Origin of the sequence: Gordonia neofelifaecis NRRL B-59395 (genome assembly GCF_000192435.1) — a bacterium.
GTDB classification, from domain to species: domain Bacteria; phylum Actinomycetota; class Actinomycetes; order Mycobacteriales; family Mycobacteriaceae; genus Gordonia; species Gordonia neofelifaecis.
Genome location: NZ_AEUD01000007.1, coordinates 113053 through 168670, shown reverse-complemented (window position 1 = coordinate 168670; position 55618 = coordinate 113053). Strand labels below are relative to the sequence as shown.

Annotated in this window: 55 protein-coding genes and 1 tRNA gene (2 of these 56 running past the window's edge); 22 read left to right on the top strand and 34 right to left on the bottom strand. The window is 68.8% G+C overall.

All coding sequences use genetic code 11. The annotated features are described in order from the left end of the window. The 4 genes from SCNU_RS10215 to SCNU_RS10200 form a co-directional block, all read right to left on the bottom strand. Positions 1–536, bottom strand: partial view of a hypothetical protein gene (locus tag SCNU_RS10215; protein WP_009679290.1) — the 5' portion only. It extends 127 nt beyond the left edge of the window; the window shows 536 of its 663 coding nt (coding positions 1–536); it begins with the start codon at positions 534–536; its stop codon lies off the left edge, out of view. A gap of 200 nt (positions 537–736) precedes the next feature. Next, positions 737–1312 carry a TetR/AcrR family transcriptional regulator gene (locus SCNU_RS10210; protein WP_009679289.1) on the bottom strand — a complete coding sequence of 192 codons (576 nt, stop codon included), beginning with the start codon at positions 1310–1312 and terminating at the stop codon, positions 737–739. A gap of 68 nt (positions 1313–1380) precedes the next feature. After that, positions 1381–1454, bottom strand: a tRNA-Met gene (locus tag SCNU_RS10205). Between the two features lie 87 nt (positions 1455–1541). After that, on the bottom strand, positions 1542–2789 hold the full coding sequence (locus SCNU_RS10200; protein ID WP_040518167.1) for an MCE family protein: 1248 nt from the start codon (positions 2787–2789) through the stop codon (positions 1542–1544). Positions 2790–3005: 216 nt separating this feature from the next. Here SCNU_RS10200 and SCNU_RS10195 point away from each other — a divergent pair, with 216 nt between their 5' ends. Further along, positions 3006–3290: a hypothetical protein gene (locus SCNU_RS10195; protein ID WP_009679287.1), complete on the top strand. Its 285-nt coding sequence runs from the start codon at positions 3006–3008 to the stop codon at positions 3288–3290. A gap of 88 nt (positions 3291–3378) precedes the next feature. Here the strand turns inward: SCNU_RS10195 and SCNU_RS10190 are convergent, their stop codons facing one another. Continuing rightward, on the bottom strand, positions 3379–6357 hold the full coding sequence (locus tag SCNU_RS10190) for a UPF0182 family protein (protein ID WP_085948495.1): 2979 nt from the start codon (positions 6355–6357) through the stop codon (positions 3379–3381). A gap of 130 nt (positions 6358–6487) precedes the next feature. Between SCNU_RS10190 and SCNU_RS10185 the strand changes: the two genes are divergently transcribed. After that, the gene (locus SCNU_RS10185; RefSeq protein WP_009679285.1) at positions 6488–7054 is read left to right on the top strand and encodes a PPA1309 family protein; all 567 of its coding nucleotides are present in this window, start codon (positions 6488–6490) and stop codon (positions 7052–7054) included. Between the two features lie 21 nt (positions 7055–7075). Here SCNU_RS10185 and SCNU_RS10180 read toward each other — a convergent pair whose 3' ends face one another. Then, positions 7076–7831: a YlbL family protein gene (locus SCNU_RS10180; protein ID WP_337998789.1), complete on the bottom strand. Its 756-nt coding sequence runs from the start codon at positions 7829–7831 to the stop codon at positions 7076–7078. Between the two features lie 2 nt (positions 7832–7833). Then, positions 7834–8142 (bottom strand): hypothetical protein, encoded by a 309-nt coding sequence (locus SCNU_RS21040; protein ID WP_009679283.1) that lies wholly within the window; start codon positions 8140–8142, stop codon positions 7834–7836. 169 nt (positions 8143–8311) lie between these two features. On the opposite strand from SCNU_RS21040, the gene SCNU_RS10175 reads away from it, so the two are divergent. The 3 genes from SCNU_RS10175 (at position 8312) to SCNU_RS10165 (ending at position 12034) form a co-directional block, all read left to right on the top strand. Next, positions 8312–9739: a zinc-dependent metalloprotease gene (locus SCNU_RS10175; protein ID WP_009679282.1), complete on the top strand. Its 1428-nt coding sequence runs from the start codon at positions 8312–8314 to the stop codon at positions 9737–9739. Between the two features lie 67 nt (positions 9740–9806). Next, entirely contained in the window at positions 9807–10721 is a 915-nt protein-coding gene (locus SCNU_RS10170; protein ID WP_040518165.1) for a hypothetical protein, read from the top strand. After that, on the top strand, positions 10718–12034 hold the full coding sequence (locus SCNU_RS10165; protein WP_009679280.1) for an ABC1 kinase family protein: 1317 nt from the start codon (positions 10718–10720) through the stop codon (positions 12032–12034). Before SCNU_RS10170 ends, SCNU_RS10165 begins: the two co-directional genes overlap by 4 nt. A gap of 15 nt (positions 12035–12049) precedes the next feature. On the opposite strand, the gene SCNU_RS10160 is transcribed toward SCNU_RS10165, so the two are convergent. The 7 genes from SCNU_RS10160 to SCNU_RS10130 all read right to left on the bottom strand — a co-directional run bounded on the left by SCNU_RS10160 (position 12050) and on the right by SCNU_RS10130 (position 23973). After that, the gene (locus SCNU_RS10160) at positions 12050–12316 is read right to left on the bottom strand and encodes a WhiB family transcriptional regulator (protein WP_009679279.1); all 267 of its coding nucleotides are present in this window, start codon (positions 12314–12316) and stop codon (positions 12050–12052) included. Between the two features lie 349 nt (positions 12317–12665). Further along, positions 12666–14705 (bottom strand): ATP-dependent helicase, encoded by a 2040-nt coding sequence (locus SCNU_RS10155; RefSeq protein ID WP_009679278.1) that lies wholly within the window; start codon positions 14703–14705, stop codon positions 12666–12668. A 271-nt stretch (positions 14706–14976) separates the two neighbouring features. Next, entirely contained in the window at positions 14977–15237 is a 261-nt protein-coding gene (locus SCNU_RS10150; protein ID WP_009679277.1) for a mycoredoxin, read from the bottom strand. Positions 15238–15271: 34 nt separating this feature from the next. Beyond that, complete coding sequence (gene nudC / locus SCNU_RS10145; RefSeq protein ID WP_009679276.1) at positions 15272–16186, bottom strand: NAD(+) diphosphatase; 915 nt, start codon at positions 16184–16186, stop codon at positions 15272–15274. After that, entirely contained in the window at positions 16186–17247 is a 1062-nt protein-coding gene (locus tag SCNU_RS10140) for a potassium channel family protein (protein WP_009679275.1), read from the bottom strand. Before SCNU_RS10140 ends, nudC begins: the two co-directional genes overlap by 1 nt. Positions 17248–17321: 74 nt before the next feature. Then, the gene (locus tag SCNU_RS10135) at positions 17322–20675 is read right to left on the bottom strand and encodes a UvrD-helicase domain-containing protein (RefSeq protein WP_009679274.1); all 3354 of its coding nucleotides are present in this window, start codon (positions 20673–20675) and stop codon (positions 17322–17324) included. Then, positions 20668–23973 carry an ATP-dependent helicase gene (locus tag SCNU_RS10130; protein ID WP_009679273.1) on the bottom strand — a complete coding sequence of 1102 codons (3306 nt, stop codon included), beginning with the start codon at positions 23971–23973 and terminating at the stop codon, positions 20668–20670. Before SCNU_RS10130 ends, SCNU_RS10135 begins: the two co-directional genes overlap by 8 nt. Positions 23974–24062: 89 nt before the next feature. Here SCNU_RS10130 and SCNU_RS10125 point away from each other — a divergent pair, with 89 nt between their 5' ends. Together SCNU_RS10125 and SCNU_RS10120 are read left to right on the top strand one after the other, a co-directional pair. Further along, positions 24063–24875, top strand: a complete 813-nt coding sequence (locus SCNU_RS10125) for an alpha/beta hydrolase (protein WP_009679272.1) — start codon at positions 24063–24065, stop codon at positions 24873–24875. 2 nt (positions 24876–24877) lie between these two features. Then, positions 24878–25177, top strand: a complete 300-nt coding sequence (locus tag SCNU_RS10120) for an MGMT family protein (protein WP_040518163.1) — start codon at positions 24878–24880, stop codon at positions 25175–25177. Between the two features lie 21 nt (positions 25178–25198). On the opposite strand, the gene SCNU_RS10115 is transcribed toward SCNU_RS10120, so the two are convergent. From SCNU_RS10115 to SCNU_RS10100, 4 genes are all read right to left on the bottom strand, one after another. Then, positions 25199–26047, bottom strand: a complete 849-nt coding sequence (locus SCNU_RS10115) for a TIGR02569 family protein (protein WP_175284096.1) — start codon at positions 26045–26047, stop codon at positions 25199–25201. 54 nt (positions 26048–26101) lie between these two features. Continuing rightward, on the bottom strand, positions 26102–26407 hold the full coding sequence (locus tag SCNU_RS10110; RefSeq protein WP_009679269.1) for a hypothetical protein: 306 nt from the start codon (positions 26405–26407) through the stop codon (positions 26102–26104). A gap of 61 nt (positions 26408–26468) precedes the next feature. Next, positions 26469–27644: an adenylyltransferase/sulfurtransferase MoeZ gene (moeZ, locus tag SCNU_RS10105; RefSeq protein WP_040518161.1), complete on the bottom strand. Its 1176-nt coding sequence runs from the start codon at positions 27642–27644 to the stop codon at positions 26469–26471. A gap of 10 nt (positions 27645–27654) precedes the next feature. Continuing rightward, entirely contained in the window at positions 27655–28641 is a 987-nt protein-coding gene (locus SCNU_RS10100; RefSeq protein WP_009679267.1) for a DUF3152 domain-containing protein, read from the bottom strand. 98 nt (positions 28642–28739) lie between these two features. Between SCNU_RS10100 and SCNU_RS10095 the strand changes: the two genes are divergently transcribed. Beyond that, positions 28740–29387: an HTH-type transcriptional activator FasR gene (locus tag SCNU_RS10095; protein ID WP_040518160.1), complete on the top strand. Its 648-nt coding sequence runs from the start codon at positions 28740–28742 to the stop codon at positions 29385–29387. A gap of 28 nt (positions 29388–29415) precedes the next feature. Here the strand turns inward: SCNU_RS10095 and acmB are convergent, their stop codons facing one another. From acmB to SCNU_RS10080, 3 genes are read right to left on the bottom strand one after another with little or no spacing between them, the layout of a single operon-like run. Beyond that, positions 29416–30588, bottom strand: a complete 1173-nt coding sequence (gene acmB, locus SCNU_RS10090; RefSeq protein ID WP_050792804.1) for a methyl acetate hydrolase AcmB — start codon at positions 30586–30588, stop codon at positions 29416–29418. 31 nt (positions 30589–30619) lie between these two features. Continuing rightward, positions 30620–30853, bottom strand: a complete 234-nt coding sequence (locus SCNU_RS10085) for a DUF3107 domain-containing protein (RefSeq protein ID WP_009679264.1) — start codon at positions 30851–30853, stop codon at positions 30620–30622. 18 nt (positions 30854–30871) lie between these two features. After that, positions 30872–31516 (bottom strand): ferritin-like fold-containing protein, encoded by a 645-nt coding sequence (locus SCNU_RS10080; RefSeq protein WP_009679263.1) that lies wholly within the window; start codon positions 31514–31516, stop codon positions 30872–30874. A gap of 226 nt (positions 31517–31742) precedes the next feature. Between SCNU_RS10080 and SCNU_RS10075 the strand changes: the two genes are divergently transcribed. After that, the gene (locus tag SCNU_RS10075) at positions 31743–33323 is read left to right on the top strand and encodes a DEAD/DEAH box helicase (protein WP_009679262.1); all 1581 of its coding nucleotides are present in this window, start codon (positions 31743–31745) and stop codon (positions 33321–33323) included. 35 nt (positions 33324–33358) lie between these two features. Then, positions 33359–34618, top strand: a complete 1260-nt coding sequence (locus SCNU_RS10070) for an Rv3212 family protein (RefSeq protein WP_009679261.1) — start codon at positions 33359–33361, stop codon at positions 34616–34618. A 21-nt stretch (positions 34619–34639) separates the two neighbouring features. Here SCNU_RS10070 and SCNU_RS10065 read toward each other — a convergent pair whose 3' ends face one another. Continuing rightward, the gene (locus SCNU_RS10065; RefSeq protein ID WP_040518188.1) at positions 34640–35431 is read right to left on the bottom strand and encodes a ParA family protein; all 792 of its coding nucleotides are present in this window, start codon (positions 35429–35431) and stop codon (positions 34640–34642) included. A 51-nt stretch (positions 35432–35482) separates the two neighbouring features. Then, on the bottom strand, positions 35483–35908 hold the full coding sequence (locus tag SCNU_RS10060) for a hypothetical protein (protein WP_009679259.1): 426 nt from the start codon (positions 35906–35908) through the stop codon (positions 35483–35485). Between the two features lie 67 nt (positions 35909–35975). On the opposite strand from SCNU_RS10060, the gene SCNU_RS10055 reads away from it, so the two are divergent. Next, a complete protein-coding gene (locus SCNU_RS10055) occupies positions 35976–36923 on the top strand; it encodes a diacylglycerol/lipid kinase family protein (protein ID WP_009679258.1) in 948 nt (315 codons plus the stop codon). A gap of 255 nt (positions 36924–37178) precedes the next feature. Next, complete coding sequence (locus tag SCNU_RS10050; RefSeq protein WP_009679257.1) at positions 37179–37433, top strand: WhiB family transcriptional regulator; 255 nt, start codon at positions 37179–37181, stop codon at positions 37431–37433. A 78-nt stretch (positions 37434–37511) separates the two neighbouring features. Here the strand turns inward: SCNU_RS10050 and SCNU_RS10045 are convergent, their stop codons facing one another. Both SCNU_RS10045 and SCNU_RS10040 read right to left on the bottom strand, forming a co-directional pair. After that, entirely contained in the window at positions 37512–39053 is a 1542-nt protein-coding gene (locus SCNU_RS10045) for a sensor histidine kinase (RefSeq protein ID WP_009679256.1), read from the bottom strand. Between the two features lie 38 nt (positions 39054–39091). After that, positions 39092–39313 (bottom strand): biotin/lipoyl-binding carrier protein, encoded by a 222-nt coding sequence (locus tag SCNU_RS10040; protein WP_009679255.1) that lies wholly within the window; start codon positions 39311–39313, stop codon positions 39092–39094. 123 nt (positions 39314–39436) lie between these two features. Between SCNU_RS10040 and SCNU_RS21120 the strand changes: the two genes are divergently transcribed. Next, a complete protein-coding gene (locus tag SCNU_RS21120; RefSeq protein ID WP_371865352.1) occupies positions 39437–39511 on the top strand; it encodes a 50S ribosomal protein bL37 in 75 nt (24 codons plus the stop codon). 76 nt (positions 39512–39587) lie between these two features. On the opposite strand, the gene rsrA is transcribed toward SCNU_RS21120, so the two are convergent. Beyond that, positions 39588–39884 carry a mycothiol system anti-sigma-R factor gene (rsrA, locus tag SCNU_RS10035; RefSeq protein WP_009679254.1) on the bottom strand — a complete coding sequence of 99 codons (297 nt, stop codon included), beginning with the start codon at positions 39882–39884 and terminating at the stop codon, positions 39588–39590. Beyond that, the gene (locus SCNU_RS10030) at positions 39881–40666 is read right to left on the bottom strand and encodes a sigma-70 family RNA polymerase sigma factor (protein ID WP_009679253.1); all 786 of its coding nucleotides are present in this window, start codon (positions 40664–40666) and stop codon (positions 39881–39883) included. The genes rsrA and SCNU_RS10030 overlap by 4 nt, the downstream gene beginning before the upstream one ends. A gap of 41 nt (positions 40667–40707) precedes the next feature. Here SCNU_RS10030 and SCNU_RS10025 point away from each other — a divergent pair, with 41 nt between their 5' ends. Together SCNU_RS10025 and SCNU_RS10020 are read left to right on the top strand one after the other, a co-directional pair. Next, positions 40708–41454, top strand: a complete 747-nt coding sequence (locus SCNU_RS10025; RefSeq protein WP_009679252.1) for an SOS response-associated peptidase — start codon at positions 40708–40710, stop codon at positions 41452–41454. 9 nt (positions 41455–41463) lie between these two features. Continuing rightward, a complete protein-coding gene (locus SCNU_RS10020; RefSeq protein ID WP_009679251.1) occupies positions 41464–41838 on the top strand; it encodes a DUF5313 family protein in 375 nt (124 codons plus the stop codon). 10 nt (positions 41839–41848) lie between these two features. Here the strand turns inward: SCNU_RS10020 and SCNU_RS10015 are convergent, their stop codons facing one another. After that, the gene (locus tag SCNU_RS10015; RefSeq protein ID WP_009679250.1) at positions 41849–43339 is read right to left on the bottom strand and encodes a flavin-containing monooxygenase; all 1491 of its coding nucleotides are present in this window, start codon (positions 43337–43339) and stop codon (positions 41849–41851) included. 224 nt (positions 43340–43563) lie between these two features. On the opposite strand from SCNU_RS10015, the gene SCNU_RS10010 reads away from it, so the two are divergent. Further along, entirely contained in the window at positions 43564–44493 is a 930-nt protein-coding gene (locus SCNU_RS10010; RefSeq protein ID WP_009679249.1) for a quinone oxidoreductase family protein, read from the top strand. Positions 44494–44514: 21 nt separating this feature from the next. On the opposite strand, the gene SCNU_RS10005 is transcribed toward SCNU_RS10010, so the two are convergent. Beyond that, entirely contained in the window at positions 44515–44703 is a 189-nt protein-coding gene (locus SCNU_RS10005; protein WP_040518157.1) for a hypothetical protein, read from the bottom strand. Positions 44704–44833: 130 nt separating this feature from the next. Here SCNU_RS10005 and SCNU_RS10000 point away from each other — a divergent pair, with 130 nt between their 5' ends. The 3 genes from SCNU_RS10000 to SCNU_RS09990 all read left to right on the top strand — a co-directional run bounded on the left by SCNU_RS10000 (position 44834) and on the right by SCNU_RS09990 (position 48086). After that, the gene (locus SCNU_RS10000; protein WP_009679246.1) at positions 44834–45676 is read left to right on the top strand and encodes an aldo/keto reductase; all 843 of its coding nucleotides are present in this window, start codon (positions 44834–44836) and stop codon (positions 45674–45676) included. A gap of 122 nt (positions 45677–45798) precedes the next feature. After that, a complete protein-coding gene (locus tag SCNU_RS09995) occupies positions 45799–46968 on the top strand; it encodes an aminotransferase class I/II-fold pyridoxal phosphate-dependent enzyme (protein WP_009679245.1) in 1170 nt (389 codons plus the stop codon). 35 nt (positions 46969–47003) lie between these two features. After that, positions 47004–48086, top strand: coding sequence for a hypothetical protein (locus tag SCNU_RS09990; RefSeq protein ID WP_040518155.1), 1083 nt, complete (start codon positions 47004–47006; stop codon positions 48084–48086). Positions 48087–48164: 78 nt separating this feature from the next. Here SCNU_RS09990 and SCNU_RS09985 read toward each other — a convergent pair whose 3' ends face one another. Next, the gene (locus tag SCNU_RS09985) at positions 48165–48632 is read right to left on the bottom strand and encodes an NUDIX hydrolase (RefSeq protein ID WP_009679243.1); all 468 of its coding nucleotides are present in this window, start codon (positions 48630–48632) and stop codon (positions 48165–48167) included. Positions 48633–48668: 36 nt separating this feature from the next. On the opposite strand from SCNU_RS09985, the gene SCNU_RS09980 reads away from it, so the two are divergent. Genes SCNU_RS09980 through rsgA form a run of 3 tightly spaced genes read left to right on the top strand, consistent with a single transcriptional unit; the run spans position 48669 to position 51412 of the window. Then, positions 48669–49052 (top strand): VOC family protein, encoded by a 384-nt coding sequence (locus SCNU_RS09980; RefSeq protein ID WP_009679242.1) that lies wholly within the window; start codon positions 48669–48671, stop codon positions 49050–49052. Positions 49053–49073: 21 nt separating this feature from the next. Next, a complete protein-coding gene (gene aroA / locus SCNU_RS09975; RefSeq protein WP_009679241.1) occupies positions 49074–50357 on the top strand; it encodes a 3-phosphoshikimate 1-carboxyvinyltransferase in 1284 nt (427 codons plus the stop codon). Beyond that, positions 50354–51412: a ribosome small subunit-dependent GTPase A gene (gene rsgA, locus SCNU_RS09970; protein ID WP_040518186.1), complete on the top strand. Its 1059-nt coding sequence runs from the start codon at positions 50354–50356 to the stop codon at positions 51410–51412. Before aroA ends, rsgA begins: the two co-directional genes overlap by 4 nt. A gap of 87 nt (positions 51413–51499) precedes the next feature. Here the strand turns inward: rsgA and SCNU_RS09965 are convergent, their stop codons facing one another. The 4 genes from SCNU_RS09965 to SCNU_RS09950 form a co-directional block, all read right to left on the bottom strand. Continuing rightward, a complete protein-coding gene (locus SCNU_RS09965; RefSeq protein WP_009679239.1) occupies positions 51500–52723 on the bottom strand; it encodes a fatty acid desaturase family protein in 1224 nt (407 codons plus the stop codon). Between the two features lie 8 nt (positions 52724–52731). Then, positions 52732–54003, bottom strand: a complete 1272-nt coding sequence (locus SCNU_RS09960; protein WP_009679238.1) for a fatty acid desaturase family protein — start codon at positions 54001–54003, stop codon at positions 52732–52734. A gap of 103 nt (positions 54004–54106) precedes the next feature. Further along, on the bottom strand, positions 54107–55222 hold the full coding sequence (locus tag SCNU_RS09955; RefSeq protein ID WP_009679237.1) for a ferredoxin reductase: 1116 nt from the start codon (positions 55220–55222) through the stop codon (positions 54107–54109). Between the two features lie 114 nt (positions 55223–55336). Continuing rightward, on the bottom strand, positions 55337–55618 hold the 3' end of the coding sequence (locus tag SCNU_RS09950) for a mycothiol transferase (RefSeq protein ID WP_009679236.1). Its footprint extends 312 nt past the window's final position; only the last 282 of its 594 coding nucleotides appear in the window; the start codon falls outside the window, past its right edge; its stop codon occupies positions 55337–55339.

Below are 55618 nucleotides of genomic sequence, written 5' to 3'. Positions count from 1 at the left end.
CGCCGATGAATCGGCTCGTGGTGCGCGACCCGGTTCCGAAGGACGGTGAGCGCGACCAGATGCCGCTCCACCGCCCGTCGGCGTTCGCGGATGTCGCGGTAGCCGTACGGGAACGCCTTGTTCAGCGCGGGCACCCACAACGACGTGAGGTAGCGCTGCGCGACGATGTACCGCCAGAAGCCGAACGTCAGCTCGGCCACCACCTTGCCGTGCTGCCCGGCGCTGATCCCTCGGCTCTCGACCGCCCGCTGCGCGCGGTCCAGATCGCCGAGTCCCCGGGCCTCGAGCGGAATCGTCTCGAACCACGACTCCTCGCCTCGGCGCTGCGCCCACGCGGTCAGTTGCGCGTCCAGGGCGTTGCGCGTGATCACCTCGACCATCGCGACGGTCGCCAGCGCAGCGCCGGACACCACGGTGTTCCACTCATACAGGCGGACCGCGGACGAGAGGTCGCCGTGCGCCGCCTCCAGATACGAACGCAGCCGAGGTCTGCTCAGCAGTTCGCCGAGCACCGTCGTATCGATCCCCGTTGACATCTGCGACCACCCCCGTATCGTTGGCCGAGAAGACCCCGGAACGATCCCTGGCGACTGCCACATCGCCGGGGTTACCGCTTGCCCGGCCCGGGATGTGCGAATCCTCCGGCCGACTCGGCACCGCTCCGATCTCGTACCGCCAACCTAGACCGCGCCTACGACAACCCCAGCCCTGCCGCAAGCGGCTCGGATGGTTCGGTTCAGACGTTGCCGCGAGCGATCACCGCGACCGCGGCGTCCAACTGGTCGAAGAGGTCGTCGTAGGCGATGACCCCCATGCCGGCCTCCAGCAGCGCACCGGAGAAGGTGAACGTCAAGGCCCGCAGCACCGCCGGATCCACATCGTCGCCGAGAGCGGCCTTGAACAGCCCGTACCAGTGGGTCCCGATCTCCACGCGGATCCGTCCGACGTCCGGATCGGCGGCCAGGAGGCTCTTGGTGGCCGCCTCGGTCACGGTCGGTGACTCGCCCACCACGTCGGCGATGTAGCGGACCGTCTGACGCAGGCGCTCGCCCGCGTCTCCGGACAGCTCGGGTTCCGGCGTCTGGGCCACCTGACGCCAGAACAGCGAGGCGAACAGGTGGTCCTTGGAGGAGAAGTAGGTGTATGCCGTCGCAGGCGAGACGTTGGCGCCGGCGGCTATCAACCGGAGCGTGAGGTCCTCGTACGGCGAGTCCTCCAGCAACGCCAGTCCCGCGTCGAGGAGTCGGCCCACCGTCTCCAACTGTCGGGCGTTGAGACCGCGGCGGGGAAGGGTGGACCCGAGACTGTGCATGCGTCCAGCGTAGTGCCGCCGGAAATACAAGAAGACCCGCACCGTGAGGTGCGGGTCTTCTTGTTTAGTAGCGGGGGCAGGATTCGAACCTACGACCTCTGGGTTATGAGCCCAGCGAGCTACCGAGCTGCTCCACCCCGCGTTGCATCGACTACGTTACACACGGCCCGTCCGGGAACGCAAATCGATTAGAACCCAACGTGATCGAGGACACCCCGACGACGGATCGTCATCGCGGGCGCACCCCCATCAGCGCAGCGAGCTGGTTGGCCAACGGGTTCAGATTGAGCTTGTCCGGGTCCTTCTTGGCGTTGCCGTCCCACGGCTGGGCGATGTTCGGGTTGCCCAGTGACGCCCGGGCTGCGCCACGCACGGACGTCGGGTTCCCGGCAGGCACGGTGCAGCCGACGTCGGTATTGAACGGGAAGTCGTCGTAGTTGATGTCGAAGCTTGGGTTCTTCCGCTTGATCTCGGCGATCATCTTCTGCGTCGACTCGTAGCCCTGCGTACAGCTCGGCGGGTTCTCCGTCTCGAGGACGATGCCGAATCGGATCGAGCCGTCCGGCGAGGACGTCGCGTGACTGCTGGCCGACAGGCTCGACAGCATCGCGAAGGTCATGCCGGTCGCATACGACGCGGGCGTCACCTTGTGGACGGTGCCGCCGAGCTGCCCGATCAACTTCGTCGCGTCCGCACCGTTGTCGTGGAGGAACGTCGAGAGCGCCGAAGCCGCACGCGGGCCATCGGTCAGGATCCGGCGCACCGCCGGATCGGACGAGGCGAGCTGCGCCGACACCCGATCCAGTCCGCGCGACCACTCGAGGATCTCGTCCGACTGCTCGGCCTGGGTCCCGAGCACCACGTTGGAGTTCTTGATCAGGCCGATCGTGTCGTCGAGACTCTTCAGCCCATCCTTCGACAGCGTGCCCAACGAATCGATCAGCCGCGACAGGTCCTCACCCTTGCCGTTGAACGCCTGGCCGAGCTCACTGATCACGCTGTGCAGCGAGTCCACGGGGATCGTCTCGGTGAGATCGATGGTGGACGACACCACGTCCTGCAGCGCAGGCGGGAGTTCGACCTTCGAGATCTCCGAGCCGTCCTGCAGGAAGGGCCCGGCCGACGACGGCGGCCGCAGGTCGAGGAACTGCTCGCCGATCGCCGATCGATTGGCCACGACTGCCACGGACGACGCCGGGATCTGCGCGCGTCCGGACTCGAGCGTCAGCTCCACGTCCACGCCGCCGGGAACCAGCTCCATACCGCTCACGCGGCCGGCGGAGACTCCGCGATAGGTCACCTCGGCGTCGGGAAAGATCCCGCCGCCGTCCGTCATGTGCACGACAACCCGATAGCCGCCGAATCCCAGTGCCTGGTCCATCCGGGCGTACCGGACGCCCGCGTAGATCGAGGCGCCGAGGCCGAGCAGGATCACGACGATCAGCTGTAGTTTCACCAGTCGACTCAGTGGTGGCATGAAACGGCCTTCCTACATGACTGACGGATTCCCGACGATCCGACCTGCCGAGCGTAAGCCGCACGATGTCGCAACGGCGACTCCGGAATCGGAGTATGTGACAAACGAGCTAGCCAGATTCGGCCTGTGAGATTCGTCACCCGCTGGGGTACCGTGAGGGTAGATCGACCGTTTCCACCTGGTAATTCACCAAGCAGATCGAATCGAGGAGGAGTCATGGCGAATCACTCAATCAAGCATGCCGGACACGGCAATCACTGGATGGGCCTCGTGGCCTTCGTGCTCCTGTTGATCGGCGGCGCGTTCTCCGGGCTCGTCCCTCTGTCGGCCCCCCCGAACGAAAAGCCGATGAACATCACCTACGGAGTGCTGGCACTCGGCTGCATCGCCTTCTCCGCGATGATCTTCAGCTTCTTGGTGAAGCAGTTGCACCACTCGCCCGTGATGCCCGACAACACCCCGGACGAGATCGAGCGCTACCTGGCGAAGGTCCGCCCGTGATCTATCGCCGCTGAGCCTCGACTGCAGAGACGGCGAACGCCGGTCGATCGGATTCCGATCGACCGGCGTTCTGCGGTGCGCGGCAGCCTCAGTTGCCGAGCGCCTGATACTGCTTGACCGCCTTGTCCAACCGGTCGAGCGCCTCACCGTACGCCTTGAAGTCACCGCTGGCCTGGGCCTTCCGGGCATCTTCCAGCGCGGCGCCGATCGCGTCGACGGCCGCCTTCTCCTGCGGTGAACGGCTCTCGGGAGCCTTGGGTGTCACCGGCTGCTGGGGCTGCGGAGTGGTCTCCGGCGTCGTCGGGGTGGCGCCGGGCTCGGTCGCCGCCGCCGGATTGATGCCCGATTCGGCGAGTGCCTCGCCGATGGTCGGTGCGAATCCGACACGGACGCGGCCGTTGGCGCCGGACTCCTTGTAGTACGTCAGCATTCGGTAGACCTTGGGCATCGCCGAGTCGCCGACCTTCGACTCGGTGTACAGCGGCTGCACGTAGAGGATGCCGTTGCCGCCGACCGGCAGGGTCAGCAGGTTGCCGAAGGTGACGTTGGCCGACCCCTTCAACAGCGTGACCTCGCTGGACGCGGTGTTGTTGAACGTGTCCTGGACCTGACGCGGTCCGACGGTCTGGGAATCGGTCGGGAGCACCTTGACGGTGATCCGGCCGTAATCCTTGGGGTCGGCGTTCGCCGTCATGTAGGCGGCGAGGTTCTGCCTCCGCAGCGGCGTCATCACCGTGGTCAGCTGGAACTGCGACTGCGTGTTGTTCGGCGCCGCTGCCGTGAAATAGTACGGCGGCTGGTTGAGCGTGCTCTTCTCCTCGGTCGGGTCGCTCGGGACCGACCAGAAGTTGTCCGCTCGGTAGAACACCGACGGATTGTTCACGTGGTAGCGCGTGAGAAGTTCCCGCTGCATCTTGAACAGGTCCTCCGGGTACCGCATGTGCTCGAGGAGGTCGGGCTGCTTGTCGAGCTCCGCGCGATCCTTGACGGTCCCCGGGAACACCTTCATCCACGTCTTGAGGACCGGGTCCGAGGTGTCGAACTGGTAGAGGGTCACCTGTCCGGTGTAGGCGTCGACCGTGGCCTTGACCGAGTTCCGGGCGTACGCGATGTCCTCGTCCGCCTGAGCTCGACCGGTCTGACCTGCGTTCTCGCTGTTCGAGTCCGACGTCGCCGACGCCAGCGACATCCGCTGCGCGTACGGGTATGTCTTCAACGTGGTGTACCCGTCGACGACCCACTTGATCGAGCCGTCGACGACGGCCGGGTAGGTCGTCGAATCGACGGTCAGCCACGGCGCGGCCTTCTTCACGCGGTCTCGGGGATCACGGTTGTACAGGATCTTCGAGTTGCTGTTGATCACGTCGGACAGCAGGATGTTCCGCTCGCCGTACTTCAGCGCGTACAGCATGCGGGCGCCCAGATTCCCGACGGAGACACCGGAGCCCGCCGTGTACGTGAAGTTGGACTTGTCGGTGTCGTATTCGCGGGGCGCGCCGCCGTCCGAGCCGACGATCGCGTAGTCGGGATTGACCTTCGCGATCATCGGACCGAAATAGATCCGCGGCTGCTTCACTTGAATGGGCTCGTCCTTGTACCCGGGCTCGTTGATGTGCTGCAGGTCCGAGACCAGGAACTTCGGCAGTCCGCCCGAGTCCGAGCTGGTGTCGGTGTTCGGCGCGTCGACGGTGTTCGCCGGCGCGGCGATGAAGCCGTTGCCGTGGGTGTACACGGTGTGCTTGTTGATCCAGCTCTGCTGGTTGTCGTTGTACCGCTGCGGGTCGAGCTCACGGGCGGCGACGATGAAGTCTCGCTGGTTCTCGGTGGTCGTGCCGGAGTCGTCGGTCTCCTTCACCATGTACCGATCGACCGCGAGCTGATCGGGGAACCCGTAGAAGTTGCGGAGGGACTGCCGCTGCACGAAGGCCTTCGACACCACGTTGGGGTCGAGCAGTCGGATGTTCGACAGGGTGGCCTCGTCGGAGTTCACCTTGCCCTGGTCCGCGGGCTGACTCGTCCAGTCGTACTGGTACTCGACGTCCTTGCCGTCCCTGATCCGATAAGCGTCGGTGGTGGCCGCGATGTTCCGCTGGATGTACTCGGCCTCCTTGGTGTCGGCGCTCGGCTTCACCGAGAACTGCTCCATCGCCGCAGGCCACACGACGCCGATCACCAGCGCCGACAGCAGCATCAGGACGGCCGCGAGAGCCGGGATCCGGAGATCGCGCAGCGCGATCGCCGCGAAGAACGCGATGGCGCACACGATGGCGATCGCCATCAGGATGAGCTTCGACGGCAGCACGTAGTTGATGTCGGTGTACGTGGCGCCGTCGAAGATGTCACCGCGGCGGTCGCTGCTGAGCAGGTCGTAGCGGTCGAACCAGTAGCCGATCGCCTTGGCGATCATGAAGAGGCCGGCGATCACCGCCAGCTGAACCCGCGCGGCGCGGGTCAGCGAACCGCTCCGGCCGCCCCCGCCGAGCCGCAGTCCCCCGAAGACGTAGTGGGTCAGCAGGTTACCGACGAAGGCGATGACGAGCGAGACGAAGACGATGTCGAGGATCATGCGCAGGAACGGCAGGGTGAACGCGTAGAAGCTGATGTCGAGACCGAACTGCGGATCCTTGGTCCCGAACGACTCCCCGTTGATGAAGGTCTGGACCGTGGTCCACGAGCCCTGTGCGATGAGTCCGGCCATCACTCCGATGAACAACGACGGCAGCAGCAGGGAGAGCTTGGGCCGCATGCCGATGGCGGTCCGGTAGCGCGCGAGCGGATCCGTCGGGCTCGACAGCATCACGAAATCGGGGCGCACCCGATAGGCCGCGTAGATCGCGCCGCCGATGATGCCGGCGACGACCGCCGTGACCACGAGGAACACCACCAGACGGGTGACGATCATGGTCGACATCACCTCGGAATATCCGATGTCCGAGTACCAGAGCCAGTCGGTGATCAACGAGACCACTCGAGGACCCACCAACAGCAGGATCAGTAATCCGACGCCGATCCCAATGAGGATCTTCACCCGGCGGGACAACGTCGGTCGACCGCCCGACCCGGTCATGCTCACCACTTGTATAGGCTCCCTGTTCGACTGTGCTCACGCGCGTGCGACAGCAATGTCGCCCACCTTACCGATTCGCCGGAGTCCGCTCAGTTCCCTCCGCCGAGCGTGGGGGTTGCACAATGGGGCGGTGACGTCTTCCACTGATTCCGCTGGTGCGGGCTTCTCGCAGGCCGACCTCGGCAATGCCCTCGCCCAGTGCCTCGCCTACACCGCCGAACTGCCGTGGGGTTCGGCCCCGACGCTGTTCGCGCTCGTCCCGACTGCCGTCCTGGCTCAGCAGGCGCCGGACTTGATCGATCCCGACGACGACTCCGCGCTGAGCCCGATCGTCCAGGAGACCGGGACATCGGACCTCGAGGAGCTCCTGACCACGCTGACCTGGCCTGCCCAGGTGGTCGGATGCGCGCTCGTCACCGAGATCACGCTGTTGCCTCCGGACGCCGAGGCCGACCTCGACGCCGCTCTGGAGCCGTTGCTCGCCGATCCCGCGGCCGCCGACGAGGCGGCCAGACAGGCGGCACACGCGCATCCGGAGAAGCAGAGCGCGCGACTCGCGGCCGGCGTGCTGCGGGCCGGGAAGCGGGTGGCGCTGCTCGCATTGCGCGATGACGATGCGCAGTCAGCGGATCTGCAGACCCATCCCGATCTGGCGCCGAACCTGCTCGACGCGCTGGCCGACACGTTCCACGGTTAGGCCGCAACACGGCCTAACCGATCAGCACTGCGGCCGCTGCTCGTCGCTGCCGAGTGTGCCCAGCGCGTCGACGGCGCCGGTGAGCGTGTCGACCTTCACCAGTTCGATTCCGTCGGGTGCGTCGGACTTGGCAGCGGCACAGTTCCCCGACGGAACGAGGAACACCGTGGCGCCGGCGTCGCGTGCGGCCTTGATCTTGTGGGGGATGCCGCCGATCGATCCAACCTTGCCCGACGGGTCGATGGTGCCGGTGCCCGCGACGAACTCGCCGTGCGAGAGGTCGCCGGGCGTCATGTGGTCGATCACCGACAGCGTCAGCATCAGGCCGGCCGACGGGCCGCCGATGTCGCCGACGTTGAACGCGATGTCGGTGTTCGGGTCGGCCGCCATCATCTGCGGGGTGATGCCGAGGTAGGCCTTCGACGGGTCGTCGGGCCGGGCGCCGAGCTTGATCTGGATGGTCGGCCGCTCGGCGCCGCGCTGGACGGTGACGTCGATCTCGTCGCCGGGCTTGTGCTTCGCCAGGACGTCGTACAGGTTCTGCGGCCCGGTGATCGGTGTGCCGCCGACGCTGACCAGCCGGTCGTCGGGCTGCAGCTTCCCGTCGGCCGGCCCCTTGGTCGCGACGGTGCCGACGCCCACCGCGGTCGGCTTGTGCAGGTAGTTGAGCGCTGCCATCGTCGCGTTGGTCTCCGAGCCGCTCATCTGCTCGGTGTTCTGCTGCTGGACCTGTTCCTCGGTCTGGTCGGGCGGGAAGTAGAGCTCGCGCGGCTGCATGCTCACCGCCGCGGAGGGCCCTCGGTTACCCGGAGCCACCGAGTCCGGTCGCCGGGAGCCTGGAAGAGCGTCATCCCGTCCCGCAGCGACACCGTGGTCAGGTTCAGGTTGCCCTTGGGGTTCGGGTCGACGGCATTCGAGACTTCGACGACCGGCTTGCCGTCGACGTCGCCGAGCGTGTTGACCGTCGGCCCCGGCCCGAGCGCGACGTAGGGCACTCGCAGCGTCATTCCGGCGATGACGAAGGCCAAGAGGACCACGACGCCGACGGTGATCGTGGCGATGCGGCGGTGGGCTGGCTTGATGGTCACCCGGCCCAGCGTAATGCAGCGCCCTGCCGGGTCCCACAGCACGCTGCCTCGCGAGAGCAGCAGGGACCGCGTGACCGGAGGCGTGCCAGAGCGTTCGCACCGGGGGAACGCTACGGGCGAGCGAAGCGACGGGGAACGCTACGGGCGTCGGCCCGGTACCGTTGAAGGCATGAATGATCTGCCCTTCGGGTTCTCATCGTCGAACGACCGCGACAAGAACAATGGGGACGACGGCGACGACACCACGGGCGGCACCGGCGGCTCCGGCGATCCCGCGAACCCGTTCGGGTTCGCGCTGGGCGACGGCGGCGCCGTCGACCCGTCGCAGCTGGGGCAGTTGTTCAGTCAGCTCGGCAACATGTTCAGCGGTATGGGCGCGGGCATGGCCGGCGGCGGGTCCGGGCCGGTGAACTACGACGTGGCGGCGAATCTGGCACGCAAGCAGATCGGGTCGTTCACTCCGATGCTCGAGAAGGAGCATCGGGCGGTCGCCGACGCGGTCCGGCTCGCCGAGGTCTGGCTCGATGAGCAGACGACGATGCCTGCGGGGATCACCAGCACCGCGGCGTGGACGCCGGTGGACTGGCTCGAGAACACCATGCCGACGTGGCGGACGCTGTGCGATCCGATCGCCGAGCAGATGTCGAAGACGATGGATGCCGGTCTCCCGGAAGAGGCGAAGGCTTTCGCCGGGCCGATGATGGCGATGATCGGGCAGCTGAGCGGCACCATGTACGGCACCCAATTGGGCCAGGGCCTGGGCCAACTGGCGGGCGGTGTGCTGACGTCCACCGACATCGGGCTGCCGTTGGCGCCCGATGACTTGGGCGTGCTGCTGCCCGAGGCGATCGCGAAGTTCGCGGAGGGGCTGGATCTTCCCGCGCAGGAGATCGTCGTCTTCCTCGCCGCCCGAGAGGCCGCGCACCTCCGCCTGTTCGCCCACGTTCCGTGGCTCAAGCAGCGTCTGCTCGCCACGGTCGAGGAGTACGCGCGCGGGATCCGCATCGATCTCGGCGGTCTGCAGAACCTGGCCACGGAGATCGATCCGCAGGAGTTGTTCTCGAATCCGGCCAAGCTGGAAGAGCTGATGGGGTCGGCGGCCTCGTTCGAGCCGGAGACCACTCCGCAGCAGCAGGCCGCGCTCAGCCGTCTCGAGACGTTGCTGGCGCTCATCGAGGGCTGGGTGGAGCTGGTGGTCACGAACGCGCTCGGCGATCGGATCCCGAGCACCGCGGCGCTCACCGAGACCATGCGCCGACGCCGTGCGTCGGGCGGTCCCGCCGAGCAGACGTTCGCGACGCTGATCGGCATGGATCTGCGTCCGCGGAAGCTCCGGGAGGCCGCCCAGCTGTGGCGAGCGCTCACCGAGGCCTCCGACATCACCACGCGCGACGGCGTCTGGGGCCACCCGGACCTGCTTCCGGACGCCGACGACCTGGACAATCCGGCACGTTTCGTCGACCGGGTGATCGGTGGCGACGTCTCCGGCATCGACGACGCGATCGCGGAGTTGGAGCGCCAGTTCGCCGCCGACGCCTCGGACGATGACTCGGAGGACGGCGAGGACGAGCCCGGGAAGGGATCCGACCCGAGCTGAGCGCGGCTTCGTCGAGTCTGTGGACAACGGACTCGCGGGAGGTCGGCTCCGGTGCCAGCGTGTAGGCATGCCCGCTCGCGACGCGCTTCCGGTACTCCTGCCCGGCACCCCGGTGCTGGCGCGCATCGACGGGCGGATCCACATCGGCGCGGATCCGCGCACAGCCACCGTGGTCTCCCTTGGCCCGGGGGTCACCGTCTCGGCGGTCGTGGCGCTGCTCCACCGGCTTCGGACGCCGCAGCGCTATCGGCATCTCCGACGCCAACTGCGGTCGTCCGGTCTGACGGCGACCAGGTTCTGGCAGTTGGTCGACGAGCTCGTCGAGTCGGGCCGGGCGGTCGAGGCCGATCCCGGTACGCGCGCACCGTTGCGCGTCGCGGTCGCCGGGCACGGTGAGATCGCGGCGCTGCTGCTCGACGGACTGCCGCGAGACGGGCACCGCGTGGTGGCCTGCGATCCGCGTGACCCGCTCGGCGACATCGGGCGCCGACCCGCGCTGGTGGTGGTCGCTGACCAGCCCGTGCCGGATCCCGTCGTCTGGGAGCCGTTGATGGCCGCCGGCGTTCCGCACCTCGCCGTCCACGTCCGGGACGACGTCGGCGTCGTCGGACCGTTGGTGCTGCCGGGGCTGTCGAGTTGCCTGCGGTGCGTCGAATTGCACCGGACGGACCTCGACGAGGCGTGGCCGGTGATCGCGGCGACACTGCACGGCGTCGCGGGCGCGGGCGGGACTGCCGCGCGGCTGTCCACCGTGGCTGTGGCACATGCGCAGATCGCCGAGATCGCCGACCAGCGGTTCCATCGAGAGTCTGCGCCGCCCACCACGATCGGGACGACGATCGAGTTCCATCAGCGGCCCTGCCGAATGGAAGTCCGGCCCGCGCCGGTTCACCCGCGCTGCGGGTGCTTCAACCGGTATAGCGATGCGCCGGGCGGGCGGCTTTCCACTATCCTCGATCACGCGGCGAAAGGACACCATTGAGCGAGATCACACGCGGCCAGGGTCGTCGTAATGCGAAGCTGGCTGCACTTCCCCTCGGCATGGCCGGGCGCGCTGCCGCCGGTTTCGGCAAGCGCATCGCGGGCAAGAGCAAGGAAGAGGTCAACGCCGACCTGATGAACAAGACTGCGGAGCAGTTGTTCGCGGTGCTCGGCGAGCTCAAGGGCGGTGCGATGAAGGTCGGGCAGGCCCTCTCGATCATGGAAGCCGCGATCCCCGACGAGTTCGGTGAGCCGTTCCGCGAGGCGCTGACGAAGTTGCAGGCCGAAGCGCCGCCGCTGCCGGCCAAGTCGGTGCACAAGGTCCTCGATCAGCAGCTCGGGACGCGTTGGCCCGAGCGGTTCCGGGAGTTCAGCGATGAGCCGGCGGCCTCGGCGAGCATCGGTCAGGTGCACAAAGCGGTGTGGTCCGACGGCCGCGAAGTGGCCGTCAAAGTGCAGTACCCCGGCGCCGATCACGCGTTGAAGGCCGACTTGAAGACGCTGAGCCGGATGTCGGGGCTGATCCAGAAGCTGTCCCCCGGCACCGATGTCAAGGCGATGGTCGACGAACTCATCGACCGCACCGAAGACGAACTCGACTACATCGGCGAGGCCGACAACCAGCGTGCGTTCGCGCGGGCCTTCGACGGCGATCCGGACTTCCTTGTGCCGAAGGTCGTTGCGAGCGCTCCGAAGGTGATGGTCTCGGAGTGGATCGACGGAACGCGGCTGTCGAAGCTGATCACGAACGGGACCCAGGAGCAGCGCAATGCCGCTGCGACCAAGATGACGACTTTCGAGATCAGCTCGCCCGCACGGGTCGGCATGCTCCACGGGGACCCGCATCCCGGGAATTTCTACGTTCTCGACGACGGACGATTCGGCATTCTCGATTTCGGCGCGATCGGGCACTATCCGGACGGCCTGCCTGCCAAGACCGGACCGATTCTGGCGCTCGCGCGCGACAAGCGGTACGACGAGTTGCGCGACGAGATGGTGGCGGCGAACTTCATCCAGGCCTCGCACGCCGATCGGGTGAGCCCGCAGGATCTGGCGAACTATCTGCAGCCGTATGTCGATCCGCTGTACAGCGACACCTTCCACTTCACGCGCAAGTGGTTGCAGCGCGCGGCGGGCAAGGCGACGGATCTGGGTGGGGACGTGTACAAGACGTCACGGAATCTGAACGTCCCGCGCGAGTACGTGATGGTCTTCCGGGTCCTCATCGGGTGCGTGGGAATCGCCGCCCAGCTCGACGCCGAAGCACCGTATCGCGCAATTCTGAACGAGTGGGTGCCCGGCCTCGAGAGCTGAGCGGCGACGGCGCGCTCACGCGACGGCCGCGTTCTTCCGCGGTCGTCCGCGTGGGCGCTTACGAGCGATCACGACGCCGCGTTCGAAGATCTCCCCTCCCCAGACGCCCCAGGGCTCCTCGCGCTCCATGGCGCTCTCGAGGCACTGCACCTGAAGCGGGCAGGCCTGGCAGAGACTCTTGGCTTCCTCCAGGAGGTTCGGCTGGTCGGCGAACCACAGATCGGCGTCGTTCTCCGTGGTCTGACAGGGCAGTTCTATTCGGGGGATGGTCAAGGTAGACAAAGTAGGTCGGCTTTCTGTTCGCAGATGCTGGTCTGGTGAACCCGGGCCCTACTCGTGCATGCAGAAAGGCCACGGGGTTCGCTATCGCGATTCGCCGTGGCCTTGAAGGTTCCGCTGGTCTCTAGTGTTGAGACTCTCGGGGGGACGTCGGACAGCCGTCCATGGGGGCCACGAGGAATCGCCGGCGCGCTCGCGCCAGGGGTGCTGCTGCCGCAGCAATGTGTACCGACTGCCAGTTCATTGGCCGATTCCCTTCTCTCGTTCGGCTCCGCACGGCACAGATCTCTCCGCACCGCGTTAAGTACTCCACGTACTCTATGCGCACCGCGAAACCCGCACAACCCATTTTCTACCTGCGGTTTTGCTGCGCGGCGCGCCCCGGCAGGGCGGCGTCGACGACGTCCAGGACTTGCGCACCGATCACGTCTGCCCGGTCGGCGCCGAATCCGCGGACTTTGACCAGCTCGGCGATCGACGTCGGCACCGCCGTCGCGATCGACCGGATCATCGTCACGCTCATAACGTTCACCGGCGAGATCCCCTCGGCTTCGGCGAACTCCTTGCGCCAGGCGGTGAGCGCCGCGAGCACATCGGGGTCGGGATCGGTCCGCTCCGGCAACGGTTCGAAGTCGACCTCCGCCTTCGGCACCAGCGCGTCGATGAACCGTGATCGGCGTCGTTTCGCGCCGCGGCCCTCCCCGCGGGACAGGCTCCACGAGAGGTGCAGGTGCTCGCGGGCACGAGTGATACCGACGTAGAACAGGCGCCGTTCCTCTTCGACGTCGTCGGTCGTCTTGGACGCCCGGCCGAGCGGCATCGAGCCCTCGTGCAGTCCGGTCAGGAAGACCGCGTCCCATTCGAGTCCCTTCGCTGCGTGCATCGACGACAGCGTCACGCCGCCGCCGACCGGTGCATGCCGCATCCGGGACCGTTCGTCCAGCTTCGACACCAGGCCGGCGAAGTCCAGCTCGGGCGCCTGGCTCGCGATCTCCTCGACGATCTCCATCAGCCGCAGCAACTGCTGCCAGCGCGCTCGGGCGTTGGCGCCTGCCGGCTCGGCTTCGGTCAGTCCCACCGAGTGCAGTCCGTGACGGACCGCGTCGACCGGCGGCATCGGTGGCGGCGGCCCGCCTGCCAGGCTCGTCAGCCGCCGCATCCCGGCGACGATCTCCGGGCGGTCGAAGAAGCTCTGTGCACCGCGGACCTGATAGTCGATACCCGCCTCCGACAGCGCCTCCTCGTACGCCTCGGACTGGGCGTTGACCCGGTACAGGACGGCGATCTCGGACGCCGGGACACCCGACCGGATCAACGATCGGATCCGTGCGACCACGCCGACGACCTCGGAGATCTCGTCGTCGTACCCGGCGAAGACCGGCTCGGGACCCGCCGGCCGTTGGCCGACCAGCTTGAGCCGGCTGCCCGCGATGCGACCGCGTGCCCTGCCGATGGCGGCGTTGGCCAGCGTGACCACTTCCGGGGTCGAACGGTAGTCGCGCTGGAGTCGGACCAGCGTCGCATCCGGGTAGCGACGGGTGAAGTCGAGCAGGTACGACGGCGTCGCACCGGTGAAGCTGTAGATGGTCTGATTCGCGTCGCCGACGACGGTCAGATCGTCGCGGCCACCGAGCCAGGCGTCGAGGAGGTCCTGCTGGATCGGCGTGACGTCTTGATACTCGTCGACCACGAAACTCCGGTATCGGGACCGGAACTCCTCGGCGATCGACGGGTCGGAACGCAGGATCGTCGTGGTGAACGTCAGCATGTCCTCGAAGTCGAGGAGGCGGTCGCCGTTGGGAGCGACCTTCGCGGCCTCGTACGCGGCGAACACCTGCGACACGGTGCGCGGGTCGGTGGGCAGATCGCGATGCGATCTCTGGGCGGCGTCGGGATACTGACCCGGGCCGATGCCCGACGACTTGGCCCACTCGATCTCCGACGACAAGTCGCGCAGCAGATCACGGTCGGCGACGTCGAGGCCGAGCTCACGCGCGACGCGCCCGACCATGCGGAACTTGTGCTCGAGCAGCTCCCAGCGCATGTCGCCCATCGCCATCGGCCAGAAGTAGCGCAGCTGTCGCATCGCCGCGGCGTGAAAAGTCTGTGCGGCGATCCGATTACCCGGACCCGCGACTCCCAGCGACTCCAGCCGTTCGCGCATCTCTGCGGCGGCCCGCGCAGTGAACGTCACCGCGAGGACCTGCTCCGGATTCACCTGGCCCGAGTCCACGAGGTGCGCGATCCGCCGGGTGATGGTGCGCGTCTTGCCCGTCCCGGCCCCGGCGAGCACGCAGACCGGTCCGCGCGGCGCCAGCACCGCCTCGAGCTGCTCCGGATCGAGTCCCGAGGTGACTCCGACTTCCCTCGCCTGGTGCTCGATCACTGTCATGCCTCTACTTATCTCATGGGGGTCCGACATTGAAGTTCCGTGCCGACATCAGCAGTGTTCGGTGTGACCACCAGATGGTCACACCGAACACTGCTGTTTCAAAGTCCTCAGGGCCCTTCCTTTACCGACGACGTGGCGCCCATAGGATCGTCGAGTAGCGAGGAACGAAGTGACGAGCGTATCGAGACGAACGTGCGGGGTCTCGATACGCCGCGGCGCTTGCGCGCCGGGGCTACTCGACCAGCCTTGGGCGGGCGCCGGCCGCTGCCGCTCAGATCTTCCCCAGCTTGCTCATCACCTCACCGACGGACGGGTTGGTCGCCGTCGAACCGTCGGCGTAGAGCGCAGTCGGGACCACGTGGTTGCCGCCGTTGACGCTGCCGACGAACTCGGCGGCCTCGGGGTTCGCCTCGATGTCGATCTCGGTCCACTCGAGTCCGTTGCGCTCCAGCCCGGCCTTCAGCCGGTTGCAGAACGGGCACCAGGAGGTGGTGTACAGAGTCAGTTCCGGCTTCGCCGCTGCATCAGTCATGCCGCAATTGTATTCGCGGCCGCCGGGCGACGATTCAGGCCTGCGGGCCGCGGGCCCAACCGTCGATGAGGCTGCGGGCGATGGACACCGATCCCGGCAACATCAGTCGAGTACCCGGATTGTCCGCGCCCCAGTCGTCCTCGCGGGCCAGGGCCTCGCGCACTTCGTCGCGGTGGAACCACTTGGCGTCGCCGAGTTCGCCGTCCCGGAACACGAGCGGCTCGGAGGGGTCACCGACCGCCTCGAAGCCGAGCATCAACGACCGCGGGAACGGCCACGGCTGCGACCCGAGATACCGAGGCGAGTGGACATGCACACCGGCCTCCTCGAACACCTCCCGGCGAACACACTGCTCGAGCGACTCACCCGGCTCGACGAAGCCGGCGAGGGTCGAGAACCAGCGGTCGGGCCACACACTCTGGCGGCCGAGCAGGACGCGGTCGGCGCCGTCGTGGACCACCATGATCACCGCGGGATCGGTTCGCGGGTACTCCTCGGCGCCGGACTCCGGGTCGCGGCGCAGCCAGCCGCCCTGCACCAGATCCAGCGGCCTGCCGTCCACCGGTGAGAACTGGGCGGTGCGGTGCCAGTTCAGGACGCCGAGCGCGGTCGCGAGCAGCCCCGCCTCATCGGGTCCCAGCAGGTGCGCACCGGACCGCGGCTCACCGCTCGGCGCGGGCACCTCGTCCACGCGCAGCGCCCACCGGTCGACCTCGGCGACACCGAGGAACACCGCGCCGACGACGGGCGCGGCACCGAGCTCGGCGGCCGGTGTCCACCGCAGTCCGCCCGTGTCGGTCACCGCGTACCGACCGCTGTGGTCGACCAGCAGAATGCGGGCCTGCGCCCACCCCGCGGCGAGTCGTTCCGGGTCCTTCCGGACCTGGTCGGCACGGTCGATCTCGGCTCGCGAGAGCAACGGCGGCTCGATCAGCTCGAACGACGCCATCAGGCCGGACCTCCCTGGCGGACGTACAGGAGCCGATCGCCCACCTCGATCTCCTCCACCTCCGCATCGCCGACGCGGAACAGCCTGCCGTCGCGCACGACGCCGAGCACCAGATCCTTGGTGTGCGCCGGCGAGCCGCCGGTCTCGGACGGCTCCACCTCGCGCTCCGCGATCGCGTAACCCTCCTCCGGACTGAGCAGGTCTTCGACCACCTCCACCACCGACGGGGTGATGGTCGCGATACCGAGCAGTCGGCCGGCCGTCTCCGACGACACGACCACGGAGTCCGCGCCCGACTGCCGCATCAAGTGGGTGTTCTCCGCCTCGTTGATCGACGCGACGATCTTCGCTCGCGGGTTGATCTCCCGGGCGGTCAGGGTGGCCAGCACCGCGGTGTCGTCGCGATTCGCCGCGACGACGATCGCCGACGCGTGTTGAACCCCGGCGAGGCGCAGGACGTCCGACTTCGTCGCGTCGCCGCGCACCGTGACCAACCCGTGGGCGCTCGCCGATTCGAGCGCGTTCGGGTCCTTGTCGACCACCACGATCTCGGCGGGCTTGCCGCCGTCGGCGATCACCGCGTCCACCGCGGTGCGGCCCTTGGTGCCGTAGCCGATGACGATGGTGTGGTTACGCACCCGGTTCCTCCAGTTCTGGATCTTGATCGCCTGACGTGAACGTTCGGTCAGCACTTCGAGGGTGGTGCCGATCAGCACGATCAGGAAGAGCACGCGCAGTGGCGTGATGAAGATGATGTTCACCAGTCGTGCCGACTCGGTGATCGGGGTGACGTCGCCGTAGCCGGTCGTCGACAGGGTGACGGCCGAATAGTAGAGCGCATCGATGTAGCTCATCGGCACGTCGCGCGCGTCGCGATATCCGTCGCGGTCGAGGTAGACGACGATCGAGCAGACCAGCAGCGCGGTCAGCGCCCACGCCACGCGGCGGCCGATCGCCCGCGCCGGGCTCTTCTCGTGCTCCGGGATCCGGACGACGCCGACCAGGGCGTAGTCCGGCTCGTCCACCAAGCCGCCGCCGCGGCGACGCAACCGCTTACGCACCGGGCCTCCGACGCGTTCGCACCGACTGTGACATCACGAAATGGAGGCTACTGCATGTCCCCGGCCCCGGGCCGTCAGTGGTCCCGATGTCCGGGGTCGGCGAGGATCTGCGCCAGTTCGTCCGGCCCCGGCAGGTCCGCGGGCTCCAGCGTGTAGTCGTGCCTGACGTAGACGAACGCCGCTCGCACCTTCTCCAGCGGGACTCCCGACAGCTGCGACCACGCGATCCGGTAGGCGGCGAGCTGGATGAACAGCGGCGCGCGCCGCGCGGGCTCCGGCACCGCGCCGGTCTTCCAGTCGACAACCAGCGCACCCTCGCCGTCGGCGAAGACCGCATCCATCCGGCCGCGCACCACCGTCGATCCGATCACCGTCTCGAATCCGACCTCCACCTCCTGCGGGGTCCGGTCGGCCCACGGGGACGCCAGGAACTTCGCGCGCAGCAGCGTCAGGTCGTCCTCCACGGCCCCGGCGACGGCGTCCGCCGCGCCGGGCAGCTCGTCGACGTCGAGGAGTCGGGTCGCACCGAAGCGGCGTTCCACCCAGGCGTGAAACGCGGTGCCCCGGCGTGCCATCGGATTCGGCCGGTACGGAACGGGTCGGCGCAGCCTGGCGGCGAACGCCTCCTGGTCGGAGTCGAGTTCGACCAATTGGCTCACCGACAGGTGCCCGGGCAGCTCCACATCCACCATCGGGTCCACGGCCTGTGCCCGCTCATCGAGCAGCACCTGGACTTCGCGTCGCCATTCGCGGGCGTCCGCATCGGCCGGCTCGTCGTCGGCGACCGCGAACAGGGCACGTTCGGCCCGCATCGAGTCCACCAGTTCGGCGGCGGCGACCATCGGCGCCCGCCGTTCCCCGAGCAGGTCCACCGGCCATCCGATGCTGATCTGGCGTTCGGTGAGCGGGTTGGTCGCCTCGGGGTCCGGAGGCGGGGCGTCGACGTCGATCCGGAAGGCCGAGGCCTCGGCGGACTCCGCGGCGCCCCCGGCCGCGGCGTCGGCGACCAGCGCCGCGAGCTCGGTGTAGAACTCCGATCCCCCGCGGGGGCGATCCCCGGTCTCCGACCAATGATGCGCCGACACCAGCAGGGTCTGCTTGGCGCGGGTCAGCGCGACGTAGAGCAGCCGGCGGTCCTCTTCGAGCCTTCGCTGCCCGATCGCCTCCTTGTGATCGTCGATGGCCGCCTCGAGTTCCTTGCGGTCGGCGACCTCGGTGAGATCCAGCGGCGGGAAGCCCTCGTCACCGTCTCGGGAGAGGTCGCCGCGCAGTTCCGCGGGCAGTTCGCGGGGCGATCCGAGCCAGGTGGTCTCAGCCTTGCCGCTCGGAAAGATCCGGTCCGCGACGTGCGGCAGCGCCACCACGTCCCACTCCAGTCCCTTGGCGGCGTGCACCGTGAGGATCTGCACCCGCTGCTGTGCGACCTCCACCTGCCCCGCCTCCAATCCCTTCTCGACCACTTCGGCGGCGTCGAGGAAGGCCAGCAGTCCGGGCAGGGTGGCTCCCGATCGGTCCGCGTAGTGCGTGACGTAGTCGGCGAACGCGTCCAGATGTTCGCGGCCGGTGACCTCGCCGCGCATCCGGCGCGCACGGATCTGCGCTTCGACCGCCACCCCGATGGTCTGTTCGACGTCGGCGACGAGTTCCGGCAGCGGCTGACCGAGGCGACGGCGCAGGCCGTCGAGCTGTCGGCCGAAGGTGACGATCCGCTCGAAGCCCGCCGCACTGTATCTCGACTGGTCGCCCGGGTCGGCGAGGGCATCGCAGAGTCCCGCCGAGTCGACCGCCTCACCCGGTAGAGCGGCGTCGAGGGCGTCGTCGAGGGCTTCGCGGCTGGTGACCGCGCCGGTGGTCGGAGCGCCCGCACCGGCCGCCAGCTCTCGCGCCCGTCGCCAGAGTGCGGCGAGATCGGCCGCCCCCAGTTGCCATCGCGCCCCGGTCAGCAGGCGCATCGCCGCCGTCCCGGCCATCGGGTCGGCCATCAGTCGCAGGGTGGCGACGATGTCGGTGATCTCCGGGACGTGCAGCAGGCCGCCGATGCCGACCACTTCGGCCGGGACTCCGCGCCGTTCGAGTTCGGCTGCGAGGGGCGCAGAGTCCTCGTTCCGGCGGACCAGGATCGCCGTCGTCGGCGGTGCGACACCGTCGCGCTGAGCGGTCGCGTAGTAGTCCTCGATGCAGTCGGCGATCCACTCGCGTTCGTCGATCACGGTCTCGGTGAGCGCCAGGCGCACGGTCCCGTCGGGCGCGTCCGGGCGCGGGCGCAGCACGCTGACCGGCACGCCTCGCCGTCGCAGTTCCTCGGACGTCTGATTCGCGAGGTAGAGCGCGCCGCGGCAGTTCCGCCAGCTGGTGAGCAGCTCACGCCGATGCGCGTCGCGGCTGTCGGGCCGGGGGAAGTCCCGGGCGAAACGCGGGAGGTTGGCCGCCGACGCTCCGCGCCACCCGTAGATCGACTGGATCGGATCGCCCACGGCGGTGACGGCGATCGCCCGGCGCCCGCCGATGGCATGGCCGCCGAACAATGACGACAACAGGATCCGCTGGGAGTGCCCGGTGTCCTGGTACTCGTCCAGCAGTACCGCCTTGATCCCAGCACGCTCGGCGTCGACCACCTCGGGATGCTCGGCCACCAGCCGCGCGGCGAGCGACATCTGACTGCCGAAGTCGAGCGCCCCCTGCGCCGACATCGCCTCGCGCAGGGCCACGACCAAGGGGATCAGCTCGCGCCGTTCGTCCATGACCGCCTGGTACGCGCGCAGCTTCTGGCTGGGTTCGGCCCGCTGCCCCGGTCCCTTCGGCAGGGTGTCGATCATCCGGTACAGATCGGCACCCGCCGCCGACAGCTCGTCGACGCCGACCAGATGTTCGGCCATCTCCGAGTACAGCCGCAGCACGGCCTCGGTCACCGAGGCCGGGACTTTGGCGGTCTTGAGCTCGCCGGGCCACGACGCCACCACGGAGAACGCCAGCTGCCACAGTTCCGTCTCGCTGAGGAGCGTGGCCGTCGGCTCCACCGGCAGCAGCAGTCCGTAGTCGGCGATCAGCCGCCCCGCGTAGGCGTGATAGGTGCTGACTTCGGCGTCGGCGCTGCGCAGTCGGCTCGCGAGCTCGCCACCCGGATCCCATTCCAGCAACGCCGGGCTGCCCGCCAGCATCGACAGCCTGCGCCGGATCCGCGCCGCGAGCTCGCTCGCCGCCTTTCTGGTGAAGGTGAGGCCGAGTATCTCCTCCGGGCCGACGAGCCGATTGGCGACCAGCCACACCACCCGTGACGCCATCGTCTCGGTCTTGCCCGCGCCGGCGCCGGCCACCACCAGCATCGGCTCCATCGGCGCCTCGATCACTTCGATCTGCTCGGGCGTCGGCTGCGGCAGGCCGAGCGCGGACGCGAGCGATCGAGCACCGATCCGCGGTCGTTCAGTCATCGATGACCGCCTTTCCACGCAGCTGCGCCGGGCACGACTGCACCAGGGAGCAATGACTGCAGCCACTGTTCGGGGTGGCGGTGAACACCGGCCCGACGCTGGCCCGCGCGGCCTCGCGCACCACCGAGATCCACTCGTCGACCTGCTCCGGCGTCAGCGGCGGCTGCACTCGTTGTGCGGCACCGGTCTTCTTGTTGGCGCTCGCGACGTACACGAGTCGGCCGCCGCCGGGCTCGGTCGACCCGAGTCCGGTGACGCCGCCGAGTCGCAGCGCGAGTTGGTACGTGGCCAACTGCGGGTGGACTTCGGCGTCGACCGCGCGGACGGGGTTCTTCCCGGTCTTCACGTCCACCACCACCGGTCGTCCCCGGCTGTCGGTCTCGAGTCGGTCCATGCGGCCGACCAGCCGCACCGGCAGCAGCGCATTGCCGTGGTCGTCGACGCCCGTCGGGAGCGTGGCGTCGACTTCGACCTCGACCCCGGCCGCCGTCAGGTCCTCCCGCGAGATCCGCAGCCAGTCCCGGAAGTTGGTGAGCATGCCCTCGGCGCGTTCCAGTTCGCGCGCGCTGTACCACTGGGCGGGTGACGACACACGTTCCCACACCTCGTGCAGCGCGGCGTTCACCTCGGTCCGGTCGAGATTGCCCGCGACCGCCTGGACCAGCGTGTGGACCAGCGTCCCGGTGACCGCCTGCTCGGCGTCTCCGTCTCGACCGCCGTGCCGCTCCAGCATCCATCGCAGGGAGCACTTGGTCAGCGCGTCGACGTTCGACGGAGAGAGCGTCCGCGGACCGTTCTCAGGCGTCCACAACGGCACCTCGGTGCTCGGCCCCACCAGCCCGAACCAGTCGGCCGGGGCCGCGCCGGACACACCCGCCTGCGCGAGATCGGCGAGCAGTGCGGCCGCCACCCGGGTCCGCTCGTCCGGACCGCCGGAAGCGTCGGCCCCGGCCACCGCGACCGCGCGCAACTCCGCCACCAGCGACGGCAGCGACAGCACCCGGCGCACCCCCGGGTCCAGCGGGATCTCGTCGGCCGACTCCGGCTCGGTGGCCCCGTATCCGCCGAGCGCCTCGGCGATCTCGGGAACGAACCGCGACGGCGAGGCGTCGCCGCTACCGTCCTCGATCGCGGTGACGAGCAGTCGACTCCGCGCCCGAGTGCATGCAACCAGCAGGAGTCGTCGTTCGTCGGCGAGCATCACCGCTCCCCTGGCGACGGTGTCGACCGCGTCGGCGCCGACGCCGCTGAGCAGATCGATGAGGGCGGGGGTGTGCAGGACGCTGCCGCGGCTGCGCAGCGACGGCCACAGTCCGTCCAGGACGCCGGGCACGGCGACCACGTCCCATTCACGTCCCGCGGCGGCATGCGCGGAGACCACCGCCACCGACTCCACTCCGGACACGGCGACCCGGGACTCGCGCGGAATCTGCAGTTGACCGAGGTAGTCGACGAATCCGAGCACGCCCGCCGCGGGCAGGTTGTCCGCGAAGGTGCCCGCGGCCTCGAACATCGCCAGCATCGCGTCCATGTCGCGGTCGGCCTGATCGCCTCCGCGACCACCGCGCAACGACTGCGCGGTCCAGCGGCGCTCGAGTCCACTGGCACTCCACGCGCGCCACAGCGTCTCCTCGACTCCGACGCCGGCCGTGTGGGCGGTGCGCGCCGCGTCCACCACTTTGCGCACCTGTTTGAGGGCGATGGCCTCGAAATCGGTGAGGCCGCCGAGGTAGGTCCCCATCAGTTCCGGGTCGTCGAGCGCGCGGGCGAGCGAGTCCAGGGAGTCGGCTTCTCGACCGCGCGCCTCGTCGATCCGCCGGATCCCGCGGCGGAGACGGCGCAGGTTCGTCGGATCGGCCGCGCCGACGGGCCCGGTCAGCAGCGCGGTCACCTCGTCGGCGTCCAGCGGCGGACCGCCGCCCGCCACCCGCAGCACCAGGCTGAACGCCGCGACCGCTCGTTGCCGGTGGATCGGGATGTCGGTGGCGGGGGTCGCCATCGGCACCCCGGCGGACGAGAACGCCCGACGGATCGCGGGCAGCGCCCGGGGCACCGAGCGGACGATCACCGCCATCTCCGACCACGGCACGCCGTCGAACAGGTGCGCACGACGCATCATGTCGGCGACGGCGGTCGCCTCCTTCGCCGCCGACGAGAAGACCCGGACATCAGCGTGCCCGCGGTGCTCGGGATCATCGGGTTCAGCCGCCGTCGGATAGCGGTGCGGCCGGGCCCCCGGCAGCCGGAGCGCCAGTGCCCGGCCCACCGCGTTCACCGCGGGCGAACCACGGAAGTCGTTCTCCAGCAGGATGTCCCGGTCCGGATCGTCGTCCGCGACCGCGTTGGCGAACCGCGGATCGGCACCGCGGAAGCCGAACACCGACTGGTCGGTGTCGGAGGCGACGACCGTGGAGTCCGCGCCGGTGCCGATCAGCCGGATGAGGGACGCCGCCTGCGGATCCAGGTGCTGCGCGTCGTCGACGAGCACGTGCCGGATCCGCTGCCGCTGCCCGGCCAGCACGTCCGGGTCGGTCGCGAACGCCGACAGCGCGGAACCGATCAGCTCCGCCGCGTCGACCGCCGTCACACTCGCCTCCGGCGCATCGAGTCCGACCGCCCCGCGCAGCAGCATGCCCTCCTCGTATTGCCGGAAGGCGTGTCCGGCGGCCACCCACTCCGGACGGTCGTGCGTGCGGCCGAGTTCGGCGAGGTCCTGCGGACCGAGGCCCCGTTCGGCGGCCCGCATCATCAGGTCGCGCAGCGCCTGCGCGAATCCGTCGGTGGTGAGCGCAGGACGCAGGGACGCGGGCCAGTAGTCGGCGCCGTCCTCCACGTCGCCGGCCAGCAGTTCACGCAGGATCACATCCTGCTCGGAGCCGGTGATCAGCCGCGGCGGCGGATTCCCGTGCGCCGACGCCTGCAGTCGCAACACCGCGAACGCATAGGAGTGCACCGTGCGGACCAGCGGCTCCCGCAGGGCCCCGCCCAGACTGCCGCCCGCTGACAGCACCCGGCGAGTGATCTCGGCTCGCAGCTGCGTCGCGGCACGACGATTGGCCGCCAGGACCAGGACCGACTCGGGGTCGACGCCCGGGTCGAGCAGTCGGGCGACCGCCGTGTCGACGATGAGCGACGTCTTTCCCGTCCCCGGACCGCCGTGGACTCGCCAGGGACGCCACGGACGCATCGGGTCGACCCGATGCGGGCCACCGACCAGCACCGCGACATCCGCCGGCCAGGAGCGCGGGGCGTCCGCAGGCGCCTGTCCGGCGATGAGTCGGGTACCCGGTCGTGTCATGCCCCTATGGAATCACGGAGCTCGGACATCTCTCCGCGCGGAAGCCGCACCGTGCCGAGGCCTTTCACGACACGGCCTAAGGTTGAGGCATGCCAGATTCCGCGTCGAGGGCACGCCGACTCCACACGCATCTGTTCGGCCCCGACAGCTTCGACGCACCGCTCGTCCTCGCGGTGCACGGCCTGACCGGCCACGGTCGACGCTGGGAGCGGATGGCTGCCGAGGGGCTCCCCGGCGTCCGGGTGATCGCTCCCGACCTGCTCGGGCACGGTCGCAGTCCGTGGGAGCCGCCGTGGCGCGTCGACGACCACGCCGACGCACTCGCCGACGTCCTCGACCGGCACGCCGCCACCGCTGACCGACCGGTCGTCGTCATCGCGCACTCGTTCGGCTGCGCGGTGGTTCTGGCGCTCGCCGAGCGTCGTCCCGCCGACATCGCCGGTCTGGTCCTGCTCGACCCGGCTCAGGCTCTCGACCCCGGACGCGCCGGTGTCATCGCGGAGGCCGCGATGGCCAACTGGGGCAACGTCGACGCCGACGACGCCAAGGCCGCCAAACGTATGGAGGGCTGGGGTGCGGTGCCCGCGGACGTGCTCGAGGAGGAGGTCGCCGAACACCTCGTTCCGACGGCGGACGGTCGCGTGGCCTGGCGGGTGTCCGCCCCGGCGGCCGCGACCGCCTGGAGCGAGATGACGCGCCCGTTCCGGCTGCCGCCGGCCGCGGTACCGACGCATGTGGTCGTCGCCGATCGGGTGGATCCGCCATTCGTGGGCCCGGAGTTCCTCACGGCGTGTGCCGTGGAACGCCCCGACACGGTGACTGTCCACCACGTCGACACCGAGCACATGATCCCGTTCCTGGCGCCTGAACTGTGCGCCGAACTCGTCCGCTCGCTGCTCTGACGATGGCTGCGGTCACCGAGGAACAGGTCGAAGCGGTCCGGGCGCTGGTCGCGGCGATCCCGCCGAGAGCGGTGAGCACTTACGGCGACCTCGCCGCCGCGGCCGGGCTCCCGAGTCCGCGGATCGTCGGCTGGATCATGCGCACCGACTCCGCCGACCTGCCCTGGCATCGGGTGGTCCCGGCGTCCGGCCGACCGGCGCCCGGTCTCCGGGCACGACAGCTGGCGCGACTCCGCGAGGAGGGCGTGCGCATCGTCGACGACCGGATCGACATGAGGGCTCACCGACTGCCGAGGTCGTAGACGGCCTCGGCCGCGTTACGGCTAGACCATCATCCGCACCAGGTCGACCACTCTCAGCAACCCGGGCAGCGCTCCCGCGGTGGACCGCGGGTGCATCCCGTGCACGGCGAGCCGGAACATCACCGCGCGCAGCAGCATCTGCGGCCACTCGGGATGATTCGACCACCGCTCGATCAGATCCTCGCTCGCACCGCCCCAGGCCAGTGCGTCGACGACGACCACCGCCGCCGCCCACGACGCGGGCCGCCAGTACGGAACGATGTCGGTGATCGCGGGAGCCGCAGCTCCGGCGAACAGCACGGTGCCGAAGAGGTCACCGTGCACCACCTGCGACGGCAGGTCGACGGGTTTGCGCAGCCCGCCGAGGATCTTCAGTTCGGCGACACTGCGCAGGCCGTCGTCGCTGCTGGGCTCGGGCATCGCCGCGGCGCGAGCCGTTCGCAGCGGAACGTCCTCCCAGGCGGCGCGGTCGGCGGCGACGAACACGTCGACATCGTTGAACGGCGGTGCGGGCGGCTGCAGCATGAACCGTGGCCGATCGAACTTCGCCGTCGCCAGGTGCAGCCGATCGGCGAGCGCGATGACCTCGTCGTACCGTGGCTCCGGGCTGCCCGCGACGTAGGTGTCGGCACGCCAGCCGGAGACGACGTACCGGCCGTCGGTGGCCCGGATCGGCCGCGCGATCCGCATGCCCTCCACGTACAGATGCTCGCGGGCGGTCGCCGACCAGGCCGCACGTGCGTGGTCCGGAACCAGCGTCAGAACCACTTCGCCGACCCGCCAGCCGGTTCCGTCCATCGCGATGGGCGGATGTGCGGTGAGACCGAAGGTGGTCAACACCTGCTCGGGGGGCTCGACAATCGTGGTCACGAAGGTCAGATTACCCACGACGCCACCGGTTCCCGGGCAGCGACACCGCCGCAGTCAGAGGGCGTGCAGAAGCTCGCTCACCAGCGGCGGCAGGGCGCACGCCAATGCCAGACCCACCGGAAACACCAGTGCCACCGCCCGCGCGGGTCCCGAGAGCTTCGCCGCGATCGCGACGATCGCCACGCCGACCAGGAGGGCGCAGACCGCGCCGTACGCCCACTCGGACTCGGCAGCCGGTACGACCGCCCCCATCAGAAACCACAGTGGGACCGCCGCCATGAGCCCGGTGCCGAACCCCGCGGCGATGATCACGACGGCGTTGAACGCTGCGGGCAGGATGGGCTGCGGACGTCTCGCCATGCGCCGATTCTGGCAGATCCGACGCCGCCGCTCCGCCTGCGCCGGTCCGGCCGAGGCCGGGTCAGTACACCGGCATCGCCGGATCCACCCGCGCGGCCCAGGCCACGATGCCGCCCTGCATGTGGGTGGCGTCGGCGAATCCCGCCTTCTTGAGCGCGGCCAGCGCCTCCGCCGACCGGATGCCGGTCTTGCAGTACAGGACGATGGGACGGTCGTGCGGCAGGTCGCCCAGCGCGCGCCCGGAGACGATGTCGTCCTTCGGAATCAGCTGCGCCCCGTCGATGCGGTTGATCTCGAACTCCACCGGCTCCCGGACGTCCACGAGGGCCGGCGGTTCCGCGGAGTGCAGCGCCGCGTCCACCTCCTCGGGCGTCAGGGTGGAACCGGCGGCGGCCGCCGCGGCCTCGTCTGTGACGACCCCGCAGAATGCGTCGTAGTCGATCAATCCGGTGACCGGCTCCCCTGCCGGGTCCTTGCGGATCCGCACGGTCCGATACGTCATGTCGAGGGCGTCGTACACCATCAACCTGCCGAGCAGCGGTTCGCCGATGCCGCAGATCAGTTTGATCGCCTCGGTGCCCATGATCGAGCCGATCGACGCGCAGAGGATGCCGAGCACCCCGCCCTCGGAGCACGACGGCACCAGTCCGGGTGGCGGCGCCTGCGGGTAGAGGTCGCGGTAGTTGATTCCGCGTCCGTCCGGCGCTCCCTCCCAGAACACCGACACCTGGCCTTCGAACCGGAAGATCGATCCCCAGACGTACGGCTTGCCCGCGAGGATCGCAGCGTCGTTCACCAGGTAGCGCGTCGAGAAGTTGTCGGTTCCGTCCAGGATCAGGTCGTACTGCGCGAACAGTTCGACGGCGTCGCCGGGTTCCAGTCGCTGGTTGTGGAGGCGGACGTCGACGAACGGGTTGATCTCCCGGATCCGATCGCGGGCGCTCTCGGTCTTCAGTCGGCCGACGTCGTGCACACCGTGAATGATCTGTCGCTGCAGATTCGAGGTGTCGACCACGTCGAAGTCGACGATGCCGATGGTTCCGACGCCGGCCGCCGCGAGGTACAGGAGGGTGGGCGAGCCGAGTCCACCCGCACCCATCACCAGGACCTTCGCGTTCTTGAGCCGACGCTGACCGGTCATTCCCACATCCGGGATGATGAGGTGACGACTGTAGCGGGCCACCTCGTCCCGAGTCAGTTCGGCAGCGGGCTCCACCAGGGGCGGCAACGACGACATGCTCAGGCGCTCACGCCGTCGGGAACGGCCAGGCGTTCGGGCGACAGACCAGGGAGCGATCGGCCTGCATCTCCGGATCCAAGGCCATGATCTGCGCATTCGCCGTGCCGAAGGTCTGCTGCATCATGATCGGCGCCAGCGCACCGTTCTCCTTGCAGGGCTGATGCTTCTCGTAGCCGATGCCGTGTCCGGTCTCGTGATTGATCAGGTACTGGCGGTACGTCAGGTCGTCGCCTTCGAAGGCCTGGGCGCCCCGCACCCAGCGCGCCTCGTTGATCACCACCCGCTTGTCCGGCGGGTAGAAGCACGAGGTCTCCAGCTTGATCTGGTAGCCGCACAGTTCCCGCGCCGTGTCCGTCGACGACAGCGAGATCCGCAGATCCGGCTCACCGGCGTCGATCCGCCGGAAGGCGACGCGCCCGTCGCCGATCCAGCTCTTCTTGTTGGACAGGGTGGTGTCGACGAGCTTCGCGAACGCCTGGTCGCCGCCGTAGTCCTGCGGGGTCAGGCCCCTCTCGGTCTCGACGGTGTAGGTGTACACCTGCTTCGCCGTGCCGACCTTCGCTCCGGTGCCGCGGACCACCCGGTAGGTCTGGTCGCCCTTGCGGGTGTACGGACCGCCCGCGGGCAACGCGCCGGCCGGCAGCGCGGCCTCCTGGATCTGTCCGGTCGGCGCGCCGATGGGCGTCGTCTCGTCCTGGACATTGGTGTTGCGGACGTCGTCGCCGGTCGTCGCCGACTCGTCCGCACTGGTGTCTCCCCCGCCGCGGACCGTCATCACGAGCAGGACGACAGTCAGCACGGCCAGCACCGGGATGGCGTAGGCACGCCATCCGTAGGTGCTGACGAAGCGCCCGACCGCACTGCGCTTGCGGCGCTCGACTCGCTCCGAGCGCGCACGTCCGCTGTCGGCGATCGGATCCCAGCGCGCGCGCAGCGGCTGGTCCGGCCGCGGGCGCCGGGGACGCTGCGCCCCGTGTTCTGGTGTACCGGTCACGACACAACTTTCTCATAGATCGTCGGGAGCACCCGGCATCCGCCTCCGGGTCTGGTCCGGTTGGGTGTGATCTGGCGCGCTCCGAGTAGTCTTTAGGAATGTCGTCTCCCAGTTCCCAGACGTCTGCCCCGGCCGCCGGCGGACGTTCGAGCACCCGGCTCCCGCGCAGCGCGCGCCGTCGCCAACTGCTCGACGCCGCCAGTGAGATCTTCGTCGAGCGGGGCTATCACTCTGCCGGAATGGACGAGATCGCGATCCACGCAGGCGTCAGCAAACCGGTCCTGTACCAGCACTTTCCCTCGAAGCTCGATCTGTACATCGCGGTGGTCGACTCGCACGCGGAGAAGCTCGTCGCGGACGTCAACCGCGCGCTCCTGACGACTGCGGACAACCGTCAGCGCGTTCAGGCGGCGGTCGAGGCGTTCTTCGACTTCATCGACGACGACAACTCCGGCTACCGCCTCATCTTCGCCTCAGACGCCATGGACCCGGCCGTCATCCGGCGTGTCGAGGGTGCCACCGAGGCCTGTGTCGACGCCGTGTACGGCCTCGTCATGCAGGACTCCGGCATGGATCCCTACCGCTCGCGCATGCTCGCCGCGGGCCTGGTCGGCGCCAGCGTGGTCAACGCCCGCTACTGGGTCGACGCCAGTCGGCCGATCGACAAGGCGAGTGCCGTCGACACCACCGCCGCACTGCTGTGGGGCGGCCTGGCCGGGGTGCCGAAGCAGCCCGCCGACGACTGACCTGGCCGGGTCCGAGCGGCCGCGCCGGCTACCGGGACCGGTAGACGGCGCTCTCGAAGTCCTTGGCGAACCCGAGTGAGACCGGATCCGCGAACGGCAGCACCTGGGTCGCCCACATGCCCGCCAGATCCGCGGACCTGTCGATCCAGAAGTAGAGGTTCGCCAGCCCGGCCCAGCCGAGCGACCCGGCCGAGCGCCCGGTCGGCGCCGGTTCGTCGTTCACCATGAAGGTATAGGCCCACGACTTCGACTGCCCGGGGAAGAACTCGGCGTCATGGGTGACCACCGGGTCGACGCCGTGCAGCATCGACACTCCCTGCCCGTCGCGCAATCCGTTGCGCGCGGCCCACGCCACCGTCTCGGCTCGCAGCACCCGCCCGCCGTCGCCCGCGCCGTCCCGCAACCACATCCGCAGGAACCGCAGATAGTCCGGGACCGTGGAGTACAGCCCCTGCCCGCCCATCTGGACCTCGGCGTCCTGCGGCATGACGATCCCGGTGGCCTTCAGCGAACCGTCCGGGCGGCGCAGGTGGACGGATGCGCGCCTGCGCTCCATCGACTCGGTGAGCACGAATCCGGTACTCGTCATCCCGAGCGGGGAGAACACGCGCTCGGCGAGCACCTCCCCGAGGCGGGCGCCGCGCACCGCTTCGACGATCAGGCCCGCCCAGTCCATGTTCGATCCGTAATTCCAGCGGGAGCCGGGCTCGAACAGCAGCGGCGTGTTCAGTGCGGCGCGTCGAGCCGTCACGATGTCCGGGTAGTGGCCGTCATCGACGAGCCGGTGATAGTCCGCGCTGAAGAACGGGTACGCGAAGCCGGCCGTGTGCAACAGCAGCATCCGCGTGGTGATCGGGTTCCGCACCGCACGGACCCGCGGCGCGCCGTCCGCGCCGAATCCGTCCAGCACGCCGATCTCGCCGATCTCGGGCAGGTAGTCGGCGGCCGGCGCGTCGAGGTCGAGCAGGCCGTCCTCGACGCACTGCAGCACTGCGGTTCCGGTGAGCGGTTTGGACGCCGAGTAGAGCGCCAGTACGGTGTCCGGAGTCATCGGGGCATCGCCCGCGATCGAGCGGACACCTGCGGCCGCCGCCGACAGCGGTCCCGCGGCCGAGGTGAACCCGGCGACCGCTCCCGGCACGCTGCGTGCACCCGGTCCGTCGACGGCGGCCGTCAGCAGAGCCCGGTACTGCTCACCGATCTCCCCGGACGTCACCGGGTCCACCGCCGAATCAGGCGGCGCCGAAGCCGACGCGCCGGTTCTCCGCGCTGCCGACCTCGACGTAGGCGATCTTGGCGGCGGGGACGAGCACACGTGATCCCTTGTCATCGGTCAGCGACAGCACCGCGTCGGTGCCGTCGAGGGCGCGCTGCGCGGCCGCATAGACCTCGTCGCCCTTCTCCGTTGAGGTGAATGCCAGTTCACGCGGGCTGTTCTCGATGCCGATCTTGACGTCAACGCTCATGACTGGAAATCCTACTCGTCACGCCAGTGACAGATCGGCCATGCGCTGTGCGTGGCGAGCCGCCATGTTGTCGAAGAACCGGGCGGCGTTCGCGAGGGTGGCGTCCCCCTCGAACAACAGCGCCATCACGTCCTCCTCCTCGGCGAGCACCCACTGCATGTGAGTGATCGCCTCACCGAGCAGCCTGCGCCCCCACAGCGCGAGCGGCGACGCCGCCGACGGATCCGCCTCGACGGCGGCGCGCACCTGATCGACGGCGAATCGCGACGATCCGGTCTCGGCCATCACCGACTTCATCGTCGGCCTCACCTCCTCCGGCATCACGTCCGCCATCTCCGCGTAGAAGTCGGCGGCCAGACCGTCCCCGACGTGCATCTTGACCAGGACCTCCAGCCAGGAGGTCGGATTCGTCACGCGGTGGTACTCGTCGAACACCCGGGCGTGCGCGGCCACCGCGGCGTCGGGGTCTCCACCCTGGGCGCGGATCTCCTCGGCGAGCACCTCGAAGTGCCCCATCTCGGCCGCGATCAGGCGCGCGATCGCCACGCGGTCACCGGTGGTCGGCGCCATCGACGACTCTTCGATCAAGCGGTAGCACGCGGCGAACTCGCCCGCGAGAAGAACTTCGTAAAGCTTGCGAATGGCCGCTGCGTTGTTCGACATGCAAGTCAGAGTATGCAAGGCGGTACACTGAGGACCAGACGCGTCGCCGTTCCGCCCGCCGAATGCATACTTCTCGGATCTGTGCGGTCACATCGAGCGGCGTGTCGGACATTGAGCGCGCACCTGCGAAGGGTCCCCCGGACCCGGCCGCCGAGGGTCCCGCACCACCGGACCCCGTGGTCTCTTGTGTGCGTGCGAGAACACCCGCGAGAGGCTTGAACTGCATATGACCACGAATTCCACGGTGGACCAGTCCACCGCCGACGACGACGTCCAGACTACGATCGTCGACGAGGACCACACCGCCCCCACCTTCGCCGAGCTCGGCGTCGACGCGGCGATCGTCGCGGCCCTGGAGGCCGACGGCAAGACCCGGACGTTCGCGATCCAGGAGCTGACCCTGCCACTCGCGCTGGGCGGCTCCGACCTCATCGGCCAGGCCCGTACCGGCATGGGCAAGACCTACGGCTTCGGCGTCCCGCTGCTGCACCGGCTCGTCAACGCCGAGTCGACCGGCCTGCGCGGCCTCGACAACACCCCGCGCGCCCTGATCATCGTGCCGACGCGCGAACTGTGCGTGCAGGTCACCGAAGACCTCGAGGTCGCGGCCAAGGGCGTCGACGTGACCCTCACGGACGGCACCGTCCGCCCGCTCAAGATCACCTCGATCTACGGTGGCCGCCCGTACGAGCAGCAGATCGAAGAGCTCCAGACCGGCGTCGACGTCGTCGTCGGCACCCCGGGCCGCCTGCTCGACCTCGCGCAGCAGGGACATCTCGTCCTGGGCAAGGTCGGCGTCCTGGTGCTCGACGAGGCCGACGAGATGCTCGACCTCGGATTCCTGCCGGACATCGAGCGCATCATGGGCGCACTGCCCACCGACCGCCAGACCATGCTGTTCTCCGCCACCATGCCCGGACCGATCGTCACGCTGGCACGCACCTTCCTCAATCGCCCGACGCACATCCGCGCCGAGCACGCGAACGACTCGGCCGTCCACGAGCGCACCACCCAGTACGTGTACCGGGCCCACGCGATGGACAAGGCCGAGCTCGTCGCCCGGGTGCTGCAGTCGGAGGGACGCGGCGCGACCATGATCTTCACCCGCACCAAGCGCACCGCCCAGAAGGTCGCCGATGATCTCGCCGAGCGCGGTTTCTCGGTCGGCGCGGTCCACGGCGACCTCGGCCAGGTGGCCCGTGAGAAGGCGCTGAACAAGTTCCGCGAGGGCAAGATCGACGTCCTCGTCGCCACCGACGTCGCCGCCCGCGGCATCGACGTCGACGACGTCACGCACGTCATCAACTACCAGTGCCCGGACGACGAGAAGACCTACGTCCACCGCATCGGCCGCACCGGCCGCGCCGGTCGCACCGGTATCGCGATCACCCTGGTCGACTGGGACGAACTGCACCGCTGGGAGCTGATCGACAAGGCCCTCGGGCTGGACATGGCCGACCCGGTCGAGACCTACTCGACCTCCGATCACCTGCGCGAGCAGCTGGGCATCCCCGACGACGCCACCGGCCGCATCGGCGCCCCCGCCCGTTCCTCGGACGAGCGCCGCGAGCCCCGCACGCCGCGCACCGACCGCCCGAAGCGCGAGCGCCGGCGCACCCGCGGAGGCAAGTCGTCCGACGGCGCCGCTGCGTCGCCGGACGCGAAGCCCGAGACGGACGCATCGGCGACCGACGACGAGAAGTCCGAGACCGACGGACAGGCGCGCCGGCCGCGCCGGCGCAGGCGTCGTCGGAGCGGTGGAGCCAAGTCCGGCGACGGCGCCGCGCCCGCAGCGGCCGCCGAGTAGCCGCAGCCGACCCGCTTTCGCCTATTCTCGCGAGAATGGCACGGATCAAACCCGAACGGCGCACCCGCACCGATCTCATCGTCACCGCACTGATCGCGGTGATCGTGATCGCGGCGGGTGTCGTCGTCTGGTGGACCAGTTCGGCTCGGCGGACCGAGTCGGTCACCGCCGCCGAACCCGCGCCGATCCAACTGCCCGCCGAGAACGTGCCGCGCGGAGTGACGGTGAAATGGTCGGCGCGGTCCGACGTGACGACCGTCCCCCAGATCACGCGTGGATCAGTCGTCACCGGCGTCGACGGGACGGTCACCGCCCGCAGACCCGCCGACGGGAGCGCCCTCTGGAGCTATCGGCGCGACCTCCCGCTGTGCGCGACGGCCGCGGCCTGGTCCGGCGGCGACGACGACGTGCTCGCCGTGTATCGCAACGCCCGGGGATGCAGCGAGGTCACCTCGCTGCGCGCGGCCGACGGCGTCCGTCACGCCGCTCGCACGAGTGACGCGGATCCGACCGTCCACCTGTCCGCCGATACCGGCTACGCACTGCTGTACGGACCGACTCGACTGGAGACCTGGGGGTCGAACCTGGTCCGCGGCATCGAGTACGGCCGCGTCTCGGCACCGGTCAATCCCGACGTCGCACCGGACCGGACCGGCTGCCGCCTCTACTCAGCCGTGTCCGGCGCCGATCGCGTCGCGATCATCGAGCGGTGCGACGGCGATGCGGGCTACCGGCTGACCGTCCTCAGCTCGAACCTGACCAGCGAGGAGAAGATCCGGCAGTGGGGGTCGACCCTCATCACCACCTCGGCGACCGGCCCGGCGCCGCGGGTGGTGGCCGCGACGGACTCCACGATCACCGTCTACGACGGCGGCGGCGATCCCTCGGGCACCGTGGGTGCGCCGACAGGCCCCCGCATCCGCCTGTTCACGCCCCAGGCCGAGTCACGCAGCGAGCATCCCGTCGCGGGCGACGCGCAGGCGCCGGAACGCAGCGATCCGATCGTCGACCAGGGCGTGGTGTCGTTCTGGACGGGCCGCGCCACCGTGGTCCTCGACGCGTCCAACGGCACGCCGCTGTTCCAGGTCGCCGACGCGATCGGTCCGGGGGCGGTGATGTCCGGTCAGCTGCTGGTGCCGATGCCCGGCGCGATCAGCGTCCGGCGCGCGTACGACGGCCACGACGAGTTCCGCATCCCCGTCGACCGCGGGCAGGTGGTCGGACCGGTGTCGCTCCGCGTCCTCGGCGAGTCGATCATCGAGCAGCGCGGAACCGAGGTCGTCGCCCTCGGCTGAACCGCCTGCCGGTGTCCTCGCTCAGAGCTCCGGTTCGTACGTGCGCACGTCGGAGCCCTGCCAGGACTCCCACAGATTGTCGGCGAGGTCGCGGTAAGCCGACGCGCCCTTGTTCTTGCGGCCGCGCATCACCGACGCCCCGGACGCGGACGCCTCGGCGAAGCGGACGGTGCGCGGAATCGGCGGGGAGAGGACCGGCAGTTCGTAGCGGTCGGAGACGTCGGAGAGCACATCGCGGCTGTGCGTGGTCCGGGCGTCGAACAGGGTCGCCACGGCACCCAGCATCTTCAGGTCGGGGTTCGTGATCTGCTGGACCTCGGTCACGGTGCGCAGCAGCTGGCCCACTCCACGGTGTGCCAGCGTCTCGCACTGCAGCGGGACGACCACCTCGTCGGCCGCGGTGAGCCCGTTCAGCGTGAGGACGCCCAACGACGGCGGGCAGTCGATGAGCACCACGTCGTAGTCCTGCGCCACCTCGGCGAGCGCCCGCTTCAGCGCGTACTCGCGCCCCGGCCGCATCAGCAGGAGCGCCTCGGCGCCCGCCAGGTCGATCGTCGCGGGCAGCAGCGTCACATTGTCGTCGGTGTCGAGCAGCACGTCGGCGATGTCCTCCGCGCCGATCAGGACGTCGTGCACGGATTTCGTGAGCTGATCCGGATCGTGCCCGAGCGAGAAGGTGAGACATCCCTGCGGATCCAGGTCGACGACGAGGACGGAGACGTCCTTGTCGGCCAGGGCTGCGCCGACCGACGCGGTGGTGGTGGTCTTCGCCACCCCACCTTTCTGATTCGCAATGGCTAGGGTGCGCGTCATGGCCACCACCATACGGTGGCCTTCGTCATGCCATCGGGTCAGGCTTATGGCTCAGGCGTCCGGGGGCAGGTCGTCGGCGTTCAACCAGGTCAGCGAAGCCGGCGCGAACAGCAGCACGAGCACCCCCAGCGCGACGACGCCGACCGGCACGCCGAAGACCGCCTGGCCGCTTCCGGTGATCAGCGTGTACGCCACCGGCAGCAAGAGAATCTGCGCCATCAGGGAAACCGCTCGGCCCCAACGCCTTCCGCGCGTCAACGCGATTCCGCCGGCGCACACGCCGCCACCGATCACCGTGAACCAGACGGCGGTGCCGTAACCGCTGATCGCCGCCTCGTGGTGCCCGGCGGCCTCACGGACGACCAGGACGACGGCGACGATCAGGCCGACGGCTCCCTGCACGGCGGTCACGTAACCGGCCCAGCGAAGGGTGCTCGGAACGCTGAGGGCGGGGCGGACGGGATCGGAACTGCTCACTACTCCAGGGTATGGCGACAGCGGCCCGGTTCGTGAATCGGCCCCGCGACCGATATCGTGTGACCTCGTGCGCGTCATGCTCATCACCAACCCGTTCGCCACCTTCACGACGCCCGAGGGCCGTGATGCGCTGGTCAACACCCTCGACTCCCGTTACCACGTGGACGTCGAGCATACGACGCACCGCGGACACGCCGGCGAGCTCGGCGCACGCGCCGCCGCCGAGGGATACGACGCGGTGGTGGTCCACGGCGGTGACGGATCGGTGAACGAGACGGCCAACGGGATCCTCGGTTCGCCCGACTCGCTTCCTCGCGACCCGTCCGCACTGCCCGCGCTCGGCGTCGTTCCCGGCGGCAGCGCGAACGTCTTCGCGCGAGCACTCGGCATCGATCGCGACCCGCTCCGGGCCACCGCGCAGCTCATGTCGATCCTCGATCGACGACAGCGCCGGTCGATCAGTCTCGGCCACACCCTCAACCGCTGGTTCCTGTTCAACGCGGGCATGGGCATGGACGCGATCGTCGTCCGGCGGATGGAGGAGCTGCGTCACCGGGGCAAGAAGGCGACGGCGGGCCGCTATCTGCGTACCACTGTCGGATCGTTCCTCAAGCCGTCCATCGATTCGCCGACGTTCACGGTCGAAGTCCCCGGCCACGAACCCGTCGACGGAGTGCGATTCGGCTTCGTGAGCAACACCGGCCCCTGGACCTATCTGGGCACCCGGGAGATCCGGACCAACCCCGGTACCGACTTCGACCACGGGCTCGGCATCTTCGCCGCCACATCCGTGTCGGTGCCGCGCAACATCGTGCTCGGAAGTCGCCTTCTGGCCGGAACCGAGCCGAAGGCCCGGCACCTCTATCGCAACGACGACGTGGATTGGGTGCGGTTCACCTCCCCCGAGCCCGCCGATGTCCAGATGGACGGCGATTACCTGGGCCTTTTCGACAAGATGGAGTTCGGATACCGGCGCGCGGTCCTCGATGTCGTCGCTCCGCCGAAGGCCGATTAACCTGCTCGCTACTGGCCGGTAAGCATGAGTTAGGCCAGTTGCCAACCCCTTGTGATCTATCCGGCATTCACTTCAGAACTATAGCCAAGCGGCTGCGCACAGTAGTACAACGGATATTGACGCAATCACCCACCCCCTGCCAAGCGACGTCTTGCGCCCCAAGCCAGGTGAATTCGGTATTGCAACCCAAGTCGAAATTTCGACGATGATGCAACGCGTGCTGAGAACGCCGCAGAGGTTTAGAAGGAGTTAGTAATGGATTGGCGCCATAAGGCTATCTGCCGCGACGAGGACCCGGAGCTGTTCTTCCCGGTCGGCACGTCCGGCCCTGCGATTGCCCAGGTCGCTGACGCCAAGCTCGTCTGCCAGCGCTGCCCCGTCACCGCGGACTGCCTGGCATGGGCCCTCGAGACCGGTCAGGACGCCGGCGTCTGGGGCGGAATGAGCGAAGACGAGCGCCGCGCGCTGAAGCGCCGCAATGCGCGCACCCGCGCCCGCAGCGCCGTCTGACGCACCCGCTGGAAATCCCTCGAGAAGCCCCGGTCGACGACCGGGGCTTCTCGCGTCCTCCGGTCGGTGCCGGCGCGGTCAGTGCAGCGGGATGTCGAGCCGCACGCGAGTCCCGGCTCGGTCCCGCATCGGTGCGATCTCGATCTGCCCGCCGAGGTCGTTGGAGACCAGCGTCCGGACGATCTGAAGGCCCAGGCGGTCCGACGCCGCCAAGTCGAAGCCCTCGGGCAGACCGCACCCGTTGTCGGTGACGGTCACGCGCAGTCCGCGGACGTCCCGCACCGCTCCGACCACGATCTCGGCGCCCTCCTGCCCCGCTGTGAAGCCGTGCTCGATGGAGTTCTGGATCACCTCGGTCAGCACCATCACCAGCGGCATCGCCAGATCCGCGGGCAGCACCCCGAGCCGGTTCTCCCGGCGTACCGCGACCCGGGTGCCGCCGTCCGGCAGCCACACGTCGACGAGCGACGATCCCAGCCGGTCCACGACCGTGTCCAGATCCACCTCTTCATCGACGCTTCCGGAGAGCATCTCGTGGACCAATGCGATCGACGAGACGCGTCGCACGGCCTCGCCGAGTGCCGCGGTGGTCTCCGGGTTACCCGACCGCCGCGCCTGCAGACGCAGCAGCGCCGAGACGCTCTGCAGGTTGTTCTTGACGCGGTGGTGGATCTCGCGGATCGTCGCGTCCTTGCTGATGAGCGCGAGATCGCGGCGCCGGACCTCGGTGACGTCCCGGATCAGCAGGACCGCTCCCCGGGACTGCCCCTGCGAGCGCAGCGGTACCGCGCGCAGCAGCACCGTGGCGCGCCGGGCATCGAGCTCCATCCGCAAGGCCATGTCGGGAGACGGCAGACGCGCGGCGTCGACAGTGCCCGATGCCGCCGCGATCATCGCGGCGGCATCGGCCGACTCGAACGGGTCGGTGAGCAGCGCGGCGAGGACGTCGGCGACGCGGGAGCCGCCGAGGTCGGTGGTCCAGCCCATGCGATGGACCGCCGACAACGCGTTCGGGCTGGCATAGGTCACGGTGCCGCCCGCCTCGATGCGGATGAAACCGTCGCCTGCGCGCGGTGTGGAGAGACCGAGGGTGTTGGCCTCGTCGAGGGGGAACGTGCCCTCGACGACCATCCGGCACAGGGCCTCCGCGGCATCGCGGTAGGCGGACTCCAGCGGCGACGGCGGCCGCGGATCGGAAGCGTCGCCAGCCCGGCCGAGGACGGCGATCACCTGTCCCCCGAAGCCGACCGGGATCGCCGTGCGTTCGATGAGCACGTTGCCGAAACGCGTGGCGATGCCCTCGCGCTCGATGACGCCCGAGTGCAGCGCCGCAGCCATCAACGGATTGGCGCCCTGCGCGCTGGCCGGCAGGTCGACGCGATGGCCGACCTCGTCGCGGGGGAACACCGTCGACGCGGTGTTCGGACGCACCTGGGCGACGTAGACGAGTCCGCTCGTCCCTGGGCCGCCCACGCCGCCTTCACCGGGGACCGCCAGCAGGTAGTCCGCGAAGGACAGGTCGGCGAGCAACTGCCATTCGGCCACCAGCCGCTGGAGGTGTTCGGCCGCGGCTGCGGACAGCGTCGTGTGCTCGGCGAGCAGATCGGTGAGGGTTGCCATCGGTGCGGCTCGGCTCGGGCCCGAGGACCCGGCTCGTGTCAGTCCTGCTGGTAGGTGGCGATGATGTCGCCGGCCTGGATCACGTCACCGACGTTCACCTTGACCTCCGACAGCACACCCGCGTCCTCGGCGAGCACCGGGATCTCCATCTTCATCGACTCGAGCAGCACCAGGGTGTCGCCCACATCGACGCGCTGTCCGGCCTGCGCCGAGACCTCGAGAACAGTCGCAACGATTTCATTGACCACGTCTTCCGCCATGGAAGACATGGTAACCGAGCGGGCGTTCGGCGCGTTCGCGTGTGGGCGTGATTACCGCCGATGCCCGCGGACGTGAAATAATCATCGTCGCACACCGGCCCGCACGATCGAAGGAGGTCCGTCATGGGCAAGCGCGGACGTAAGAAGCGCAGTCGTAAGAAGAACGCAGCCAACCACGGCAAGCGTCCCAACGCCTGAGTCTCGCACTCAGCGACGACGAAGCGGCCCGGTTCCTCCAGGGAACCGGGCCGCTTCGTCGTTCTCAGCTCGGGAGTCAGTCGGACTCGAGTCGATAGGTGGTCTGCCGCACGGTCACCGAGCGGCGGAGCTCCACGCGAAGGCGCTCGCGCAGGCCGTCGGGTGCGTGCTCACCGCCGCACTTACGGCTGATGAGCGCCTTGAGCTGCTGCTGGACGCCGTAGTGCTCGAGGCACGACGGGCAGGCGTTCACGTGGCCTTCCAGTCGGCTCCGCGCGCCGGCGTCGCACTCGTTGTCCAGGAGCAGCCAGATGTCGGCGAGTACCGCCGAGCAGTCGAGGTTCTCGAACTCGCTCTCGTCGTTCGCGCTCATTTCGCCACCTCGCTGGTACGACCGAAGCCGCGTTCGCGTGCGACGTCGGCGAGCAGATCGCGTAGCTGGCGCCGACCGCGATGCAGTCGGGACATGACGGTGCCGATCGGGGTGTCCATGATCTCGGCGATCTCCTTGTACGGAAGGCCTTCGACGTCGGCGTAGTAGACCGCCATCCGGAAGTCCTCCGGCAGTTTGCTGAGCGCCTCTTTGATCTCGTCGTCCGGGAGCGCGTCGAGCGCTTCGATCTCAGCCGATCGGAGACCTGTCGACGAATGCTCGGCCGTCGCGGCCAGTTGCCAGTCGGTGATCTCGTCGGTCGGGTACTGCGCGGGCTGCCGCTGCTTCTTCCGGTACGAGTTGATGTAGGTGTTGGTCAGGATCCGGTACAGCCACGCCTTGAGGTTGGTGCCCTCCCGGAACGACTTGAACGCAGAGAAGGCCTTGATGTAGGTCTCCTGGACCAGGTCTTCGGCGTCGGCGGGATTGCGCGTCATGCGCAGCGCGGCGCCGTACATCTGGTCGAGGAGCGGCAGGGCGTCGCGCTCGAAACGCTCGGTGAGCTGTTCCGGGGTCTCGGCCGATGCTTGACTCTCAGATGACACGAACTTCCCTTCGCTGGAAATGTGCTCCACCAAGTCTAGCGATCCGCGTGCCGAACGGGCGCCGTCCGGCCTGCCGCGGACGGTCGCACCGCGATTCAGTGTTGCTGCGGCCACTTCTGCGCCACCTTCCTCGTCGGTGATCCCTGCTGAATCCTTGATCATCGACTCGGTCAACAACGGTGCGCCGTGGTTTGTTCCGCCGTGCCAGCATGGAGGGTATGTGCGGGCGCTATGCAGTCACCACCGACCCGGCCAGACTGGCCTCCGAGATCGACGCCGTGAACGAGGTGCGCGGCGACGTCGTCCACGAGTCGTACAACGTCGCGCCCACCGCGACGGTGATGACGGTTGTGCAGCGGCACGAGCACGGCAGCCCCGACGACGACGCCGCGCGCCGGGTTCGCGCGATGCGCTGGGGCCTGGTGCCGTCCTGGACCAAGGAACTGGGCAAGGGTCCCCTGCTGTTCAACGCCCGCGCCGAGACCCTCGCCGACAAGCCCGCGTTCCGCCGGTCGCTGACGGGCAAACGATGTCTGGTGCCGATGGACGGCTGGTTCGAGTGGAAGGCCGGGCCGGCCGGACCGAACGGCAAGCCGACCAAGATCCCCTTCTACATGTCGCCCGTCGACGGCACCCGGCTCTTCATGGGCGGACTGTGGGCGGCGTGGCGCCCCGCCGAGGCCCGCGCCGCCGGCGACGACTCTCAATGGGTGTCGAGCACCGCCATCATCACCACCGACGCTGTCGGCCCGCTCGAGTCGGTGCACCACCGGATGCCGCTGATCATGCCCGTCGAGTACTGGGACGCGTGGCTCGACCCGGACCACGCCGTCGACCCGTCGTATCTCGCGCCGCCCGCCGCCGAGTTGGTCGACGCCATCGAGATCCGTGAGGTATCCGACCTGGTGAACCGCGTCGCCAACAACGGCCCCGAACTTCTCGAACCCGTCAACAGCGTGGGATAGTCGTTGCTCATGAGCGCTGAACGTCCCGGATTCCTGCAGAAGATCGGTTATCTCCTCGGCCGACCGCTGCCTGCGTCCATGCGGGACTGGGTACTCGAAGACCTCACCGGTCCCGGACACATTCGGCGCTACGTGATCCGCGGGCTGATCCCGGTGATCCCGCTGTTCGTCGCCTTCCTGTTCATCCCCGGACCGCTCTGGGTGAAGCTCGGCATGGTGGTGCTGCTGCTGATCCCGTTCCTCTATTTCCAGATCGCGCTCAGCCGCGTCTACCGCAGACATCTGCTGGTGAACAACGGCCTCGACGCATCCCTGCTGGACAAGGTCAAGATTCAGCGCGCCGACTCGGTCCACGACGAGTACCGCGAGCGCTACGGACGGTAGCGGGCCGCACTCACGCGTACTCGTAGTCTCCGAGCGGGAAGCTGCCCTGCTCGTGGAGCGTGGTGAGCGTCGCATTCGGGCGCAGCAACGTCGCCTCGCCGTGCTGGTTGAAGTAGTAACTGCGCGAGGTCGAGCAGTCGCCCGCGTAGAACACGGACGACTCGAGGTTCTTGGTCGCGCGCTCGAGGAATTTCGCGTTCGCGGCCTCGGTCACCTCGAAGCGTGACGTGCCCCGTCGCCGCATCTCGCCGAAGAGCCGCGCGATGTGCTTCATCTGCCCCTCGATCGTCGTGAAGTACGACAGCCCGCTGTACGAATACGGACTGTTGAGGGTCAGGAAGTTCGGGAACTTCGGCACGGTGATGCCCTCGTACGCCTGGAACCGGCCGTCGCGCCACCACTTGCCGAGGTCCCGACCGTCGCGGCCGATGATCGTGAAGGCGGGGAAGTTCACGTCCCACAGGTTGAAGCCGGTCGCCAGGACCAGGGTGTCGACATCGATCCGCGTGCCGTCCGCCGTGACGATTCCATTGGGCACCACCGATTCGATGGTGCCGGTCTCGAGGTGGACGTTCCGCTGGTTGAAGACCCGGAAATAGGTGTTGGAGAAGGTCGGCCGCTTGCAGCCGAAGTCGTAGTGCGGTGTCAGCGCTCTGCGCGTCGCCGCATCGCGGACCTGCAGCCGCATGTGGGTCTTCGCCAGCAGCGCCGCCAGTTGATTGCCCGGCTTGGCCTGCTTGTAGTGCAGGACGCCGAAGACCATCAGCATCTCGAGCAATGACGTGTTGACCACTCGGGCCGCCTTCTGCGCCGCCGGGATCCGCGCGAAGATCTGCTGGACCGGACGCGGAATCGGGAAGTCGACCTTCGGCACCACCCAGATCGGCGTGCGCTGGAAGACCGTCAGCTCCCGTGCCGTCCTCGCGATCTCCGGAATCAGCTGGACCGCCGTCGCCCCGGTTCCGATGACGGCCGCGCGCCTGCCGCCGAAGTCGTACCCGTCGCGCCACGCGGTGGTGTGGATGACGTCGCCCGCGAATGTGTCCATCCCCGGGAAGTCCGGGGTGTGGGGCTGGGAGAGGAATCCGGTCGCCGTGACCAGGTAGCGCGCGGTGCGACTCGATCCGTCAGCGGTGTGCACGGTCCAACGGCCGGCGTCGTCGTCCCATTCCGCGCTCTCGACGACGACGCCGAACTCCATGTGGCGCCTCAGGTCGTAGGCGTCGGCCACGTGTTCGGCGTAGCGCTTGAGCTCGGCACCCGGCGCGAACAGCCGAGACCAGAACGGGTTCGGTTCGAACGAGTAGGAGTACGTCACCGACGCGATGTCCACCGCCAGTCCCGGGTAGTGGTTGACGTGCCACGTGCCGCCGAGGTCGTCCTCACGCTCCAGGATCGCGATGTCGACGACGCCCAGACGCTTGAACTCGATCCCGGCACCCATCCCCCCGAAGCCGGCTCCGACGATGACGACCTCGTGATCGACAGGCCCCTCAGCCATGACCGTCTCCAATCCCGAACGAGTTAGTGTGACGTGAAGTACACGTTAACCCGACCCGTCGACGATGAACAGACCCGCGCCGGTGTCGCACCCCGGTTGCCGCCGACGAGCGAATTGGCATGATGGAGCCGTGCGGATCGCGCCTCAGCCGCATTCGACCGGCGGCCCGCCTTCACCGTCGCCCATGCGAATCCAATTGCGACAGAAGAGAGTTGATACACATCATGGCTAAGAAGCTCATCGCGACCGGCTACGGCGATCCCAGCGACGTACTCGAGGTGACCGACGTCGACATCCCGAAGCCCGGAAAGGGCGAGGTCGTCGTCGAGGTGCGCGCCGCCGGCCTCAACCCCTACGACGTGAAGCTGGTCCGCGGATTCCTCGGCGCCAAGCCGGAGAACCTACCGCTCTCCCCCGGTGCGGAAGCGGCCGGCGTGGTTCACGCGGCGGGTCCCGGATCGGAGTTCAAGGCAGGCGACGAGGTCGTGGTCTACCCCGCGTCGGCGACGCTGGCCGAGTACGTCGTGTCCGGTGAGGACCGGGTGCACCGCAAGCCGGCCGGGCTCGGATTCGCCGAGGCCGCGTCGTTGCTCCTCGCCGGCGTGACCGCGGTCGACACCCTCGCAACCCTCGGTGTCACCGGCGACGACGTGGTGCTGGTCCATGGCGGCGCGGGCGCCGTCGGCTCCATCGTCGTCACCGAGGCGCTGGCCGCGGGCGCGACGGTGATCGCCACCGCGGCGCCCCGCAACCACGACCACCTGCGCGCCCAGGGCGCGATACCGGTCCCCTACGGGGACGGACTGACCGACGCCGTCCGGGAGGCGCGCGGCGATCAGCGCATCACCGCGGTCATCGACACCGTCGGCACCGATGAGGCGATCGACGTCTCGCTGGAGCTGGTGGCGCCGCATCGGATCGTGAGCATCGCGGCGTGGGGCCGGGTCGACGACGGCATCGTCGTCATCGACGGCAGCAGCGAGCAGAGCCGCCATCATCGGAGCGCCGCCGTCGAGCCGCTGCTGACGGACGCCGCGTCCGGCCGCATCACGGTCGAGATCGCCCGCCGTTTCGGCTTCACCGACGCCGGCGCGGCCTTCGACGAGTTGCTGGGCGCTCATCCGCGCGGCAAGTTCGTGTTCGAACCGCGCTGAGGCGTACGCGACTCCGGCCGGTCAGGACTTCTTGCCGCCGAAGAACAGCGCTCCGGCGCCGACGATCGCGAGACCGATCAGGACCACCCAGAAAGCGGCCTTGAGCAGCGGTCCGATGATCGACAGCGCGATCAGCACGGCGATGACGATCAGCACGATCTTCCAGATGGACGTGCTGTTGGACTTCCGGGGTTCGAGGTTTGTACTCATGCTTCAACCGTGGCCCCTCGGCGCCTAGATGTCACCCCTGGACCGCTGATACCAGGGAAAGTTCAGGGTCCTCCCCCAGCGGTTCCGCGAGCCCGGAATACCGGCGGGTTCGGGTGACGTTGCACGAAGAATGGCTGACAACACGATTTCGGAGATCACCCTCAACAACGGCGTCCGCATCCCGCAGCTGGGATTCGGCGTCTTCCAGATCGCCCCCGCCGACACGAAGGCCGCGGTCCTCGGCGCGCTGGAGGCCGGCTATCGCCACATCGACACCGCGCAGATGTACGGCAATGAGCGCGAGGTCGGCGAGGCGGTGCGCGAGTCGGGCCTCGATCGCAGCGAGATCTTCGTGACCAGCAAGCTCAACAACAACGCTCACGACCCCGCGGTCGCTCGTGAGGCGACCGCCCGCAGCGTCGACGCTCTCGGCATCGGGGCGATGGACCTCTACCTCGTGCACTGGCCGATGCCCGCGGTCGGCGACTACACCGAGACCTGGCGCGCGATGGAGAAGCTGCACGCGGAGGGGCAGGCCCGCGCGATCGGCGTCTCGAACTTCCAGATCGGGCATCTCGAGCGGCTGCTCGCGGAGACCGACATCGTCCCCGCGGTGAATCAGATCGAGGTGCACCCGTACCTGTCCCAGGTGGAGCTGCGAGAGTTCAACCGCAGCAAGGGAATCGAGACCGAGGCGTGGTCGCCGATCGCGCAGGGCGACGTGCTGGGCGATCCGGTGCTGACGGCGATCGCGGCGGAGACCGGTCGCACGGTCGCACAGGTGGTGCTGCGCTGGCACATCCAGCTCGGCAACATCGTCTTCCCGAAGTCGACCACCCCGTCACGCATCGTCGAGAACCGGAACATCTTCGACTTCGAGCTGACCGCCGATCAGGTCTCGCGCATCGACGCGCTCGACGCCGACCGTCGCCGCGGACCGAACCCGGACGAGTTCAACTGGATTCCGGAGTGAGTCGCCTGCTCCGATAGCCCGCATCGAGTTCCCCGCTCGCGTGCGGCATCGACCCTCGGAGGCGATGCCGCACGCGAGCGGGGAATTCTGTCCCACCGGACAGCCCGCATAGCATCGACGGCATGAAGTTCTCGCGCCGCGCCGAAGCCGTCACGCCGTTCTACGCGATGGAGTTCGGCAAGCACGCCGCGGCGCTCGAGGCCACCGGCGTGCACGTGGTCAAGCTCAACATCGGCGAACCCGACTTCGGCGCTCCGCCCGCGTTCCTCCGCGAGGTACGGCGGATCAGCGACGGCCGACCCCTGGCCTACACCGGAGCCCTCGGCCTCGACGAGCTCCGCGCAGCGATCGCGCAGTTCACCGCCGAGAAGTTCGGCGCCCAGGTGGCACCCGAGCGGGTGGTCGTCACCACCGGCGCCTCGGCCGCGCTGCTGCTGTCGTGCGCGGCGCTCATCGACCCCGGCGACGAGATCCTGGTCGCCGATCCCTCCTATCCGTGCAACCGGCGGTTCGCCGAGAGCTTCGGCGGCCGCGTCCGACTGCTGCAGACCACGCCCGAGTCGCGATTCCAGCTCGACGCGTCGACGGTCGCCGCCGAGTGGGGCCCGGACACCCGCGGCGTCATGGTCGCGACGCCGTCGAATCCGACCGGCACGTCGATCCCCTACGACGAGCTGACCCGGTTGTGCTCGACGGTCGCCGATCGGGACGGCTGGCGGATCGTCGACGAGATCTACCTCGGTCTGGCCGACGACGGTCCGGACGGGCCGCCGCACAGTATCGCCGCCGACGACCCCGGCGCGATCGTGACGGGCAGCTTCTCCAAGTACTTCGGGATGACCGGCTGGCGCCTGGGCTGGGCGATCGTGCCGGAGGAGATGATCCCCGTCGCCGAACGGCTGGCGCAGAACTACTACATCTGCCCGCCGACGCCGTCGCAGATCGCCGCCCTCACCTGCTTCGAGCCCGAGACCCTCGCGCTCGCCGAGGACCGCCGCGCTCAGTTCCGCGCTCGGCGGCAGCTGGTGCTCGACGGACTCGAGCGCATCGGCCTCGACGTCCCGGTCCGGCCCGACGGCGCGTTCTACGTCTATGTCGACGTGAGCGAGACCGGACTGACGTCCAGCGAGTTCTGCGAGACCGCGCTCCAGCGGGCGCACGTCGCACTCACGCCCGGAAAGGACTTCGGCGACGCCGGCGCCGATCAGTTCGTCCGGCTGAGCTACGCGGCGTCCGAGGAGGATCTCAGCCTCGCGATCGACCGACTCGGTGACCTGCTCAACCGAATCTGACGGCAGAGTTCTGTCGCAGAAGCTAAGAATGTCGCATGCGCCTTCGACGACGCACCCGGGTGACAGCGGTCGCGCTCGCGATCCTGCTCGGTGCCACCGCCTGCTCGAGTTCGCCCCCGGACATGACCGCGCTGCCACCAGCAGCCATCGCTGCGATCTCGGTCGGCCAGGTACTTCTCCCCGACCCGACGTCGGCCGAGAACGTGATCGTCGCATTCGACGCGAACGGGGACGAGGTCGGGCGGATCACCGGGCGAAACGAATACGGCTCGACCGTCGCACGACTCGACGACGGTCTCTTCGGGATCGCAGGCAATGGCGCGGTCGTGCTGCGAGCCGAAGGCACGACCCTGACGGGCCCCGGTGGACGACGGCATATCGTCGGCTCCGCGGTGGACGTCGCAGCTGGGCACGCGATGATGTGGAACACATTCGACACGACCGAATACGTCCTGGTCTCGCCTGACCGCGAACCCTTCGGCTCCGAAGTCCCCGGCAGGCTGGTGATGGCGGGTCACTGCGACGACGGATGGTATGCGGGAACCGCCCAGGCCGGAGGTGCGTCGACCCGCGTTCAGCTGCATCGCCTGCCCGGACCGCCGTCGACCGTGCCGGTTGACCTTCCGACGAAGGCGTACAACGAACTGCCGCTGGTGTGCGCCGCAAACGGGCGTGACCTGATCACCCTCATCAAGCCAATCGACGCCGTCGCCGGCCCCACCCTGGTCACGATCGATTCGCGAAGCGGTCGCACGACGTCACGGCCGTTGACCGGCACCGATGGGAACGTGTTCCTCAGCAACCGGAGCGTGACCCGCCTCGACGAGGATCTCTACCTGATCGACTCACAGCGCGCGGCGTACCGATTGCCGCTCTCCGGCTCTGCAACGACGTTGCGTAAGGTGTGGCAGCTTCCTCTCGAAGAGCGGGACACCCGACTGTTCATCAGCGCCGACAAAGTCCTCGCCGTCACCGAGCGCGCGGCGCCCACCTATGCCGAGTACGACCTGCGCACCGGCGATCGACTGCTCGGGCCGATCCCCCTCCCCTGGCTCCCGGGCGTGAAAGACGGCGGCATCTCTGTCACCGGCGCCGCCGACGTCGTACGCCCGTCCTGACGTGCGCCGCCCGAGAGGTGTCGAGTCCTCGACCGCCACGATCCACAACCCGACAAAAAGATCGTGGAGCGCAGAGTGTCAGTCCACCGCGGCCGCCAGCCGGTCCACGAACGCCGCCTGCGCCGGGTTCAGCTTCACGCGCGCCTCGTCGAGCGAGAACCATCCGCCACGGTCGACCTCCGGGAACGCCTGCGTCTTGCCGGACCTCGGCGGCCAGACCACCTCGAAGGTATTGCTGACGATCGCGTCGGCGTCCAGGTCGCCCTCGACCGCGAATCCGACCACCCGCTTCCCGCTCCGGAGGCGGACCTCGCCGAGGTCGTGCGCCGGACCGGTAGGCGCCGGATGCCCGGTCTCCTCCGCGAACTCGCGGCGCGCCGCGGTCAGCGGATTCTCACCGTCGTCGAGCAGGCCCTTCGGGATCGACCACGCGCCGTCGTCCTTGCGCGCGAAGAACGGACCGCCGGGATGCACGAGCAGCACCTCGAGGGCCGCACCGTCACGCCGATAGAGCAGGATCCCCGCGCTGGTCTGAGCCTTCGACATGGGTCGAGCCTAGTGCGGCCGACTAGTGTCGTCGGCATGGAGATCCTCTCGAGCCGCACCCTGCTGATCTCGCGCGACCCCGTCGCGCTCACAGCGTTCTACCGCGACCGGCTGGGCCTGGCGATCGCCCGTGAGTACCCCGGCGGCACGGTCTTCCACGCGGGCACGAGCCTCATCGAGATCCCCGCGCACATGGCGACGTCGTCCGACGTCGACGCGGGCGACGTCCTGTGGCTGCAGGTACGCGACGTCGCCGCGACCGCCGAGGAGTTGGGCGCGGCCGGAGTGCCGATCGTCGCCGGCCCCGAGACGAAGCCGTGGGGACTGATCGAGATGACGGCGAGCGACCCCGACGGTCGCCGCCTGATCGTCGTCGAGATCCCGGCCGACCATCCCTTGCGTCGCGATGTGCGCGAATAGCGGCGTGAGAGACTGAAACCCATGAGCAACTGGGTCGCGCCCTTCCTCAACCGTCCCGTCGACGCCGTCGTCGACCTTCCCGGCTCCAAGTCGATCACCAACCGCGCGCTCATTCTCGCGGCGCTGGCCGACGGTCCGTCGCGCATCACCGGAACGTTGCGCTCCCGCGACACCGATCTCATGCTCGACGGGCTCGCGGCGATCGGCGTCGGCGTCGATTTCCACTCCGACGATCCGACGACCGTCGACATCACACCGCAACCCCTGCACGCCGGAGCGGTGGACTGCGGACTCGCGGGCACCGTCATGCGGTTCCTCCCGGCCGTCGCGGCATTGGCCGACGGCGACGTCGCGTTCGACGGCGACGAGCAGGCGCGCAGCCGCCCGCTCGACACCGTGCTGGATGCCCTCCGCTCACTCGGCGCGAGCATCGACGGCCGCGGCCTGCCGTTCACCGTGCACGGCACGGGTTCGGTCGCCGGCGGCCCGGTGACCATCGACGCGTCGGCGTCCTCCCAGTTCGTCTCCGGCCTCCTGCTGTCGGGCGCCCGGTTCGTCGCAGGCGTGCAGATCACGCACTCGGGCGCACCGGTGCCGTCCATGCCGCACATCGAGATGACCGTCGAGATGCTCGAGACCGCCGGAGTCACAGTCGATTTCGACGCCAGCTCCACGCGATGGAGCATCGCCCCCACGACCGTCCGAGCGGTGGACTGGGCCGTGGAGCCCGACCTCTCGAACGCCGCGGCGTTTCTGGCCGCCGCACCGGCCACCGGCGGCCGAGTCAGCGTCCCGCGATGGCCCGTCACCACCACCCAGCCCGGCGCCGCCGTCCTCGGCATCCTCGAGCAGATGGGCGCGGAGGTCGACCACCGGTCCGACGGACTGCTGACCGTGCGCGGCTCCGCCCGACCGACGGCCATCGACGTCGACCTCCACGACGTCGGAGAGTTGACGCCGACGATCGCGGCGCTCTGCGCGCTGGCCGAGGGCACGTCGACGCTACGCGGCATCACCCACCTGCGCGGACACGAGACCGATCGGCTGACCGCCCTGAGCACCGAGATCAACCGCATCGGCGGCGACTGCCGGGAGACCGCCGACGGACTGGTCATCACCGGGCGGGACCGCGTGGACCTGCACGCCGAGCTGTGGCGCAGTTACGCCGACCATCGCATGGCGACCGCCGGAGCCCTGCTCGGCCTCCGGGTCGAAGGCCTCGCGGTGGAGGACGTCGAGACCACCGCGAAAACCCTCCCCGACTTCGTGAAGATGTGGGAAGCGATGGCGGGGACGGCCTCTTGAGTCGCCGCGCGGCGACCGTTCGCGGCCGGACATACGACGAGTCCGACGTGCGGATCCGGCCCGGCAAGGGCAGCCGTCCGCGCACCAAGAACCGTCCCGCGCACGACGACGCGGAGACCGCGATGGTCGTGTCGGTGGACCGGGGCCGATGGGGCTGCGTCCTCGACGGCGACCCCGACCGACGTGTGGTCGCCATGCGCGCCCGCGAACTCGGCCGCACGCCGATCGTCGTCGGCGACCAGGTCGGCGTGGTCGGCGACCTGTCCGGCCGGCCCGACACTCTGGCCCGCATCGTCCGCGTCGCCGACCGAACGACCGTCCTGCGCCGCACCGCGGACGACAACGACCCCTACGAGCGCATCGTCGTTGGCAACGCCGATCAGCTGCTGATCGTGACCGCGCTGGCCGATCCGCCGCCGCGCACCGGATTCGTGGAGCGGGCCCTGGCTGCAGCCTATGCGGGCGGTCTGACACCGGTCCTGTGCCTCACCAAGTCCGACCTCGCCGCGCCCGACGAGTTCACCGCGCACTTCGCCGATCTTCAACTGCCGGTGGTCACCGCCGGCCGCGACGACGACCTCGATGCGCTGTGGCAGACCCTCGAGGGCCGCCTCACCGCACTGATCGGACACTCCGGCGTCGGGAAGTCGACGCTGGTGAACCGCCTGGTACCGGACGCCGACCGCGCCACCGGCGAGGTGTCCGGTGTCGGCAAGGGCCGTCACACGTCCACCCAGTCGGTCGCCCTGCCGCTGCCCGGCGCGGAGCCAGGAGCGGCACCTCGGGGCTGGGTGGTCGACACACCGGGGATCCGCTCGTTCGGTCTGGCACACGTGACGCCCGACCAGATCATCGACGCCTTCGACGATCTCCGCGAGGCGATCGAGACGTGCCCTCGCGGATGCACGCACCTCGGACCGCCCGCCGACCCGGAGTGCGCGCTCGACGCGCTCACCGGCAGTTCGCACCGCCGTGCGATGGCGGTGCGGGAACTGCTGGCGTCGGTCTCCTCGTCCGGCGCGGACGACACACCCGTGTCCCCGCCGGAGGGTTGAGAGCGGCTCGGCCCACCCGCTGGGTTGAGGAGCCATCCCCCCGCCCGCTGGTTGCGCTCGCTCAACCAGCGGTGGTGGTGCGCTCGCTCAACGAGCGGCGGCGCGCCGGGAACGCCTGGCGCGACGGCGCTCGCGCACCTGCGCCAGCGCCGTCTTCAGCCCGCCGCCGCGCTTGGGCAGACCGTCGAAGCGGTGTTCCGACGCGGTCTCGGGGGCGTCGTCGCTGGTGGCGATCAGCAGACCGTCGGGCAACGCGAGCTTGTTGATCGTGCGCAGCGTCCGCAGGTACTGCATGGACAGCGAGCCGGTGTTGTACGGGAGGTCGTACTTCTCGCACAACTCGCGCACGCGCACCGAGATCTCGGCGAGTCGGTTGCTCGGCAGGTCGGGGTAGAGGTGATGCTCGATCTGGTAGCAGAGATTGCCGCTCATGAACGCCAGCGCCGGACCGGCTTCGAAGTTCGCCGATCCCAGCATCTGCCGCAGATACCACTGCCCGGAAGTCTCGTCGTCGAGCGTCGCGATGGTGAACTTCTCGGCGCCGTCCGGGAAGTGGCCGCAGAAGATCACCACGTAAGCCCACAGATTGCGAATGAAGTTCGCGGTGAGGTTCGCGGTGAGCGTGTGCACGAAGTTCGGGCCCGACAGCGCGGGGAACAACACGTAATCCTTACCGACCTGCCGGGCGATCTTCCGCGCGAAAAGCTTGATCTCCGGGCGCGCCTTCTCCATCGGCTTGCGTCCGGCGATGACCTCTTTCAGCTCGAGATCGTGCAGCCCGATGCCCCACTCGAAAGTCGCGGCGAGCATCACGTTGAACAGCGGCTGAAACGCCCGCCGCGGCTCCCACGGCTCGTCGCGGGTCACCCGCAGGATCTTGTACCCGACGTCGTGATCCATGCCGACCACGTTCGTGTACTTGTGGTGGATGAAATTGTGCGAGTGCTTCCAATGCGGCGACGCACACACCATGTCCCACTCCCACGTCGTGGAGTGCACCTCGGGATCGTTCATCCAATCCCACTGGCCGTGCATCACGTTGTGGCCGAGTTCCATGTTCTCGATGATCTTGGCCACCGACAGGGCGCCGGTGCCGAGCAGCCACAGCGGTCGACGGTGGCTGCCGAGCAGGGCCAGCCGACCGAGGACCTCGAGCCCGCGCTGGGCGTAGATGGTCCGCCGCAGGTAGCGGCGGTCCCTCTCACCCAGGCTGGACTCGATCTCCCGGCGCAGCATATCGAGTTCCGCGCCCAGCGCCTCGACGTCGGCGTCTGTCAGGTGCGCGTACTCATTGATATCTGAAATGGCCATCAATCACATTATGCCCGCGCGGGTGACCGGCGGCTCCTCCGGCGCTCCTTGAGTCCGGTGATCGCCGTCTTGAGGCCCTTGCGACGTCCGGTCACCGGATCGACGGTCGACACGAGACGCAGGTCCGCGGATTCCTTGAAGCGCCGCTCCGATGCGGTCTCCGGCGCGTCGTCGACGGTGCCCGAGAGATAGTCGTTCGGCAGCGACAGCTTCGCGATGGTCCGCCACGACTTCGCGTACTGCACGGGGAACGACCCCGTGGTGTACGGCAGGTCGTACTCGGCGCACAGCGCCTGAACTCGCACCGCGATCTCCGGCAGCCGGTTGCTCGGCAGGTCCGGGAAGATGTGATGCTCGATCTGGTACGACAGATTGCCGCTCATGAACCCGAGGACCGGGCCGGAACGGAAGTTCGCGCTGCCGAGCATCTGTCGCAGGTACCACTCGCCGCGAGTCTCGCTGTCGACGTCCTGCTTGGTGAACTTCTCGGCCCCGTCGGGGAAGTGGCCGCAGAAGATGACGGCGTTCGACCACACGTTGCGGATCACGTTCGCCATCAGGTTCGCGGTGAAGGCCTTGCGCGCACCGGTCCGCGACCGCGTCGCCGCGCCGACGATCGCCGGGTAGACGATGTAGTCCTTGCCGGCCTGGCGGCCGATCTTGGCGCCCACGTCACGCAGGTCCTGCTGGAACTGGTCCTTCTCGGCCTGGGTGCGACGCTTGCGGCCCAACTCGAGGTGTTGTGCGGCGACGCCGTACTGGAAGCCGAGGGCGAGCAGCGTGTTGTATGCGATGTTGCCGAGATTGAACGGCTTCCAGCGCTGATCACGCGTCACGCGCAGCAGGCCGTAGCCCACGTCGTCGTCCATGCCGAGAACGTTCGTGTACTTGTGATGGATGTAGTTGTGCGTGTGCTTCCAGTGCGCACTGGGACCGGTGTTGTCCCACTCCCACGTGGTGGAGTGCACCTCGGGGTCGTTCATCCAGTCCCACTGACCGTGCATCACGTTGTGGCCGAGTTCCATGTTCTCGACGATCTTGGCGACGCCGAGTGCCGATGCACCGGCCCACCACAGTCCGCGCTTGCGCGCACCGAAGATCAGCGCACGTCCGGTGATCTCCAGCGTCCGCTGGAAAGCGATGGTGTTGCGGAGGTACCGCGCATCGCGCACGCCGCGGTCCGCCTCGATGTCCGCGCGGATCTGGTCGAGCTTCGCACCCAGTTCCTCGACGTCAGCGTCGGTCAGGTGTGCGTATTCGGGGATGTCGGAGATCGCCATGCCACTCCTCGTTGCCTACGACTTCGTAACTTACGTAAGCGTAGGTTACGGTTCCGTAGGCTGTCTACCCGTGGCCGACGTGGCCCATGTCATAGGCACGGATTCACACGTCGAGGGTGCAGTCGCCCGCCGCCGCACTCACACAGGTCTGGATGCGCTCACCCTCGACGTGCTCGACACCGGTGCGCAGGTCCCGGACGCAGCCCTTGTCGAGCATCACCACGCAGCTCTGGCAGATGCCCATCCGGCAGCCGAACGGCATCAGCACGCCGGCCTGCTCACCCGCCTCGAGCAACGTGGTGGCGCCATCGGCCTCGATCTGCCGGTCGGGCGTGCCGAAGGTGACCACGCCGCCCTCGGCGCCGTGCGCGCCGCGTTCCAACGCGAACCGCTCGATGTGCAGGCGATCGACGACTCCGGCCTCGGCGAACTGCTCGCTGAGCATGTCGAGGAACCCGCCCGGGCCGCACGCCCATGTGGCGCGCTCAGCCCAGTCCGGGCACAGTGACCGCAGCTGGGCGGGCGTGATCTTGCCGTCGGTCCGGGTGAACTGGAGGTGCAGATCGATCAGCCCCTCGGACTCCATCTCGCGGAGTTCGTCGCCGAACAGCAGATCGTCGGCGGTCGGCACCGAGTGGAGCACCTTGACGTCCACGTGCTGGCCGCGACGCCGCATCGTCCGGAGCATCGAGATGATCGGCGTCAGACCGCTGCCCGCCGTGGCGAAGAGAAGCTTCTCCGGCAACGGATCGGGCAGGACGAACTCACCGGCGGGAGCGGCCAGACGCACGACGGTGCCCGCCTCCAGGCCGCTGACGAGATGCGACGACAGGAAGCCCTCGGGCATCGCCTTCACCGTGATCGAGACCGTGTGCTCGGCCCGCGACGACGCCGGCTCGGAGGTCAGCGAGTACGACCGCCACGTCCAGCGGCCGTCCACCAGCACGCCGATACCGATGTACTGACCCGGGTGGTAGTCGAAGGAGAATCCCCATCCCGGCCGAATGACGATGGTCGCGCTGTCCGCCGTCTCCGACGTCACCGAGACGACCTTTCCGCGCAGCTCACGCGCCGACCACAGCGGGTTGGCGAGATGCAGGTAGTCGTCGGGCAGCAGCGGCGTCGTCACTCGCGCGACTGCGGCACGCAGCCATTTGGCGCGCTTGTGCTTCGCCGCGACATCGGCCGCCGGTGCCTCGAATCGTTCGCGCCACGCCATCTCGTGCCTCCTCCGCAGGTTCCGGGCCGCCCCGGAACACGTAACTTACGATTCCGTAGGTTAGCGTTTCGGGGCGGCCAGGGCGAATGGGGAGCGAGTGACCGGCGTCCCGAATCAGGCCAGAAGGGTGCCGGGCTCGGGCTCGAAGGGCGTGAAGAACTGGTTGGCCGGTGCGCCCGCGAGGCTCATCTCCAGGGTCGCCACCGACAGTCCGTCGATCTGCTCGCGGATGATGTCCGCATGGCCCGCGTGGCGGGCGTACTCCTCGACCTGATGGCACATGAAGTAGCGGTTCTTCATCGGGCGCGGCTCGTAGATGCCCGCCCACGGAGCCGGCTGCGCCATCGCGTCGCCGTCCGGATCACTGCTGCGCATCGCGTCCAGGAACTCGGCTCG

Excerpts from the sequence above, each read along its gene's own strand:
- SCNU_RS10195 (WP_009679287.1), top strand. The coding sequence starts at position 3,006 with ATGGCGAATCACTCAATCAAGCATGCCGGACACGGCAATCACTGGATG.
- SCNU_RS09985 (WP_009679243.1), bottom strand. The coding sequence starts at position 48,632 with ATGTCGAAGGCTCAGACCAGCGCGGGGATCCTGCTCTATCGGCGTGAC.
- SCNU_RS10085 (WP_009679264.1), bottom strand. The coding sequence starts at position 30,853 with ATGAGCGTTGACGTCAAGATCGGCATCGAGAACAGCCCGCGTGAACTG.
- aroA (WP_009679241.1), top strand. The coding sequence starts at position 49,074 with ATGAGCAACTGGGTCGCGCCCTTCCTCAACCGTCCCGTCGACGCCGTC.
- SCNU_RS10155 (WP_009679278.1), bottom strand. The coding sequence starts at position 14,705 with ATGACAGTGATCGAGCACCAGGCGAGGGAAGTCGGAGTCACCTCGGGA.
- rsrA (WP_009679254.1), bottom strand. The coding sequence starts at position 39,884 with ATGAGCGCGAACGACGAGAGCGAGTTCGAGAACCTCGACTGCTCGGCG.
- SCNU_RS10075 (WP_009679262.1), top strand. The coding sequence starts at position 31,743 with ATGACCACGAATTCCACGGTGGACCAGTCCACCGCCGACGACGACGTC.
- SCNU_RS10010 (WP_009679249.1), top strand. The coding sequence starts at position 43,564 with ATGGCTAAGAAGCTCATCGCGACCGGCTACGGCGATCCCAGCGACGTA.
- SCNU_RS10050 (WP_009679257.1), top strand. The coding sequence starts at position 37,179 with ATGGATTGGCGCCATAAGGCTATCTGCCGCGACGAGGACCCGGAGCTG.
- SCNU_RS10110 (WP_009679269.1), bottom strand. The coding sequence starts at position 26,407 with ATGGCGAGACGTCCGCAGCCCATCCTGCCCGCAGCGTTCAACGCCGTC.
- SCNU_RS10190 (WP_085948495.1), bottom strand. The coding sequence starts at position 6,357 with ATGACCGGGTCGGGCGGTCGACCGACGTTGTCCCGCCGGGTGAAGATC.
- SCNU_RS10065 (WP_040518188.1), bottom strand. The coding sequence starts at position 35,431 with ATGACGCGCACCCTAGCCATTGCGAATCAGAAAGGTGGGGTGGCGAAG.
- SCNU_RS10120 (WP_040518163.1), top strand. The coding sequence starts at position 24,878 with ATGGCTGCGGTCACCGAGGAACAGGTCGAAGCGGTCCGGGCGCTGGTC.
- SCNU_RS09955 (WP_009679237.1), bottom strand. The coding sequence starts at position 55,222 with ATGGCGTGGCGCGAACGATTCGAGGCACCGGCGGCCGATGTCGCGGCG.
- SCNU_RS10015 (WP_009679250.1), bottom strand. The coding sequence starts at position 43,339 with ATGGCTGAGGGGCCTGTCGATCACGAGGTCGTCATCGTCGGAGCCGGC.
- SCNU_RS10040 (WP_009679255.1), bottom strand. The coding sequence starts at position 39,313 with ATGGCGGAAGACGTGGTCAATGAAATCGTTGCGACTGTTCTCGAGGTC.
- SCNU_RS10020 (WP_009679251.1), top strand. The coding sequence starts at position 41,464 with ATGAGCGCTGAACGTCCCGGATTCCTGCAGAAGATCGGTTATCTCCTC.
- SCNU_RS10025 (WP_009679252.1), top strand. The coding sequence starts at position 40,708 with ATGTGCGGGCGCTATGCAGTCACCACCGACCCGGCCAGACTGGCCTCC.
- SCNU_RS09980 (WP_009679242.1), top strand. The coding sequence starts at position 48,669 with ATGGAGATCCTCTCGAGCCGCACCCTGCTGATCTCGCGCGACCCCGTC.
- SCNU_RS10130 (WP_009679273.1), bottom strand. The coding sequence starts at position 23,973 with ATGACACGACCGGGTACCCGACTCATCGCCGGACAGGCGCCTGCGGAC.
- SCNU_RS10200 (WP_040518167.1), bottom strand. The coding sequence starts at position 2,789 with ATGCCACCACTGAGTCGACTGGTGAAACTACAGCTGATCGTCGTGATC.
- SCNU_RS10000 (WP_009679246.1), top strand. The coding sequence starts at position 44,834 with ATGGCTGACAACACGATTTCGGAGATCACCCTCAACAACGGCGTCCGC.
- SCNU_RS10070 (WP_009679261.1), top strand. The coding sequence starts at position 33,359 with ATGGCACGGATCAAACCCGAACGGCGCACCCGCACCGATCTCATCGTC.
- SCNU_RS10095 (WP_040518160.1), top strand. The coding sequence starts at position 28,740 with ATGTCGTCTCCCAGTTCCCAGACGTCTGCCCCGGCCGCCGGCGGACGT.
- SCNU_RS10135 (WP_009679274.1), bottom strand. The coding sequence starts at position 20,675 with ATGACTGAACGACCGCGGATCGGTGCTCGATCGCTCGCGTCCGCGCTC.
- SCNU_RS09960 (WP_009679238.1), bottom strand. The coding sequence starts at position 54,003 with ATGGCGATCTCCGACATCCCCGAATACGCACACCTGACCGACGCTGAC.
- SCNU_RS10080 (WP_009679263.1), bottom strand. The coding sequence starts at position 31,516 with ATGTCGAACAACGCAGCGGCCATTCGCAAGCTTTACGAAGTTCTTCTC.
- SCNU_RS10210 (WP_009679289.1), bottom strand. The coding sequence starts at position 1,312 with ATGCACAGTCTCGGGTCCACCCTTCCCCGCCGCGGTCTCAACGCCCGA.
- SCNU_RS10125 (WP_009679272.1), top strand. The coding sequence starts at position 24,063 with ATGCCAGATTCCGCGTCGAGGGCACGCCGACTCCACACGCATCTGTTC.
- SCNU_RS10175 (WP_009679282.1), top strand. The coding sequence starts at position 8,312 with ATGAATGATCTGCCCTTCGGGTTCTCATCGTCGAACGACCGCGACAAG.
- SCNU_RS09965 (WP_009679239.1), bottom strand. The coding sequence starts at position 52,723 with ATGGCCATTTCAGATATCAATGAGTACGCGCACCTGACAGACGCCGAC.
- nudC (WP_009679276.1), bottom strand. The coding sequence starts at position 16,186 with ATGGCGTCGTTCGAGCTGATCGAGCCGCCGTTGCTCTCGCGAGCCGAG.
- SCNU_RS10150 (WP_009679277.1), bottom strand. The coding sequence starts at position 15,237 with ATGACTGATGCAGCGGCGAAGCCGGAACTGACTCTGTACACCACCTCC.
- SCNU_RS09995 (WP_009679245.1), top strand. The coding sequence starts at position 45,799 with ATGAAGTTCTCGCGCCGCGCCGAAGCCGTCACGCCGTTCTACGCGATG.
- SCNU_RS10170 (WP_040518165.1), top strand. The coding sequence starts at position 9,807 with ATGCCCGCTCGCGACGCGCTTCCGGTACTCCTGCCCGGCACCCCGGTG.
- SCNU_RS10180 (WP_337998789.1), bottom strand. The coding sequence starts at position 7,831 with ATGCAGCCGCGCGAGCTCTACTTCCCGCCCGACCAGACCGAGGAACAG.
- moeZ (WP_040518161.1), bottom strand. The coding sequence starts at position 27,644 with ATGTCGTCGTTGCCGCCCCTGGTGGAGCCCGCTGCCGAACTGACTCGG.
- SCNU_RS09990 (WP_040518155.1), top strand. The coding sequence starts at position 47,004 with ATGCGCCTTCGACGACGCACCCGGGTGACAGCGGTCGCGCTCGCGATC.
- SCNU_RS10005 (WP_040518157.1), bottom strand. The coding sequence starts at position 44,703 with ATGAGTACAAACCTCGAACCCCGGAAGTCCAACAGCACGTCCATCTGG.
- SCNU_RS10045 (WP_009679256.1), bottom strand. The coding sequence starts at position 39,053 with ATGGCAACCCTCACCGATCTGCTCGCCGAGCACACGACGCTGTCCGCA.